Origin of the sequence: Streptomyces hyderabadensis (assembly GCF_020404845.1) — a bacterium.
GTDB lineage: Bacteria > Actinomycetota > Actinomycetes > Streptomycetales > Streptomycetaceae > Streptomyces > Streptomyces hyderabadensis.
Window position 1 is genome coordinate 1 of the sequence record NZ_JAIOJZ010000014.1, and the last position, 57,671, is coordinate 57,671.

Consider the following 57,671-nt stretch of genomic DNA (forward strand, 5'->3'; position numbering starts at 1 on the left):
CCCGCCACCCCCGTCCGGGACGGAGCGTGCCGGTCAGCCGACCGGGAAGGGGAGCCGGGTCGCCAACGGGCCCAGTGCGGTGGTCTCCGCCGGGGTCGGTGCTCGCCGTCCGGTGCCGATCCGCAGTGCGTCCCGGTCCGAGAGCGACGCGGGGAAGTCCGCACCGACGACCCCTTCCAGCAGCTCCCGCGCGTGCCGGAGCCCCTCCCGGGGCGGTGGCGCGGCCTGTGGGAGGTGCGCGATCAGGTCGAGATGGTGCAGGGACCACTCCAGTACGTACGCGGAGAGGTAGTCGCCCGCCGTGAGCACCTGGCCCTGGGTGCCGACCCGGCCCGTGGGATCCGCCAGCCGGGCGGCGCGCCCGGCGGCGGAGCCCACGTCGTCGAGGTGGAACTTCAGCAGCCCCGGCTGCTCGTAGGCGGCGGCCAGGCGGACGATCAGCGCGTCGAGCGGATCCTCCCCGGTCGGGGGCTCGACGACCTGCCAGTAGGTCACCGCGTCCCGGGTCGGCGCCTCGGCGGTGGGGGTGGCCAGGGTGATCAGGACGTCCTGGGCGTCGATCACCAGATGGCACACCAGGTCCCGGACGAGCCAGCCGGCGCAGCCGGACGGGCGGGCGAAGTCCTCGTCGGAGAGGCCGGCGACCGCGGCGAGCAGGGCCGACCAGGAGCGGGAGAAGAGGTCCACGCCCGCCAGCCAACACCACCGCACGCCCGGCCGCGACCGAATTGACGCGGGTGGGAGCCGGCCCGTCCGGTAACGGTCGCGGGGGTCAGCTCTCGGGGACCTTGACCCAGTCGAGCGTGCGCTCCACCGCCATCTTCCAGCCCGCGTACCCCTCCGCGCGCTTCTCCTCGGACCACTGCGGCTCCCAGCGCCTGGACTCGCTCCAGTGGGTGCGCAGCTCGTCGGTGTCCCGCCAGAAGCCCGTGGCCAGCCCGGCCGCGTAGGCCGCGCCGAGGGCGGTGGTCTCCGCGACGACCGGGCGGCTGACGGGGACGCCGAGGACGTCCGCCTGGATCTGCATGCACAGGTCGTTGGCGGTCACACCGCCGTCGACCCTGAGCACGTCCAGGTGGACCGAGGAGTCCTGCTCCATGGCCTCGACCACGTCGCGGCTCTGGTAGCAGATGGCCTCCAGCGTCGCCCGGGCCAGGTGCGCGTTGTCGTTGTACCGGGCGAGGCCGACGATGGCGCCTCGCGCGTCGGAGCGCCAGTACGGGGCGAACAGCCCGGAGAAGGCGGGGACGAAGTACATGCCGCCGTTGTCCTCGACCGTGCGGGCGAGTTCCTCGCTCTCGGCCGCGGTCTTGATGATCTTCATCTGGTCGCGCAGCCACTGCACCGCGGACCCGGTCACCGCGATGGAGCCCTCCAGCGCGTAGACCGGCGGATTGTCGCCGAACTGGTAGGCCACGGTGGTGAGCAGACCGTGCTGGGAGCGGACCAGTTCCGTGCCGGTGTTGAGGACCAGGAAGTTGCCGGTGCCGTAGGTGTTCTTGGCCTCGCCGGGGGAGAAGCACACCTGTCCGACGGTCGCCGCGTGCTGGTCGCCCAGCACACCGGTGATGGGCACGGCGGCGCGCAGCGGCCGGGAGGTCCGGGTCGTGCCGTACGCCTCGGGGTGCGAGGACGGGTTGATGGTGGGCAGCATGCCGCGGGGGATGCCGAAGAAGCCGAGCAGTTCGTCGTCCCAGTCGAGCGTCTCCAGGTCCATCAGCATGGTGCGGCTGGCGTTGGTCACGTCGGTGGCGTGGATGCCGCCGTCGGGGCCGCCGGTCAGGTTCCACAGGACCCAGGCGTCCGTGTTGCCGAACACCGCGTGTCCCTGCTCGGCCGCCTCGCGGACGCCGTCGACGTTCTCCAGGATCCACTGGATCTTTCCGCCGGAGAAGTACGTGGCGGGCGGCAGACCGGCCTTGCGGCGGATGACGTCGCCCCGTCCCGACCGCTCCAGGTTCGCCGCGATGGCGTCGGTGCGGGTGTCCTGCCACACGATGGCGTTGTAGTAGGGACGGCCGGTGCGTGGGTCCCAGACCACGGTGGTCTCCCGCTGGTTGGTGATGCCGATGGCCGCCAGGTCGGTCCCCGAGAGGCCTCCGTTGCGCAGGGCGTTCTGCATCACCGAGTTGGTGCGCTCCCAGATCTCCACCGGGTCGTGCTCCACCCATCCCGAGCGCGGCAGGATCTGCTCGTGCTCCAGCTGGTGCCGGGCGACCTCGTTGCCCCCGTGGTCGAAGATCATGAACCGGGTGCTGGTGGTCCCCTGGTCCACCGCGCCGATGAAGTCCGCCATGTTCGCTCCGCCTCTCCGGCCGGTGTCGGTCCTGGTTCGGGCACCTCCTCGGACACCCTAAGGCGAGTCCCGACAAAGCGCACATAAAGGAGCGAAACGGGCATCGCGGGTGCCGGTGGCGGCCGACCGCCGCCACCGGCCGCCCGTCAGGGAGCGATCGGCAGCCGGCGCTTGTGGTCGGTCTGCCGGTAGCGGGTGACGATCGTCTCGAAGGCCTGCTCCTTCACCGGCTTGCCCTCCAGGAAGTCGTCGATCTCGTCGTAGGTGACTCCGAGGGCGTCCTCGTCGGCCTTGCCGGGGTCGAGGGTCTCCAGGTCGGCCGTCGGGACCTTGCGGACCAGCTCGGCGGGTGCGCCCAGCGCGTCCGCCACGGCGCGCACCCGGCGCTTGGTGAGACCGGTCAGCGGTACGACGTCGGCGGCGCCGTCGCCGAACTTGGTGAAGAAGCCGGAGACCGCCTCGGCCGCGTGGTCGGTGCCGACGACCAGGCCGTTGTGCGCGCCGGCCACCGCGTACTGCGCGATCATGCGCTGCCGGGCCTTGATGTTGCCGTGCACGAAGTCCTGGTGGTGGGCGTCCCGGAAGGCCACGTCGGCGGCGAGCAGGGCGTCCAGCGCCGCGTCGCTCGCGGGCTTGATGTCCACGGTCAGCACGTGGTCGGCCCGGATGAAGGAGAGGGCGAGCTGGGCGTCGTGCTCGTCGGCCTGGACGCCGTGCGGCAGCCGCATCGCGTAGAAACGGGCCTCGTGGCCCGCCGCGCGGGCCCGCTCCACGGCGAGCTGGCACAGCCTGCCCGCGGTGGTCGAGTCGACCCCGCCGCTGATCCCGAGCACCAGGGCGCGCAGACCCGTGGAGGTCAGCCGCTCGGCGAGGAAGGCCACCCGGCGCTCGATCTCCCGCTCGGCGTCGAAGGTCTCCGCGACCTCCAGTTCCCGGGCGATCTCCTTCTGCAGGGCGATGGACGCCGGCTCGCTCAATTCCGCTCCTCGTTCGACGGGCAGGGTGTTCTGCGATTCACCCTACCCAGAGGCGGCCGGAGCACCGGTCCGCCCACCGGATCCGTGGAGCGGGAGGTGCGGGGCGGCCGTCAGGGACCGCCCCGCACGGCTGCGGGTCAGTCCAGCGGTTCGACCCGGATGTTGCGGAACCGGACCTTGTTCCCGTGGTCCTGGAGCCGGATCGCCCCGGCGGCCGGTGTCTCGGCCCGGCCCGCCGCGGTGGGCCCGTCGAGGGTGATGTCGTCGTGGACCGTTTCGCCGTTCCACACGACCGTCACCCGCGCGGCGGCGGTCTTGGCGCCGTTCTCGTCGAAGCGGGCGGCACGGAAGACGATGTCGTACGTCTGCCAGGTCTCCGGGGCCGTCGCCGCGTTGGTGTCGGGTGCCTTCTTCAGGTAGATCGCTCCCGCCTCGTTGGTGTCCAGGGTGGTGTCGCCGTAGGAGTCGAGGATCTGCAGCTCGTAGCGGTCCTGGAGGTAGATGCCGCTGTTGCCGCGGTCCTGGCCGGTCACGTCGTCCGGCAGCAGGGGCACGCGGAACTCCACGTGCAGCTTGAAGTCCTGGTAGGCGTCCTTGGTGCGGATGTCGCCGCAGCACACCTCCATCGACCGCTCCTCGGCCAGCGGCCAGGCCACCTTCCTGCCGTCCGTGTGCTGCCACTGCTCCTGCGAGGCGGCGGTGCCGTCGAACAGGGCGACCCGGGCGCCGTGCGGGCGCACGGTGATCAGGTCGAGGTTGACGTGGCCGGTGTCGCCGGGGTCGTAGCGGTAGGAGACCGTGTTGTGCCCGGCGCGCAGCCGCACGCTCTCGGTGCGGGTGGACCAGGTGTCCCAGTCCCCGGTGGACGGGAGCTGTGTCTGGCGCACCTTCTTCCCGCCCGCGTACAGGGAGAGCGACTTGGTGCCCTCGAAGGGGTTGGGGCCGTTGGAGTAGCGCAGGCCCACGTCGTAGGTGCCGGTTTTCGGGACGGTCACGTCGAAGGTCGTGGCGACGTCGCCCTCGGTGGCGTAGCGGTCGACGAAGCCGCTGCCGGAGTAGCCGGCGTGGTCGGTGTTGATGCCGGCCTTCCCCGTCAGGCTCGCCTCCTCGGCCTCGTACAGGGTGGCCGCCGGCGGCTGCTTGCCGGGCATCTCGTTGAGGGTGTACCAGGCCTCGGTGCTCCACAGCGTCTCACCCGAGGCCGAGGTGAACGGGCGCGGGGAGCGCACGTGCACCACGCGGTCCGGCTGCAGGCCGTCCAGCCGCAGCCGCACGGTGCGGCCGTCGTCCGAGAGCGTCGCCGACCGCACGGCCAGCTCCTCCTCGGCGATCTTCGGGCCGCCGTAGTCGCCGGTCGGCGTGTAGCGCCACTGCTGGGCCTCGTAGCGGGAGGCCAGCTCCGCGGCCGTCTCCTCGGACACCGGCTGGGTGTACGTCAGGTCGAAGCCGCCCGGCACGGCCCGCATCTTCTGGACGTCGAAGGTGTTGCCGCCGTTGGGCGTCAGCTTCTGCAGGCCGAACTTGAGCTTGCCCTCCTGGCCCCAGTTCCCGTCGGCGCCCAGGCCACCGGTGTAGATCGCGCCGTCAGGGCCCATGGAGACCCGGTTGACGCCCGCCTCCAGGCCCTGGGTGTAGCGGAAGACGGCGCCCTGGTACTGGCCCTTCACCTTCTCCAGGTAGGCGCGCTGGAGGCCGCCGTAGGTGACGTCGCCGATCAGCATCTGGCCCGCGAACGTGCCCTTGGTGAGGTACAGCGGGGTGGAGGGCGAGTTGCCGATCTCGTTCTGCGGCAGCCACAGCACCGGCTGGGTGACGGGGGAGTCCTCGAAGGGTCCGGCGGGCTCGGTGTAGTGGTTGAAGAAGCGGTCCTGCTTGATCTGGACCAGCTTCGAGGCGGGCAGCCAGCCGCCCTGGTTGTCGGTGGCGAACAGGTCGCCGCCGGGTCCCCAGCCGATGCCGTTGGGCGTGCGCAGCCCGCCCGCGATCGGACTGATCTTCCCCGTCTTCTTGCTGATCTTGTACGTCGTCCCGCGGTTGGGCGCGGGCTGCGGGTTGGTGGTCGCGCCGCCCAGGTCGATGGCGACGGAGAGGTTCACGTAGAAGTAGCCGTCCCGGTAGAGCAGGCCGAACGCGAACTCGTGGAAGTTGCCGCCGTACGGCCAGGTGGCGACCGTGCGGTACTCGTCGGTCACGTCGTCGCCGTCGCTGTCCACCAGCCGGGTCAGCTCGTGCTTCTGCGAGACGTAGAGCGAGCCGTCCACGTACTTGATGCCCATCGGCTCGCGCAGCCCGCTCGCCACCTTCTCGACGGTGACCTTGTCGCGGCTGGTGTCACCGGTGACGTTGTCCAGGAGGTACACCTCCCCGGCAACGTTGTCGGTGCCGCCCCAGGTGCTGATCGCCAGGCGGCCGTCGGGCAGCCAGTCCATTCCGGTGACCTGCGGTTCGAAGCCCTCGGGGCGCAGGTCGGTGAGGTCGAGGTCGGGGCGCACGGAGGTGAGCGGCAGACCGTCGCCCGGGGTGTCGCGCCCGGCCTCGCACTCCTTGCGGCCCGGCGCCGTCACCCGGACGACCCCGGCGTCGGTGCTCAGCGCCTCGGTGGGTACGACGGTGAACTGGCTCTCGCCCGGCGGCATCCAGGACAGCTGCAGCTGCTGGCCGCCGCCGCGGTCGAAGTGCTCGATGCGCAACGGGTGCGCCCCCGCGGTGAGTTCGACCGTGCCGTCCTTGGGCTCCGCGCCGTGCAGTCCGTCGTGGTCGATCACCGTGGCGCCGTCCAGGGACAGCCGGGAACCGTCGTCGCTGACGAGCCGGAACACATAGGTGCCGTCACGCGGGGCGATCAGGTAACCGGACGCCTGGGAGACGAAGTTGTCGGCGATGCCGCCGAAGTCGGCGGTGGTGGACCAGTCGACCGTCGGCATCAGCTTGTCGTGGTTGGGGGTCTGGCCCGGCTTGAGGGTGCACAGCTCGTTCAGGGGCGTCTGGACGTCGAATACGCGCAGGGTAACGCCCGGTTCCTGCGGCGGGATGTCGGCGGGGGCCGCCGAGGACGCCGGGGCGGCCCAGGCGCCGCCGAGCGCGACGGCCGACGTCAGCAGGAGGATGAGGTGTCTTCGGGCACGTGAGAACAGCCGTGGGTGCATTGGTCCTCCGGGAGGTGGGGACCGGACCGTGCCGGATATCGCTCCGGTCTTGTGCGGTGGGACGGACGTTCCGCCGCCAAGGTAGGAGACTTCCGCTTGGCATGTCCATACTTTGTCATCAGTGTGTGCAAAGTTCCGGACGTCAAGTCCCGCTCCAGGGCGGCGCGTTCGCCCGCGAGGTCAGCGGCCCCTGCGCACCCGGGCCGCCGCGCGTGCCTCCGCGGCCTTGCGCGCCTCGACGGCCTTGCGGGACCCCTTCGCGGCACCGCCCGGACGGGTGCCCATCCCGCGGAAACGGGCGTTGCCGCTCTCCTTGCCCTGCCCGGCCGGCGGGCGCTTCGCACCGGTGAGGTCGGTCAGCTTCTGCTCGCCGGAGCGCACCGGGGTCACCGTCGGCCGGATCCCGGCCTCGGAGGTCATCCGGTTCACCTCGCGCCGCTGGTCCGGGGTGACGAGGGTGACCACGCTCCCCGCCCGTCCGGCCCGCGCCGTACGCCCGCCGCGGTGCAGGTAGTCCTTGGCGTCGGCCGGGGGGTCGACGTTGACGACGAGGTCGAGCGCCTCGACGTGGATGCCCCGCGCCGCGACGTTGGTGGCCACCAGCACGGTGACCTCGCCCGCCACGAACCGGGCGAGCGTATGTGTGCGCTGCGGCTGCGACTTCCCGCTGTGCAGGGCGGCGGCGGACACTCCGGCGGCCCGCAGGTCCCGCGTGAACCGGTCGACTCCCGCCCTGGTGTCCAGGAACATCAGCACCCGGCCGTCGCGGGCGGCGATCTCGGTGGCGGTCGCGTACTTGTCGGCGGGGTGGACGACCAGTACGTGGTGCTCCATCGTGCTGACCGAGGCCGACGCCGGGTCGACCGACACGAGCACGGGATCGTGGAGATGGTCCCGCACCAGCTGGTCCACATCGCGGTCGAGGGTGGCCGAGAACAGCAGCCGCTGCCCGTCGGCGGGCGCCTGCTCCAGGAGGCCGGAGACCTGCGGCAGGAACCCCAGGTCGCACATCTGGTCCGCCTCGTCCAGCACCGTGATCCGCACCCGGTCCAGTCGGCAGTCCCGGCGGGAGACCAGGTCGGCCAGGCGCCCAGGCGTGGCGACGACCACCTCGGCGCCGTCGCGCAGCGCCTGGATCTGCCGGTTGATCGACAGCCCGCCGACGACCGTGGTCAGGCGCACGCCCAGCGCCCGGGCGTACGGCTCCAGCGCGTCGCTCACCTGCTGGGCCAGCTCCCGGGTCGACACCAGGACGAGGGCCAGCGGCCGCTTCGGCTCCGCGCGCCGGCCGGCGGTCCGGGCGAGCAGGGCGAGGCCGAAGGCCAGCGTCTTGCCGGAGCCGGTCCGGGCCCGGCCGAGGACGTCGCGCCCGGCCAGTGCGTCGGGCAGGGTCGCCGCCTGGATCGGGAACGGCTGCGTCACTCCGAGGGCGGTCATCGTCTCGACGAGGACCGGCGGCAGTCCGAGGCCGTCGAAGGATGCGGTCGGCTTCGCGTTCAATGGGAACCTCTCTGATCAGGCGCCCGGAACGCGACCGGGTCCGTACCCCTCGGTACGGACCCGGGCGCCTCGAAGCGTGGGCCCATTTTACCAGCGGGTTCCCCGCCGCCCCACGACCCGGCCGTGCAGGGCCTGTGCGGACTCGACCCGGCCGAGGGGGCTCGGCCCGGCCGCCCCGCCGAGTCCGTGCTCCGCCCCGGACGGGGTCAGCAGGGACTCGGCGGGCGGGGGCAGGGTGAACGGGTCGGCGTGCCACCGGGGCGTCGCCGCCCCGGCCCGGCGCGGCGAGCAGCACACCGGCCTTGATCCGGGACTCGGCCAGGTCCACCTCCGTTACCGTCGTCCGGATCGACGGAACGCCGTCCCGTTTGGTCAACGCGCGCGTCCCCCGGCGGCAGGCGAGGCGCGCCGTTCCGCTCGCAGACGGCGGTGGCTCCAGCCGAGCAGGGCGAAGAGCACGAAGCCGGAGACGATCAGACTGCCCCCGGTGGCCCATCCGGAGTACGGCAGCTCGGAGACGACACCCCAGGCCACGCCGGCCGCGAGGAGGAACAGCCCCACGAGCACCGAGCCGGCGATGCGCCAGCGGGAGGACACGCTCTCCTCGGCGGCGCGCATCGCCCGGACCCGGACCGGCGCGACGAACCGGTCCAGCGCCGGAACGGCCCGCGCCAGCAGCACCACCCCGGCGAAGACGAGCAGCAGGCCGGGGCCGGGCAGCACCAGCAGCGCGAGGCCGAGCAGCAGCAGCGCGGCGCCGAGGACACCCAGGGCGGTGCGCCGGATCGAATCGACACCCCGCGCCATGGCGCCCCACTCTCCTGCGATCGGCAAGGACTCCGGTTCCGTCGGCGTGCCCCAGCCTAGGCAGGGATCGGGACGCGGGCGATTTCGGCGGCGGCCCGCCCCGTCCCTCCCCGGCCCTCCGTCCCCCTCCACCGCAAGTGAGAGGGACGCCCGGTCGCGTCCGCCAACGCCCGATGTGACAGGGGAAGTTGCGATTCGGCCCCATCGACGTGCCGGGACTTCGCTGCTAGACCTGCACCACCCGTACCACCTGCACCCGCCTTCCAAGGAGGAGCATGTGAGACCACGTCGCGCGGTCGTCCGGACCGCATCGGCACTCGTCGCCGCCCTCGCCCTGACCGTCGGCCTCGGCGGCCCCGCCGTCGCGGCGCACGAGGCGGAGACCGGGGCGCCCGCCACCGGGTCCGGACCCGTCACGCACGAGGAGAACGACCGCGTCCCGGAGGGCTCGGTCTGGACCCAGCACTACTTCCCCTCCGCCGACCGCTCCGGCACCCGGCTGCACGCCGACGTCCTGCTGCCCGAAGGGCTGAAGCGGAAGGAGAAGGTGCCGGTCATCCTGTCCATCGGCCCCTACTTCGCCCACGCGGGCCAGACCGGCCCCGAGGGCTGGTCCCGCACCGGCCCCTCCGCCCGCTTCCAGGACTTCATCGAGGGCACCGACCTGTTCGACCAGGGGTACGCCTTCGTCATGGTGGACCTGCGCGGCTTCGGCGGCTCCACCGGCTGCCTGGACTGGGGCGGCCCGGGCGAACAGGCCGACGTGAAGGCCGCGATCGACTGGGCCGCGAAGCAGCCGTGGTCCACCGGCGCGGTCGGCATGTACGGCAAGTCGTACGACGCCGTCACCGGCCTCATCGGCAACAACCTGGACCAGCGCGCGCTCAAGGCCGTGGTCGCCCAGGAACCCGTGTGGGACATGTACCAGTACATCTACTCCAACGGGGTGCCCCGCCCGAACGTGACCGGTACCGCCGGCGCGTACAACTCCATCGCCACGATGCCCCCGATGGCGGACGACGATCCGCGCTACCAGGCCGCCGCCCGCTACGAGGAGAGCCACCCGGAGTGCCTGACCGAGAACTCGGCCGGCTACCGGATATCCGACCAGCGGGACGAGCACTGGACCTCCCGTGACCTGGCGGCGATGGCCAGGGGCAGCGACACTCCGCTCTTCGTCACCCAGGGCTTCATCGAGAACAACACCAAGCCCGAGGAGATGGAGGAGTACCTCGACAACCACCGGGGGCCCGAGCGCGGCTGGCTCGGCCAGTGGGACCACGTGCGCGGCGGCGACCGGGTGGAGGACGGCCGCCTGGCCATGGGCCGCGAGGGCTGGTACGACGAGACCCTCGCCTTCTACGACCAGTACCTGAAGGGCACCAGGCCGACGGTGCGTTACCCGGCCTACGCCGTGGAGGACTCCACCGGTGCCTGGCGGGCCCAGCGCACCTGGCCCGTCACCGAACGGTCGGTCACCGTTCCGCTCGGCGGCGGCTCCTACGTGGACGACGGCGGTGCCTCCGCCCGCGCCGCCCTGACCGCGTCCGGCGGCCCGGCGCCGAAGGCGCCGCCGCAGCCGACCGGCAGGTGGGACATGGAGAACGCGCCCGCCACCGAGCAGCCGGCCCCGGCGGGACTGGCCCGGGAACTGGCGAAGCGTCAGCGCGCCGGTGAGGTCACCTCCAGCTTCTTCGTCTGGTCGAAGCCGCTGCGGAAGGACACGCGTGTCACCGGCACCCCGCGGGTGTCCCTGACGGCCCGGGGCGAGGGCAACGTGATGCTCAAGCTGTACGACGTCGCCCCGGACGGCACCGCCGTCATGTTCGACGAGCAGGTCTCCCTGGTGAAGTCCGGCCGGATGAGCGTCGACCTGAAGGCGACCGACTGGACCCTGGCCGCCGGTCATGTCCTGGCCGTGGAGATCGGCTCCATCCAGACCGGCTCCTGGCGCGACACACCGTCCGGACAGACCATCGAGGTGCGGGGTGCCAGGCTCAGGCTGGCCCTGGACGACCCGGCCGACGACGTCGCCACCCCTGGCGACCGGTCGCCGTACCTGGACACGTACCTGCGCCAGTACACGGTGAGCCTGCCGGCGGGTCAGGGCACATTCTCGGTGGTTCCGGGCGGCCGGTCGTGACAAGCTGTGCTCCTGTTGTCCGAGCCCGGGAGGTCGCCATGACGGAAGAGTCTTCATCGCAAGCAGGTTCGGAACCGGCGGAGGGCGAGGGCGCGGCAGTGACACCCGACGCCGACGGCCAGTACGACCTGAAGGACAAGTTCCGCCAGGCGCTGGAGCGCAAGCGGGGCAAACAGGCGGAGGCCGCGGCCCTCGCCGAGCGCGCCGACGTTGCGAAGATCCGGGGTGCCCACGGCCCCGCCGCCAGTCAGCGTTCGTTCCGCCGCAAGAGCGGCTGACGCCGGGACGAACGGCACACGCAGGGCCCGGCCGTGGCAGCACGGTCGGGCCCTTTCCGTCGTGACCGGCCGGTCGGGTGGTCAGGGACGGGAGGTCAGATAGCCGCCCATGGAGGTGAAGTACTCCGTCGCGGCCAACTCCCGCCCGTCCTCCGTGCGTACGCGCGTGACGGCGAGCCCGTGATTGCGGCCCCGGCGCGCATCGGCCCCGGCGACGATCACCACACCCTCGCCCTCGCGGTAGAAGATCCGGCCGGGCGTGCCGCCGTAGCGGCCCTCGGAGACCACCGCGGCGAGGATCTCCAGCCGCCTGCCCCGGTGGAAGGTGAAGGCGCTGGGGTAGGGCTCGGACTGGGCCCGGACCAGCCGCTCCAGGTCCTCGGCCGGCCAGTTCCAGTCGATGCGGATGTCCTCGGCGGACCGCTTGTGGAAGAAGCTCGCCAGGGACCGGTCCTGCTTGGTGAACTCCGTCTGCCCGGCCGCGATGAGTTCCAGGGCACCGATGGTGACCGGGGCGATGAGGTCGACGGTCTTGTGGAACAGGTCGGTGGCGGTGTCCGCCGGACCGACCGGCACCGCCTCCTGCCGGACGATGTCACCGGCGTCCAGCTCGTCGTTCATCAGGTGCGCGGTGACGCCCACCTCGGTCTCGCCGTTGATCAGCGCCCAGATCAGCGGGGAGAAACCGGCGTACTTCGGCAGCAGCGAGTCGTGCACGTTGAGCGTGCCGTGCCGCGGCAGGCCGAAGATGCGCGGCGGGATCCAGGTCCGCCAGTTGTTGGCCACGATGATGTCCGGATCGGCGTCCTTGAGGCGCTCGAACAGTTCGTCGTCGTCCGGGCGGTTGCGGATCAGCACCGGGACGCCGTGCTCCTCGGCGAGGTCGGCGACGGAGTCGCTCCAGATCTTCTCGTAGGCGTGCTCGCTCTTGGGGTGCGTCACCACCAGGACCACGTCGTGCTCGGAATCCAGGAGCGCGCGCAGGGTGCGGTGCCCCCAGGTCTGGTAACCGAACATGACGACCCGCATGGGCTTCCTCCTCAGTACAGGGGCTGACCGGGCAGTTAAGCAAGCCTTACCTTAGTGGCCAACGTCTATGCGCGGCAGTCCTGTTGGCTCGAATCCTCACTCGGTGCGCCCTATCGACAGCCGTATCTCGTTAGCTTAGGCTCACCTAAGTTTCCGGCTCACGATGGGAGTGACATGTCACCGGTTCTGCCTGCTGACTCCACGCTGGTCCACGACCTCATCGGGATCGGCTTCGGACCGTCCAATGTCGCCATGGCGATCGCGATCCGCGAACACAACGCACGGGCCGACGGGCAGGAGGCTCTCGACGCCCGCTTCTTCGAGCAGCAACCGCGCTTCGGCTGGCACCGCGGCATGCTGATCGACGACGCGACCATGCAGGTGTCCTTCCTCAAGGACCTGGTGACCCTGCGGAACCCGGCCAGCGAGTACAGCTTCCTGTGCTACCTGCAGAGCAAGGGGCGGCTGATCGACTTCATCAACCACAAGAACCTCTTCCCGCTGCGGGTCGAGTTCCACGACTACTTCGAGTGGGCCGCGGCCAAGGTCGACGACTTGGTCTCCTACGGCCACGAGGTCGTCGGCGTCGCACCCGTCGTGCGGGACGGCGTCGTGGACCACCTGGAGGTGACGGTCCGCTCGGGCGAGGGGCTGGAGGTCCACCGGGCGCGCAACCTCGTCGTCGGCACCGGACTGCGCCCCGTCGTGCCCGAGGGCGTGGAGCGCGGCGAGCGTGTCTGGCACAACTCCGAACTGCTCACCAGGGTCGATGCGTTGGAGGGCACCTCGCCCTCCCGGTTCATCGTCGTCGGCGCCGGTCAGAGCGCCGCCGAGAACGTCGCCTACCTGCACCGCCGGTTCCCCTCGGCCGAGGTCTGCGCGGTCTTCGCGCGCTACGGCTACAGCCCCGCCGACGACAGCGCGTTCGCCAACCGGATCTTCGACCCGGCGGCGGTCGACGACTACTTCACCGCGCCCGGCAGCGTCAAACGCCGCCTGATGGACTACCACGGCAACACCAACTACTCGGTGGTGGACATCGACCTGATCGACGACCTGTACCGGCAGATGTACCGGGAGAAGGTCCTGGGCACCGAGCGGCTGCGCTTCCTCAACGTCTCCCGGCTCTCCGACGTCAAGGAGACGCCGGACCGAGTGCGCGCCACCGTGACGTCCCTGGTCACCGGCGAGGAAAGCCTCCTGGACGCCGATGTCGTGGTCCTCGCCACCGGCTACGGCCCGGCCGACCCCGTGGACCTGCTCGGTGAGGTGGCCGACCACTGCCTGCGCGACGACGAGGGCCGGGTGCGCGTTGAGCGCGACTACCGCGTCGCCACGGAACCCGGCCTGCGCTGCGGCATCTATCTGCAGGGCGGCACCGAGCACACGCACGGCATCACGTCGTCGCTGCTGTCCAACACCGCCGTCCGGGTCGGCGAGATCCTCGAATCGCTGCTCGACCGGGGCCTCAAGTCCGCGTCCGACGAGGCCCGTACGGTCGCCGACGGGACCGGCGGCGGCGCGCGTTAGTGTACGACGCCATGACCACGACTGCGGTTGACCGTCCCGCGTCCGATTCCACGGGCCCGGCAGACGCCCGTCGGCGCCGGGTGGCTGGACTGGGCGTGCTCGCCGTGCTCCTCGTGGTCGCGGCGGCCGCGTCGCTGGCCGTCGGAGCGCGTGCGCTCAGCCCCGCCGAGGTCTGGCACGGGCTGTTCGCGGCGCCCGAGCCGGACCAGCGGCTCACCGAGATCCGGCTCATCGTGCAGACCGTGCGGGTGCCCCGCACGGTGCTCGCCGTCGTGGCCGGCGTCGCACTGGGCGTCGGCGGGGCGCTGATCCAGGGGTACACCCGCAATCCGATCGCCGACACGGGGCTGCTGGGGGTGAACTCCGGTGCCTCGTTCGCCGTCGTGTCGGGGATCGCCGTCTTCGGGTTCACCAGCCCGTTCCAGTACGTCTGGTTCGGGTTCCTGGGCGCGGCGGTCGCCGGGGTGGTCGTGTTCGGGCTGTCGAGCATCGGCCGGGGGGCGGGCAACCCCCTGACGCTGCCCCTGGCCGGGCAGGGGGTCACGGTGTTCCTCGCGGCGATGACCACGGCGGTCGCGCTGACGGACAAGGCCTCGCTGAACGCGCTGCGGTTCTGGAACGCGGGCTCGCTGACCGGGGTCGGCTTCGACGTCATCTGGCCCGTCTCCGCCTTCATCGCCGCCGGGCTGCTGCTGGCACTGACCACGCTGCCCTCCGTCAACCTGCTCAACCTGGGCGACGACGTCGCACGGGGGCTCGGGGTGAACGTCGCCCGGACCCGCACGGCCGGCATCGTCGCCATCACCCTGCTGGCCGGCGCGGCGACCGCGGCCTGCGGCCCCATCGCCTTCCTGGGGCTCATGGTGGCCCACGTCGCCCGGTACCTGACCGGCCCGGACTACCGCTGGCTGGTGCCGTACGCCGGTCTGCTCGGGGCCGTCGTGCTGCTGGTCTGCGACATCGTGGGGCGCCTGGTCGTGCGGCCGGGGGAGCTGGACGCGGGGGTCGTCGTCTCGCTCCTGGGCGCACCGTTCTTCGCCGTCCTGGTGTGGCGCGGAAAGTTCAAGAACGCGTGAACGGGGCGGACATGAAGGTGAACGGAGCCGACGCGGCAGCGGACGCCGAGGCGGCCGTACGGGCATCGGTGGCGCCCGGGGTGCGGTTCGGCGGCGTGTCGTTCGTGTGGCGGCCCTGGATCGCGGGGGTCACGCTGCTCCTGGCGGTGGCGGGCTTCCTGGTGTTCTGCCTGTCCATCGCGGTCGGGGACTTCCCCATCGGCCTGCCCAGGGTCGTGGCCACGGTCCTCGGCGGGGGCGAGCAGGTCGACCAGTTCGTGATCATGGATTTGCGGATGCCGCGGGCCCTCGCCGGCGTCGTCGTGGGGGTCGCGCTCGGGGTCTCCGGCGCGCTCACCCAGTCGATCGCCCGCAATCCGCTGGCCAGCCCGGACGTCCTCGGCATCACCAGCGGCGCCGGAACGGTCGCGGTGCTCCTGGTGACGGTGTCCGGCGGCGCCGCGACCGCCGTGGTCGACTCCCTGGGCCTGTCGGCGGCGGCGCTCGCGGGCGGCCTCGGCACCGGACTGCTGGTGTACTTCATGGCGTGGCGCCGCGGGATCGACGGCTTCCGGCTCATCCTCATCGGCATCTCGGTGAACGCCGTGATGCAGGCGATCACGACCTGGCTGCTGGTCACCGCCGACATCAGGGACGTGGCCCGGGCCCAGGCGTGGCTGGTCGGCTCGCTGGACAACCGCTCGTGGGGCGAGGTGCACGTCGCGCTGTGGTGCACGCTCGTGCTGCTGGTCGTGGTGGCCTGTGTCGCCTTCCAGTTCAAGCCGCTGCACTTCGGCGACGAGGTCGCCGCCGGACTCGGCGTGCGGTACGGCGCGGTGCGCGCGGTCCTGCTGCTGTGCGCGGTGCTGCTGGCGGGCGTGGCGGTGAGCGCGGCGGGACCGGTGCCGTTCGTCGCGCTGGTGGCGCCGCAGGTGGCGATGCGGCTGGCCCGGTGCCCGACGCCGCCGCTGGTGGCCTCCGGCCTGGTGGGGGCGGTGCTGCTGACCGGCTCGGACCTGGTCGCGCGCACCGCCCTGCCGGTCTCGCTGCCGGTCGGTGTGGTCACCGCCGCCGTCGGCGGGCCCTTCCTCGTCTACCTGCTGGTGCGGGCGAACCGCAGATAGCTGGTACAAAGTAAGGTGAGCCTAATCGAGGGGGCCTTGTGGTCGTTCAGTCCATCACCGGGACCAAGACGGAAGTTGACGGCGCCTCACGGCTGGCGGCTCGGGGCGTCACCGTCGGATACGGGGCGCGGTCCGTCATCGACGGTCTCGACGTGGCGATCCCGCCCGGGGTGATCACCACCATCATCGGACCGAACGGCTGCGGCAAGTCGACCCTGCTGCGCACCCTGTCCCGGCTGCTCAGGCCGAGTGGCGGGACGGTCGTGCTGGACGGCGAGGACATCGCCGCGCTCCGGACCCGCGAGGTGGCGAAGAAGCTCGGCCTGCTGCCCCAGGCGCCGGTGGCGCCGGAGGGACTGACGGTCTCCGACCTGGTGGCCCGGGGCCGCCACCCGCACCAGAGCTGGCTGCGGCAGTGGTCGTCGGACGACGCCGACGTGGTGCGGCGGGCGCTGGCCATGACCGGCGTGTCCGACCTCGCGGACCGCCCGGTGGACTCGCTCTCCGGCGGACAGCGCCAGCGGGTGTGGATCTCGATGACGCTGGCCCAGGGAACCGACCTGCTGCTGCTGGACGAGCCCACCACCTACCTGGACCTGGCGCACGCGGTCGACGTGCTCGACCTGGTCGACGACCTGCACGAGTCCGGGCGCACCGTGGTGATGGTGCTGCACGACCTCAACCTGGCCACGCGCTACAGCGACAACCTCGTCGTCATGAGGGAGGGCGCGATCCTGGCACAGGGCCACCCGCGCGACGTGATCACCGCCGACCTGCTGCACGAGGCGTTCGGGCTGCGCGCCAAGGTCATCGACGACCCGGTCGGGGACCGCCCGCTCATCGTGCCGATCGGTCGCACGCACGTCGAACTGGGCGAACCCGCTTCGCAGTTGTCGTAGTGAGGGTAGGCTAACCTCACTCGGGCGCGATAAGGTGTGCTGCCCTCAGACGGGGCGCAGTCACGGCGCGACAGCAAAGGGATCTCCGGATGCTCCTCAGAACGACGCGTATGAAGCCCTGGCGACGACTCGCGGCGGCCCTGTCCGCCGCCGCGCTCGGCGTGGGACTCCTCGCGGGGTGCGGTTCCGACTCGGACGACTCGGCTGACCAGGCCGGGGGCGACACCCCGGCCGCCGCCGGTGCCTTCCCGGTCACGGTGGAGCACGCGTTCGGAACGACGAAGGTCGAGAAGGCCCCCGAGCGGGTCGTCACCGTCGGCTACACCGACGACCAGACCGTCCTGGCCTTCGGCATCAAGCCCGTCGGCATGGTCGACCAGTACCCGAACCCGCCCGGGCAGAGCCCCGACATCAACACCCAGTGGCCCTGGGTGAAGGACAAGTGGGGCGACGCCAAGCCCGAGGTCATCATGAAGAACGGTGACACGGGCCCCAACTACGAGAAGATCGCCGCCCTGCGCCCCGACCTGATCATCGCGGTGTACTCCGAGATCGATCAGGCCGCCTACGACAAGCTCTCCAAGATCGCGCCCACGGTGGGCCGCACCAAGGGCGAGAAGGAGCCGTTCAGCGCTCCGTGGCAGGACAACGCGCTGCACATCGCCAAGGCGCTCGGCAAGGCCGAGGAGGGCGAGAAGATGGTCGCCGGCATCCAGGGCAAGCTGGACGCGGCCAAGCAGGCGCACCCCGAGTTCGCGGACCGGACCGCGGTCGTGCTGTCCTGGTACAAGGACTCGGTGGCCCCCTTCACCTCCACCGACGTGCGCGGGCGGCTGGTCACCGGCATCGGCTTCAAGTACCAGACCGAGATCGACAAGGTCGCCGGCGGCGACTTCTACACCACGCTCTCGCCCGAGCGCGTCGACCTGGTCGACGTGGACCGCGTCTTCGTCATCAACGACAAGGCGGACCAGGACGCGTTGAAGAAGTTCAAGCTGTTCACCAACCTGGACGCCGTCAAGAACGGCAAGGTGACGTACCTGCTGGACAGCGAGGGCCCCGCGGTCGGCGCGGCCATCTCCCAGGGCACCCTGCTGTCCATGCCGTACGCCGTCGACGAGCTGGTCAAGGCGGCCGGGTAGGTGTGAGCGTCACCGACACCCGCCCCGCACCGGCCGTCCTGCGTACGGCGACCGGACGCGAGGCAGCCCGATGGGTCGCCGCCCACTGCCGCGAGGTGCCGTGGCTGACGGCCGCCACGGTGATCGCCACGGTGGCCGGAGCGGCGCTCCAAGTGCTCCCGGTGCTGCTGCTCGGCCGCGTGGTCGACGCGGTGGCCGGCGGCGAGTCGCAGTCCGTCCTGGTCACGATCGGCGCCCTGATGGTTGCCGCCGCGCTGCTCGGCGCGGCGGCGACCGCGGTGTCGACCTATCTGATCGGGCGGCTGGGCGCAGACCTGCTCGCCCGGCTGCGGGAGGGTGCCGTCCGCGCCGTGCTGGCCATGCCCAGCGCACGGGTCGAGCAGGTGGGCCGCGGCGACGTGCTGTCCCGCGTCGGTGACGACGTCGCCGTGATCTCCAAGGGCATCCGGACCGCCGTTCCCACGGTGTTCTCCGCGGGCGTCCTCGTCACCATCGCCACGGCCGGTATGTTCGGGCTCGACTGGCGGCTCGGCCTGGCGGGCGCCGGCGCGCTGCCCGCCTACGCGCTCGCCCTGCGCTGGTACCTGCCGAGGTCCGCCCCGCTGTACCGCAGGCAGCGGGCGGCCCAGGCCGACCGGGCACAGGCCCTGATCAGCGGCCTGAACGGCATCGACACGGTCCGGGCGTACCGGCTCGAGGACGCCTTCCGCGAGCGGGTCACCCGTGAGTCCTGGCGGGTGCGCGACCTCGGCATCGAGGTGTTCCGGTTCTTCGGCCGGTTCGTCGGCCGGGAGAACCGCGCCGAGTTCATCGGGCTGACCCTCATCATCGTGGTGGGCTACGCGCTGCTGGAGGCGGACGCGGCCACGCTGGGCGAGGTGTCGGCGGCCCCGCTGCTGTTCCACCGGCTGTTCACCCCGCTGGGCGCCATCATGTTCACCTTCGACGAGGCGCAGAAGTCCGGCGCCAGCCTCACCCGCCTGGTCGGCGTCCTGGGGGAGGACGCGGCGGACCGGCTGGTGGGCGACGAGTCCGTCGGCGCGGCGGCCGGCCCCCACCCGGTGACGGTGCGGGGACTGACGTTCACCTACCCGGGTGCCGAGGAGCCGGTCCTCAGGGACGTCGACCTGACGATCCCGGCGGGCGGCTCGCTGGCCCTCGTGGGCGCGACGGGCGCGGGCAAGACGACCCTCGCCGCGCTGGTCGCGGGCATCGGGACCCCGCAGTCGGGGTCCGTGCGCATCGGGACGACCGACCTGGCCGGGCTCGACGAGGCCGGTGCGCGGGCCCTGGTGAGCATCCTCACCCAGGAGACGCACGTGTTCTCCGGGTCGCTCGCCGACGACCTGCGGCTGGCCGCGCCCCGGGCGAGCGACGCCGAACTGCTGGACGCCCTGCGCACGGTCGGCGCCGGCCCGTGGGCCGAGGCGCTGCCCGACGGGCTGGACACCCTCGTCGGTGAGGGCGGCGAGCGCCTGGACGCGACCAAGGTCGCCCAGATCGCGCTGGCCCGGCTGGTCCTGGGCCGGGCGCCGGTGGTGGTCCTCGACGAGTCGACCGCGGAGGCCGGCAGCGAGGGCGCCGCCGAACTGGAGCGGGCGGTGCTGGCCGCGTGCGCGGGCCGTACCACCCTGTTCGTGGCGCACCGTCTGACCCAGGCGATGGCGGCGGACCGGATCGCCGTCCTGGACGCCGGACGGGTCGTCGAGGAGGGCACGCACGCGGAGTTGGTGGCCCGGGGCGGCCGCTACGCACGGCTGTGGCGGGCCTGGCGGGAGGGCGGCCGGGCGGGGTAGTTAGGTAAGCCTTAGTTAGGTTAGCCTGCCTCCATTCCTTGGAAGGGGCGTTGAGTCTTCGATGATGGAACCGACCGCTTCTCTCATACGGCTTTCTCCCGGACACCTGACCGGCATACGCCGGCGCACCGGCGACTTCTCCGACCAGGTCGTCGCCGAGGCGTGCGCTGTCGCACTGGCGTACTGGGCCACGGGCCGCGGCCCCGCCGGACTCGACCTCACCGCGGGCACCCTCTTCACCGACGTACTCGGCTGGACCGACAACGGAGGTACCGCGCCCGGCGGCTGGACCGTCGCGCCGGACGGCCGGACCATCACCCTCCCGGACGGCGTCGCACCGGACGAGGCGCAGCTCGCACTCGACGACCTCGCCGACTTCCCGGACCGCCCGCTGGGCACCATCGGCCCCTCGGGCCCGGCGGAGCGGCTGGAGCAGCTCGCCAGGTGGAACGACACCGACGCCGACCGGGTCCGCCCCAGCCTGGTGGAGATGTTCCTCGAACAGGCCCGCGCCAGGCCGGACGCCGTGGCCGTCGTCGACGAACACCGCACCCTGACCTACCGTCAGACCGCCGAGCGGTCGGCGCAGTTGGCCCACCACCTGATCACACGCGGGGTCACCGCCGAGGACGTCATCGGCATCTCCCTGGAACGCTCGGCCGAGATGGTGATCGGACTGCTCGCCGTGCTCCAGGCGGGCGGAGCCTTCGTCCCGCTGGACCCGCACTGGCCCGCCGAACGCCGGGCCGTCGTCATCGAGGACGCGGGCGTCGGCCTGCAGCTCAACTCCTCGGGCGAGCACGCCCCGGCGGAACCGGAAGCCGTCGCCGTGGACCTCGCCGACTGGGCGTACGGCGCCCACCCCGCCGAGACGACCGGCATCACCGTCCCCGGCGACGCCCTGGCCTACGTCATCTTCACCTCGGGCTCCACCGGGCGGCCCAAGGGCGCCATGATCCGGCACGAGGCGATCAGCGAGCGCCTGCTGTGGCAGATCCACGAGATCCTGGGCTTCGGACACGACGACGCGTCCCTGTTCAAGGCGCCGCTGTCCTTCGACATCTCCATCAACGAGATCTTCCTGCCCCTGGTCAGCGGCGGCAGGCTCGTGGTGCTGCGGCCCGGCGGCGAACGCGACCCGCAGCACCTGCTGAGCGTGATCGACGAACAGCGCGTCACCTTCACCTACCTGGTGTCGTCCATGCTGGACGTGCTCCTCGAGATGGCGGGCGACTCGGGACGCCTCGACAGCCTCCGGCACGTCTGGTGCGGCGGCGAGGTGCTCACGCCCGAACTGTACGAGCGCTTCCGCACCCGGCTCGACATTCCGCTGTACCACGGCTACGGCCCCGCCGAGACCACCATCGGCGTCTCGCACGTCGTCTACCGGGGAGCGGCCGAGCGCCTGTCGACGTCGATCGGCCGGGCCAACCCCAACACCCGGCTGTACGTCCTGGACGACGAACTGCGCCCGGTCCCGGTCGGCGTCGGCGGCGAACTGTACGCGGGCGGACTGCTGCTGGGGCGCGGCTATGTGAACGCGCCGGGCCTGACCGCCTCCCGGTTCGTGGCGAACCCCTTCGCGAACGACGGCTCCCGGCTGTACCGCACCGGCGACCTCGCCCGCTTCAACCCCGACGGCTCGCTCGACTTCCTCGGCCGCGCGGACAACCAGATCAAGATCCGCGGCATGCGCCTGGAGATCGAGGACGTCGAGGTCGGCCTCGCCGAACACCCCCACGTGCGCCACACCTGCGTCGTCGCGAGGAAGAACACGGCGGGCGGCACCTACCTCGTGGGATACGTCATCCCCGCCACCGGCCACGAGGACCTGCGCGCGGAGGACGTCAAGGCCTGGGCCGGCGCGCACATGGTCGAGTACATGGTGCCCGCCCACGTGGTCGTGATGAACGCGTTCCCGCTCACCGCGAACGGCAAGCTCGACCGGAACGCGCTGCCCGAACCCGTGACCTCGGCCTCGGTCGTTGCGCCCACGACCGACGCGGAGCGCACGGTGTGCGCGGCGGTCGCGGCGGTGCTCCGGCTGGACCGGGTGGGGGTCGACCAGGACTTCTTCCAGCTCGGCGGGGACAGCATCCTGGCGATCTCCCTGCTGAGCGCGCTGCGCGACGCCGGTCTCCACGTGAGCGCCCGGCAGATCCTCACCCACAGCACGGTGGGAGCGCTGGCGGCGGTGGCGAGCCGCGAGGACACCACCGTGGTGGACCACCGCGACGTGGCGACCGGAACCGTCGTGGGATCGCCCGTCGTGCAGTGGCTCGGCGAGACCACGGACGCGATCGACGGCTTCGTCCAGTCGGTCGTGCTCAACACCCCGGCGGAGCTGACCGCGGACGCGCTCGACACGCTCCTCGCCGCCCTCGTCCGCCGCCACCCCATGCTGCGCGCCAGGCTGGTGCGCGGCGCCCGCTGGGGCTTCGACATCCCGGAGGCCGACCAGGACCCTGCCCCGGCCCTCTGGCAGGAGAGCGACCGGCCCCTCGACGCGTGCCTCGCCCTCGCCACCGCCGAACTCGACCCGACCGGCGGCAGGATGCTGCACGCGGTCTGGCGCCGCCGGGCACGGCAGCTGGCCGTCGTCGTCCACCACGTGGTGATCGACGGCGTGTCCTGGCGGATACTGATGGACGACCTGGCCACGGCCTGGCGGCAGCTCACCGCGGGCTCACCCGTGGAACTCCCGGTGGCCGGCACGTCCTTCCGGCGCTGGACCCAACTGCTCGAACGCGCCGCGTTCGACGCGGACAGCGCCTGCTTCCGCCGCCCCCTGGCGGGCCCCGACGAGCCGCTGGGCAGACGTGCGCCGTCCGAGGACGACACCGTGGCACGCGAGCGGATCCGAACCGTCACCGTCGACGCCCGGACCACGGCCGCGCTCCTCGGCGACACCCCCGCGAAGTTCCACGCGGGCGTCAACGACGTCCTGGTGACCGCGCTCGCCGTCGCCCTCGCCCGGCACCGCCGCGACCTCGGCCAGGACCAGACCTTCGCGCACCTCGAACTGGAAGGCCACGGCCGCGAGCCCCGGTTCGTCGCCCCGACCGCCGGCTTCGAGCCGGAACTCTCCCGGACCGTGGGCTGGTTCACCACCCTCTTCCCGGCCACCGTCGACCCCGGCACGGCCCCGGACCCCACCGCCCCCGAGTACCTGGCCGCCGCCCTCAAGGCGGTCAAGGAGGACCTCGCACGCGTCCCGGACAACGGCGTCTCCTACGGCGCCCTGCGGTACCTGGCCCAGGTCGCCTTCGACACGCCCGCGCCCCAGGTGCTCTTCAACTACCTGGGCCGCTTCGACGCGGGCTCGTCCGGCGACTGGCAGCTCGCCCGCACCACCGGACAGCTCGGTGAGCGGCGCGATCCGCGCATGCGCCTGCCGCGCGCCCTGGAGTTCAACGCGATCGCCGAACCTGGCCCCACCGGCGCGTACCAGCTGGTCACCGCCATCTCCTGGCCCGACGGCAGGTTCACCGAAGCGGACATCACCACCCTCGCCGCCTACTACCAGGAGGCCCTCACCGGGCTGGCCGCGCTGGACCACGGCGGCCACTCGCCCAGCGACTTCCGCCCGCTGCCGCTCACCCAGGCCGACGTCGACGCGCTGGACGGCCCGGCGCTGCGGGACGTCCTGCCGCTGACCCCGCTGCAGGAGGGCCTGTACTTCCACTCCGTCTACGACGACGAGGCCACCGGCAGCTACGTCGAGCAGCAACTGCTCACCCTGGAGGGCGAGGTGGACCCCGACCGGCTCGCGACGGCCGCCACCCGCCTGCTCACCCTGCACCCGAACCTCGCCGCGCGCTTCGTGTCCCTGGCCGACGGCCGCGTCGTCTCCGTACTGGAGAGCGGCGTCGAGGCGCCCTTCACCACACTGGACCGCCCCGGCATCACCGACGACGAGATCCGCGCCCACGCCGAGCGGGACCGCCGCGCCGGCTTCGACCTGGCCACCGGTCCGCTGATGCGCTACACCCTCATCCGCGCGGGCGCCGGCCGGCACGTCCTGGTGCAGACGGTGCACCACATCGTCGCCGACGGCTGGTCGGTACCGCCCATGCTGCGCGCCCTGCTGGCCGAATACCACGCGCCGGGCTCCGGACACGCGCTCGGCGGTTTCCCCGACCACGCACGCCGCCTCGCCGCACGCGACGACGAGGCGAGCGACCGGGTGTGGGCCGAGCAACTGGCCGGCCTCCCCGGCCCGTCGCTGATCGCCGAGGGGCACCCGCCCTCCGCGCACTTCGCCGACACCGCCGGGCCGGCGGACCTCGACGTCGACGCGGCCGCCCGGTCGGCCGGAGTGCCGCTGAGCGTGGCGGTGCACAGCGCCTGGGCCCTCACCCTGGGCGGCATCCTGCACAGCGACGACGTCGTGTTCGGCTCCACGGTGTCCGGTCGCGACGCGGACGTGCCCGGCATCGAGGACATGGTCGGCCTGTTCATCAACACGATCCCGCTGCGCGCCCGCTGGAGTGCCACCACGTGCGCGCGCGAACTGCTCGACTCCGTGCGGGCACACCAGAGCGCGGTCCTGCCGCACCAGCACGTCTCGCTGGCCCGGATCGCCCGCCGGGCCGGCGCGGGCGCGCTCTTCGACACCCTGGTGGTGTTCGACGTGGCGACCGACGTGGCCGCGCTGCGGCGACCGGGCGACACGCTCACCGTCACCGGCATCGTCAACGAGGGCGCCCCGCACTACCCGCTGACCCTGGTGGTGGAACGCACGCCGGACGGCCGCCCGCACTTCAACCTGATCCACGACGCCGACCTGCTGGGCCAAGGGTCCGTCCGCGAGATCCTGCGCACCTTCACCCGGAACCTCACCACCCTGCTCACCCGGCCCGACGCCCCGGTCGCGGACCTGGTGTCCCGGGACGCGGAACACCTCGAACCGGTCGCCCCGGCCACCCTGGGCGACCTGTTCGACGCCGCCGCGCGCCGCGACCCGGCCGCCACCGCCGTCACCCAGTGCGCCCTCGACGGCGCCACGCGGTCCCTGACCTACGGCGAACTGACCGAGGCCAAGGACGGGTTGGCCGCCGCCCTGCGTGCGTCGGGAGTCGGCCCCGGCTCGCGGGTGGCGGTCGCCGTGCCGCCCTCCGTCGAGCAGGTCGTCGCCCTGGTCGCCGTCGTCGCCGCGGGCGGTGCCTACGTACCGCTGGACCCGGCGTACCCGGACGAGCGCCTGGCGTACGTCCTCGCCGACTCCGCCCCGCAGGTCGTGCTGGTGGCCCCGGAGCAGCGCGACCGGTTCTCGGGACTGCTCGACCGGACCGGCGTGCCGGCCCGCCTCCTCGTGCCGGGGGAGGGCCGCCCGGCCACCGCCGCGGAGCCCGGACCCGGGGCCGCCTGGAGCGACCCCGCCTACGTCATCTACACCTCCGGATCGACCGGGCGGCCCAAGGGCGTCGTCGTCCCGCACTCCAGTGTCGTGACGCTGCTCGCCCGCACCCGGCCCGCGATGGACTTCGGCCCGGACGACGTATGGGTCCAGTTCCACTCCTTCTCCTTCGACTTCGCCGTCTGGGAGCTGTGGGGCGCGCTCGCGCACGGCGCCGAGCTGCTGGTGCCGGAGTACGGACTGACCCGCTCCCCGGTGGACTTCCACCGCCTGGTCCGCGAGCGCGGGGTGACCGTGCTCAACCAGACCCCCTCGGCGTTCTACCGGTTCGCCGAGGCCGACCGGCACGCGGGCGAGCCACTGCCCGCACTGCGCCGGATCGTCTTCGGGGGCGAGGCGCTGGACCTGGGGCGGCTGCGCGGCTGGGTCGAGCGGCACGGCACCGACACGCCCGAGCTGGTCAACATGTACGGCATCACCGAGACCACCGTCCACGTCACCCACCGGGTGCTGACCGCCGCCGACTTCGCCCCCGGCGCCGCCGCCGGCCCCATCGGCGGCCCGCTGCCCGGCCTCGTCACCCACCTCCTCGACGACCGGCTCCGCCCGGTGCCGCCGGGCCGGGTGGGCGCGATCTACGTCGCCGGCGATCAGGTGTCGCTCGGCTACCTGGGCAGGCCGGGGCTCACCGCCGGCCGGTTCGTCGCGGACCCGTTCAGGGCCGACGGCTCCCGCATGTACCACACGGGCGACCTCGCCCGCCGTACGCTGGACGGCGAGCTGGAGTTCGTGGGCCGCGCCGACGACCAGGTGCAGCTGAAGGGGTTCCGCATCGAGTTGGGCGAGGTGGAGTCCGCGATCCGGGACCTCGACGGCGTGGTCGACGTCGCCGTGACCGTCGCGGACAGCGACGATCACCTGGTCGCACACGTCGTGGGCCGGGTGCCCGCGGACCTCACCGTGCTGCTGTCGGCGAAGCTGCCCGCGTACATGGTGCCGGGCCGGGTGCTGCCCGTGGACGCCCTGCCGCTCACCGTCAACGGCAAGCTCGACCGCGCGGCGCTGACCGAACGCGCGGCGCGCACGCCGTACGCGAGCGCCGGTGCGCGGGACGACGGCGCCCGCGGCGGTGCCGGGCCGGGCAGCGGTGCTGGGAGCGGCATCGCGCCGGGCGCCGGTGCCGCGAGCGGTGCCGCGCCGGGCGGCGGCAGTGGGGGCGGCATCGAGCCGGGCGGGGCTGCCGGGGCCGGCGGCCACGACTTCGCGCTCGCGTCCCTCGTCGACATCTTCGCCGCGACGCTGCCCGGCGCCGCCGCGGACGCCGACACCGACTTCTTCACCGCCGGAGGCGACAGCATCGTCGCCATCACGGTGATCAACCGGGCCAGGGCCCTCGGCCTGCCGGTCGCACCCCGCGACGTGTTCCTGCTCCGCACCCCCCGCGCGCTCGCCGCACACCTGGGCACCCGCGCCTCGCGACCCGGGCCGTCCGCACCCGCCCCGCAGGAGGACGGCCCGCTGCCGCCCACGCCGATCATCCTGCGCCAGCGGGAACTGGGCGGGTCACTGGCCCGGTTCGCCCAGGCCAGAACGCTGGCGGCCCCCGAAGGCACCGGGTTCGCCGACGCCGAGCGGGCCGCGCGGGCCGTCGTCGCCACCCACCCGGCGCTGCGGCTGCGGCTGCGCGTCGAGCACGGGACGTGGTCCCTGCGCACCGAGCCCGCCCGCGAGGTGACCGTGGTCCGCGAGACCGGGACCGACACGGCGGGCGCCGCCGACCGGGCGGCCGACCGCCTCGATCCCGAGACCGGCGACGTCATCGCGTTCACCTGGCTGGAGGCGGCCCGGACCCTGGTGGTCGCCGTGCACCACCTGGCCGTCGACGCCGTGTCCTGGCTGATCCTCCTGGACGACCTGGCCGGCGCGATGCGCGGGGCGGACCCGGCCCCGCCGACCACGTCCTACGCCGAGTACGCCCGGGCGCGGACGTACCGGTCCACCGACGGCAGCGACGGCCTGGACCACTGGATCAGAACGCTCCAGGCCCCCGCGCCGCTGCCCGCCGCGGTGCACCCGCGCGAGACGACCGTCGTACTCGCCCCCGGCCCGAGCGACCGCGTCACCCGCACCGCACCGGCCGCGCTCGGCGTGGGCCTCACCGAGCTGCTGTGCGGCGCGCTGCGCACCGCGCTCACCCGCATCCAGCCGTCACCCACCGATCTCGCCGTCGACCTGGAGCGGCACGGCAGGGTCCCGGCCCTCGACCACCACGACTACACCCGCACCGTCGGCTGGTTCACCGCCATCGCCCCCGTACGGCTCACCGGGCACACCGACCCCGTCGCCGCGGCCCGCGAGGTCGCCGAACGCCAGCCGGACGAGCACGCGCACGTCGCCTACGGCGGCCTCAGGTACCTCAACCCGCAGACCGCCCCGCTGCTCACCGCCCGCCCGCAGGTCCTCTTCAACTACCTGGGCCGGGGCGACGAGTCCGCGGCACCGCGCCTGACGGGCGGCGAGGCGTCCACCCCGTACGCGGTCGAGGTGAACGCCTGGACCGACGCCGCGACCGGCAGCCTGCACGCGGCCTTCACCCTGGCCGAGGGCGTCCCCGACGAGATCACCGAGCACTGGCTCCGCGCGCTCGAACGGATCGCGGAGGCCGCCGTGACGGCCGAGCGCACGGCACCGGTCAGCCCCCTCCAGCGGGGCCTGTACTTCCAGGCCCAGCTGACGGGACCCGCCGGGCACTACGTCGCCCAGAGCTACTTCACCTTCCGACGACGCCTGGACACCGACGCGTTGTCCCGGGCGATGGGGTACGTGCTCGCCCGGCACCCGGCCGTGGGCGCGGGCTTCACCACGGACGGGGACGGGAACCCGGTCCAGGTCCTCGCCGCCGACCGCCGGGTCGACGTCCGCACGGTCCACGCGGCGACGGACCCGGAGGTCGACGCGCTGCGGCTCGCGGACCGGGAGCGGGGCTTCGATCCCGGCGAGCCGCCGCTGATCCGGCTGACCGTGGTGCGGCTGCCCGACGACCGCGACGGCCTGCTGCTCAGCTACCACCTGCTGCTGTGGGACGGCTGGTCGCGGGAGATCGTGCTGCGCGACCTGTTCGACGCCTACCGTGCCGACCTGGAGGGCGAGCCCCTCGACCCCGTGCCGGCCACGCCGGGCTTCGAGGACCACACCAGGGCCCTCGCCGCCAAGGACCCGGGCGCGGCGGAACGCTTCTGGGCGGCGCACCTCGCCGGGCTGTCCGGCCCGACCCTGCTCGCCGGACCGGCGCCCGCCCTGCCGGAGGACCTGCCGCGCGCACTCGTGCACACCCTGACGGCCGAACGGTCGGACGCGCTGAGGACGGCGGCCCGGACGTACGGCGTCACGCTGAACTCGGTGCTGACCGGCGCCTTCGGTCTGTTCCTCGGCGCCCGCACGGGCCGCGCCGACGCCGTCTTCGGCGTGACCGTCTCCGGGCGGGAGGGCGAAGGGCTGGCCGGCATCGTCGGCGTACTGCTCAACACCGTGCCCATGTGGACCCGGGCCCGGCCGCAGGACACGGTGCGTGACTACCTGACGGCCGTGCAGTCGGCCAGGGTCGACGCCATGGAGCACGAACACCTCGGGCTGGGCGAGATCCAGCGGGCCGGCGGGCACGGCACGCTGTTCGACAACCTGTTCGTCCTCCAGAACTTCCTGGGCCTGGACGCCTTCGCCGAGATGAACGCCCGGCACGGCATCACCTCGGTGCGGGCCGACGACTCCACCCACTATCCGTTCACGTGGGTGGTCACCCCCGGCGACCGGCTGACCGTCAAACTGGAGTACCGCGACCACGACACCGCGGGCGCCCGGCGGCTCCTCGACGACTACCTGCGCGTGCTCGACGACCTCGCCGGGCGCACCGGGGCCACCGTGCCGATCGGGGCGCTGCCCGGCCTGGCCCCCGCCCCCGAGCCCGCCGCGCGCACCGACATCGGCACGGACACCGTCGTGGACCGCTTCGACCGGGCGGCCGACCGCGACCCGGGACGGACGGCGCTCGTCGCCCACGGATCCACCATGACCTTCGCGCAGTTGCGGGACCGCAGCCGGGCGGTGGCGGGTGTGCTGGCCCGGCGCGGGATCGGACCCGGGGCGACCGTGGGCCTCGCCCTCCCGCGCTCCCTCGACTCGATCGTCGCCCTCTTCGCCGTACTGCGCACCGGCGCCGCCTACGTACCGCTGGAGCTGGACCACCCGGACGAGCGGATCGCCGCGATCGTCGCGGACGCCCGCCCGGACGCCGTGCTCACGGTGAGCGCGGTCTCGCACCGGCTCACCGGCGGCCCCGGCCTGATCGAGCTGGACCGGCCGCTGCCCGCGGCCGAGCCACTGGTGACCTTCGCGCCGGGCGACCCGCACCGGCTGCGGCACCCCGCGTACACGATCTACACCTCCGGTTCGACCGGCCGGCCCAAGGGGGTGGTGACCGAGTACGCGGGACTCACCAACATGCTGGTCAACCACCAGCGCCGGATCTTCGAACCGGTGCTGGCGCGGCACGGCCACCGGACCTTCCGCGTCGCCCACACCGTGTCGTTCGCCTTCGACATGTCGTGGGAGGAGCTGCTGTGGCTCGCCGACGGCCACGAAGTGCACATCTGCGACGAGGAGTTGCGCCGCGACGCGCCCCGGCTGGTCGCGTACTGCCTGGAGCACGGGATCGACGTCGTCAACGTCACCCCGACCTACGCGCAGCAACTGGTCGCCGAGGGACTGCTCGACGACCCGGCCCGGCGCCCCGCGCTGGTGCTGCTCGGCGGCGAGGCCGTCACCCCGGCGCTGTGGACACGGCTGGCCGAGACCGAGGGCACCGTCGGCTACAACCTGTACGGACCCACCGAGTACACCATCAACACCCTCGGCGTCGGCACCTTCGAGTGCCCCGACCCGGTGGTGGGCGTCGCGATCGACAACACCGACGTGTACGTGCTGGACCCGTGGCTGCGCCCGCTGCCCGACGGCGTCCCCGGCGAGCTGTACGTCGCCGGCATCGGCATCGCGCGCGGCTACCTCGGGCAGCCCGCCCAGACCGCGCACCGCTTCGTCGCCTGCCCGTTCGGCGCGCCCGGCGAGCGCATGTACCGCACCGGGGACCTGGTGGTGCGACGCCCCGACGGGAACCTGATGTACCTCGGCCGCACCGACCAGCAGGTCAAGATCCGCGGTCACCGGGTGGAACTCGGCGAGGTGGAGGCCGCGTTCGCCGCCCACCCGGCGGTGCGGTTCGTGGCCGCCGTCGCCCAGCCCGACCCGCAGGTCGACGGCGCCCACCGGCTGGCCGCCTACCTCGTGCTGGACGGCGCCGACCTGTCCCGGGTCGCCGCCGACGTGGGCGCCGGACTGCCGGACTTCCTGCGCCCCACGCACTACGCCGAGGTCGACGGCATCCCGCTGACCGTGAACGGGAAGGCCGACACCAAGGCGCTCCCGGAGGCCAAGCCGCTGGGCGCGCTGACCACGGCGGGGGAGCGCGGACCGGAGACGGAGACCGAGACGACGGTGTGCGAACTCTTCGCCGAGGCCCTGGACCTGGACGCCGACGAGGTGAGCGCAGTGAGCGACTTCGTGGCCCTCGGCGGCCACTCCATGCTGGCGGTGCGGCTGACCGGGCTGCTCCGCCGGGAGTACGGTCCAGTGATCACGATCCGCGATCTGTTCACCCTGCGAACCCCGGAAGCGATTGCCCGCCACCTCGATGACCACTCCTGACGCACAGCGGCCCCGCGCGGGGTCCGACATCCTCCGTACCGCCCTGCGGCGCAACGTGGGCGCGATGGCTTCGGGCACCGTCCTCATGGGTCTCTACCAGGCCGGTGAGACCGCCTTCCCCATCGCGCTCGGCCTGATCGTCGAGCACACCATGCGGGACCGGAGCCCCGAAGCGCTCGGCCTCTCCGTGGCCGCGCTGGCCGTGATCATCACGACCGTGTCCCTGTCCTGGCGGTTCGGGATGCGGATCCTGCAGAAGGCCAACACGACCGAGGCGCACCGCTGGCGGGTCCGGGTCGCGGACTGCGGCCTCCAGCCGGTGGCCAGGGACGTGGACCTCAAGTCCGGCGAGGTGCTGACCATCGCCACCGAGGACGCCGACCAGACCGCCGACATCATCGAGGTGGTGCCGCTGCTGATCAGCTCGCTGGTGGCGGTGCTGATCGCGGCCCTCGCGCTGGGCCTGGCCGACATCCGGCTCGGGCTGCTGGTCATCGTGGGAACCGTCGCGATCCTGTCCGTCCTGAGCGTGATGTCCCAACGCATCGGCTCCAGCACCCGCGAGCAGCAGGCCCGGGTGGCGCGGGCGGGCGCCAAGGTCGCCGACCTCATCATCGGTCTGCGCCCGCTGCACGGCTTCGGCGGCAACCACGCGGCGTTCCGCTCCTACCGCGAGGTCAGCACGGAGGCGAGGCGCCAGTCCGTCACCGTCGCCCGGGTGAGCGGCGTCTACGCGGGCACCGCACTGGCCCTCAACGCGGTGCTCGCCGCGGCCGTGACCCTCACGGCGGGCTGGCTGGCCTTCCGGGGCCGGATCAACATCGGTGAGCTGGTCATGGCCGTGGGCCTGGCGCAGTTCATCATGGAACCGCTGAAGCTGTTCTCGGAGATGCCGAAGTACGTGATGGTCGCGCGCGCCTCGGCCGAGCGGATGGCCCTCGTGCTCACCGCGCCGCCGGTGACCACACCGGGGACGGAGCGGCCCGACCGGGGCGGGGACCTGGAGGTCGACTGCGTCCGGCACGGGGCGCTGCGCAAGGTGCGGTTCCGGGTGCGGGCCGGCGAGTTCGTGGCCGTCGCGGCGTACCAGCCGCGCGCCGCGGCCGACCTCGCGGCCGTCCTCGCGCTGCACGTCCCGCCCGACGCCTATGAGGGGACGGTGCGGGTCGGCGGCCGGGACCTCGCGGACCTGGCGGTCGCCGGAGTCCGCGAGCACCTGCTGGTCAACCCGTACGACGGCGAGATCTTCGCGGGCACCCTGCGGTCCAACATCGACCCGTCGGGCACCAGCCGGACGGTCGACGCAGCCGTCGAGGCGTCGATGCTGACCGACGTCGTCGCGCTGCACCGCGAAGGGCTCGACTACGCCGTCCGCGACCGGGGTGCCAATCTCTCCGGCGGGCAGCGCCAGCGGTTGTCCCTGGCCCGCGCGCTGGCCGCCGACACGGACGTGCTGGTGCTGCGCGACCCGACGACGGCCGTGGACGCGGTGACCGAACAGCTCATCGCGCGGGGCGTCGCCAAGCTGCGCCGGGACCGCACCACCCTCGTGATCACCAGCAGCCCCGCCCTGCTGGACGCCGCCGACCGCGTCCTGGTCCTGGACGAGGGCGTCATCACCGCCGAGGACACCCACCGCAATCTCCTCGCCGGCGACGAGGAGTACTGCCTGGCCGTGACCCGGTGATCAGAGGGGGCACGGGGCCGGTGCGGCGGGCCCCCTACCCGAGGGCCCAGGCCACGTCCCGCAGCAGCGCCTGCCGCCAGCCCGCGCGGTCGTGGCCGGAGGCCGACCGGGAGACCCGCACGGTCGCACCGGCCTGCTCGGTCAGGGTCTCCACCAGGGCGCAGTGGGGGAGCATCCGCGTCTCGTGTTCCCCCACGTCGAACGCGATCCGTAGTCCGGACAGGTCGGGGCGCCCGCGCAGGCGCGCCGCCAGCGTGCCCCCGACCGGACCGCCCAGGGGGTCCGCCAGATCCGCGGCGCCGGGCGTCCACCACAGCGACGCCGACTGGCAGGCGACGCGCGACACCAGGTCCGGGAACTCCAACGCCGCGTACAGCGCGCTCAGACCGCCGAGGCTCTGCCCCGCGACCACCGTGCGGCCGGGATCGGCGGGCACCCCGCTCCCGGCCACCAGCGGCAGCAACTCGTCCCGCACCGCCTCCCACAGCGCGGGCCGGCACCCGAACTCGGCCTCCCGGTCCTTGGCCGGGACGAACACCAGGGTGACCGGCGGCATCTCACCGCTCGCGGCGGCCGAGTCGAACGCGGCCGCCGCCGGATGCAGATACAGCCAGTCGTCGCCGTCGAGCAGCAGGACCAACGGCCCGCCCCCGCCCACCGGATGGACCCGCACGGTGCGCCGCCCGCCGAGTCGCTCGCTGGTCCAGCGCAGCCGGGCGGGGGGCAGGGGCAGTACGTCGGCGGCGCCGAGCAGGGGCCAGTGCGGCTGCGCCGGGGCGTCCGGAGTGGCGGCGACGGACCGGTCGCCGCCCGCGCCCGCGGGGTTGTACGGGTCGGCGTACGCGTCGTCGCCCACCACGAACCGGTACGTCACCCGCAGCCGCGCCGGCATGCGCACCTCGGCGTACCAGCAGTCCGTCTCTCCCCACCGCCGCAGCTCCACCGGGGCCGACCAGCTCTCGAAGACGGCGCTCGCCGCCTGCGGCCCGCGCCACAGGAACAGGGTCCGCCACCCGTCGCCGTCGGGGACCGACAACGGCGTCGTGAGACCGGCCCAGAAGGCCTCGGTGCCCGGCTCTCCCGTCAGCCCGTACGCGGCGAGGATCTCCGCCCCCGCCCGCCTCATGAACGTCTCCTTGTGGAGCGGAAATCCAGAAGGCTAAGCTCATCGCGCATTAGGCGAGCCTAACCTAATTCCACGGGAGGGACCCCGGATGAGCACCAACCCCTTCGACGACGCCGACGGCCGGTTCCTGGTCCTGGTCAACGACGAGGGCCAGCACTCGCTCTGGCCGTCCTTCGCGGCGGTGCCCGGCGGATGGACGACCGTCTTCGAGGAGAACACCCGCGACGCCTGCCTGGCCTATGTCGAGGCCAACTGGACCGACCTGCGCCCCCGTTCCCTGGCCGGGCCCGCGGACGCCTGACGGCCGGGGCACCGGCAGCACCCGTGCCGGGCCACGCCGGTCGCCGTCCCGCCCTGCGGGAGGAAATCGACTCGCGTCCGCGTGACGCGAGTCGCTAGCCTCGGCCTCCGCCGGAGCGCCGCGCGGGCGCGGGCGCACCACGAGGACCGTGAAAGGGGCCGGGCATGGAGATCGAGGGCGCGCGGACGGACCGGTTGGGCGTACTGCTCGACCAGTTCGACCAGGCCAGGGAGATGGCCCAGGTGCGGCTCGCGGGACTCGGCGACGAGGAGTACCTGTGGGAGCCCGTGGCCGGCTGCTGGTCGATCCGGCGCCGGGGCGAGGCGGTGACGCCCAGAGCGTACGGGCCGGGCGAGTGGCTGCTCGACAAGGGTGCCCCCGACATCCCGGCGAGCGAGTACGCGGAGGTGGCCCGGCAGGCCGCGAGCGGCATGTCGGTCACCAAGATCGCCGAAGACTGGAGCGTGAGCGTCGAGCGCGTCGAGCAGGTCCTCGCCCACACCGGCACCCCGGAGCCCGACGCGACACCGGTCACCACCATCGCCTGGCGGATCGCGCACCTGCACTCCTGCTTCGCGGGCCAGTGGGAATGGACCTTCGGCGAACGCCGCCGGGACCCGCGGCTGCTGGTCGACTTCACCCCCTCCGCCGCCCTGGCGCTCGAACGGTTCTGGGCGCTGATCGACCGCTGGCGCGAGGACGTCGCCCACGTCACCGAGGAGCAGCTCGACACCGTCGGCTTCTCTCAGTACCCGTACGGCTCCGACCCCGACGACCCTTACATCAGCGTCGTGGCCGGGGACAACCTCGAGTTCATCCACCACATGGCCGAGATCGCACTCCTGCGCGACCTGTGGCGGGCCCGCTCCACGGCCGCCGGGGCCTGACCGGCGCCGCCGGGAGACGGGAGGGCGATTCATGGGGGACGCGACCGACGGCCGTGAGGCCGGGCGCCGACGTGCCCGGGGGACGGGACGCCATCCGCAAGCGGCCCGGGATGCACGTCGGTTCGACCGGTGAACGCGGCGTGCGGCAGATGGTGTTCGAAGGCGCCGGACGGGCGGTCAACGAAAACACCCCGAGCAGGGGGACGCGAACCTCCGCCGGACCGTGCGCCGCGCTGGCTGAACGCCGCGCGGGCCGCACGCTCACTCCTCCGTGTCGATCCGGGCCAGACGTGCCGTCACGTCGTCGGCGAGGCGGGTGAGGAGGCGGGTGAGGTCCTCGCGGTCCTGGCGCGGCCAGTCGGTGAGCGCCTCGGCGAACCAGCCGAGCAGGGAGGCCACGTACCGGTTGGCGGCCTCCAGCCCCGCCCCGGTCGGTTCGATGAGGCTGGCCCGGCGGTCGTGGGGGTCGGCGACCCGGCGCACCAGGCCGCGCTTCTCCAGCGCCTGGACCTGGCGGGTGACGTGCGGCCCCACCACCTGCATCCGGTCGGCGATCTCGCCGATCCGCAGCGGCTGGTCGGCCGTACGGAGGGTCACCAGCACGCCGATGGCGGGACGGTCGAGGGCGAGCCCGGCCGCCTCGGCGGCGCGTTCGGTGAGCCGGCCCTTGTTGAACGCGGCGCTGAGCTGGGTGAGCCGCGGCAGCACGGCGACCAGGTCGGGGTGCGGTTCGTCCGGCGCGGCGGAGGGCCCGGCGGGGCCGGGAGGTTCGGGGGTCATGAGGGCTCCATTTGCATACCTGAGTTAGGTATCTATATCGTGGGGAGTGGCCGGTGCCTGGGAGGGTGCCGTATGGCCTCCATAAAGATACCTAAGGTACGTATATTTTCCGTCCTCGCGGCGGCACGTACCTCCGTCTTCCCGGGGTCCGCCCCGGTGGAAGGGTGAGAAGCCATGATCCACACGTCCCGTCCGGCTCGCCGCGTACTGATCTCCGGAGCAAGTATCGCGGGCCCCGCGCTCGCGCACTGGCTCGACCGGTACGGCTTCGAGGTGACCGTCGTCGAGAAGGCCGCCGCCGTACGCGGGGGCGGCTACGCGATCGACGTGCGCGGCACGGCCCGCGAGGCCGTGGACCGCATGGGCCTGCTGCCGGCGCTGACCAAGGCGCACGTCGACAGCCAGCGGATCACCTTCGTGGACGCCGCGGGGGAGAAGGTCGGCTCGCTGCAGCCCGAGCAGCTGACCGGGGGAGAGGCGGGGGTCGACCTCGAAGTCCGGCGCGGCGATCTGGCCGACGTGCTCTACACCCCCCTGCGCGACCGGGTGGAGTTCCTCTTCGGCGACTCGATCGCGACGCTCGACGACGCCGGGGACGCCGTGCACGTCGTCTTCGACAGCGGCGCGCGCCGCACCTTCGACCTCGTGATCGGCGCGGACGGGCTGCACTCGAACACCCGCAGGCTGGTCTTCGGCCCGGAGGAGCCGTTCCACCGCTACCTGGGACACGTCTTCGCGGGATTCACGCTGCCGAACGACTTCGGGCTGGCGCACGAGGCCGTGATCTGGAACGAGCCGGGACGCGGCGCCGTCCTCTACGCCCACGAGCCCTCCGACCGGTTGCACGGCTTCCTCACCTTCACCCGTGACACCCCGCCCTTCGAGGCCTTCCGCGACCCCCTGGCCCAGCGCGACCTGGTGGCGGCACGCTTCCCCGAGCGGGTCTGGCACCTGCCGCGCCTGGTCGAGGCCATGCGGGAGGCCGACGACCTCTTCTTCGACATCGTGAGCCAGATCCACATGCCCACGTGGTCGCACGGGCGGGTCGTCCTGGCGGGCGATGCCGCGCACGCCACGTCGTTCATCTCCGGCCAGGGGTCGAGCGTCGCGCTCGTCGGCGCGTACGTCCTGGCCGGTGAACTGGCCACGCACCCCGACCACGCCGACGCGTTCGCGGCCTACGAGCGCCGGGTCCGTCCCTTCGCGGAGCGCAACCAGGCGCTGGCCACCAGCGGCGGCACGGCGGTGACCCCCACGACGCGGCAGCAGATCGAGGCCCGCAACGCCCTGCTGCGGGATCCGGAGACGGCCGCGAGGGCGCTCGTGACCGCGAGCGCGCAGCAGGGTCGTGCGGCCCACTCGTCCCTGGTGCTGCCCGACTATCCGGGGGCCGTCTGAGGGGCACGGACCCGCCGGACCGGACCGGACCGGTTCGGCGGCCGGCCGCCGGTTCGGCGAGCGGTCGCCGGATCAGTCCGCGGGGTCGTCCGCCGCCGGGTCCGCCGGGCCGGCCTGGGCGCGCCAGCCGTGCAGGAGCAGGTCGAACACCGTCTCCACGGTCGCCCGGGGGTCCTGTCGTCCCGTGGTCAGGGCGGGGACCTCGAGGACGAACCGGGCCAGCGCGGCGCACGCGGGGTCGTCCGGCTCCCGGCCGAGTTCCTCCGCGATCACGCCGCCCAGGGTGTCGGCGTGTCGCATCCACATGCGCTCCCCGTACTCGCGGAGCGCGGGCGTGTCGCCGACCAGGGCGGTGAAGCCCGCCCGGCGCGGATCGGTCACGATCGGCACCCAGGACTCCAGGGCGTGCGCGCGCAGTGCCTCGACCACTCCCTGCCCCGCGGGCCGCTCGCGGACGGCGGCGGCCAGCGCGGCGTCGACGTCCTGCTCGCGGTCGAAGACCAGCGCCTCCTTGCTCGGGAAGTGCGCGAAGAGGGTCGTCGTCGACACGTCGGCCCGCTCCGCGACATCGCGGACGCTGACCCGGTCGAAGCCGTGCTCCAGGAAGAGCTCGAGGGCGGCGTCGGCGATGGCCTGCCTGGTCGCGGCCTTCTTGCGCTCGCGACGGCCTGGAGTCGGGGAGTCGGGCATGGCGCCACTCTAGCGCACAACTGGAACGGCACAGTACTCGGTCTCGGACAGAAATATGAGTGATGCAGAAACTTGAACGGTTGCAGTTTCTGCCTCGTTTCTGCTTTGGTGGTGCCACGGGGGACCCACCGACGGAAGGAAGCCGCCATGAACTCTCCGACACCCGCGATCGCGCGGATCAGCATCATCGGTGCGGGCCCGGGCGGACTCACCTGCGCCCGCGTCCTGCAACGGCACGGCATCGCGGCGACGGTGTACGACCGCGATCCGGACGCCGCCGCGCGGGACCAGGGAGGCTCGCTCGACCTGCACGAGGAGGACGGTCAGCTCGCGCTCCGCGAAGCCGGCCTGCTGGAGGAGTTCTTCGCGCTCGCCAGGTGCGAGAGCCAGGAGGAGCGCCGCTACGACCCCGCGGGACGCCTCCTGGGCCACCGGCTCCCGGCCGAGGGCGAGACGGCCCGCCCGGAGATCGACCGCGGTCAGCTCCGGGACCTCCTGCTGCGCTCGCTCGACCCCGGCACGGTGCGCTGGGGGCGCACCCTGGAATCGGTGGGCGGGCCGGCCGACGGGCCGCGGACACTGACGTTCGCCGACGGGAGCACCGTCGAGACGGACCTCGTGATCGGGGCGGACGGCGCCTTCTCCCGGGTCCGTGCGGCGGTGTCCGACGCCGTGCCGCGCTACACGGGCGTCGGCTTCCTCGAAGCATGGTTCGACGCTATGGAATCCAGGCACCCGGAGCTGTCCGAACTGGTCGGCCGGGGCAGCGCCCATGTGGCCGACGGCGAGCGCGGCCTCTTCGCGCAGCGCAGCAGCGGTGGTCACCTGCGCGTCTACATCATGCGCAGGGTCGCCCAGGACTGGATGGCGGCGAGCGGCCTGAGCCCGCGGGACACCGAGGGCATCCGCGCACACCTCCTCGCCGAGTACGCGGGCTGGTCGCCGCGGCTGCTCCGTCTGATCACCGAGAACGACGGCGCCTACGTCGACCGCCCGCTCTACGCCCTGCCGGTGCCGCACACCTGGCGGCCCACGCCCGGCGTGACCCTCCTGGGGGATGCCGCGCACCTGATGCCCCCGCTCGGTGCCGGCGTCAACCTGGCCATGCTCGACGCCGCCGAACTCGCGCTCGCCCTCGCCGGGTCCGCCACCGTCGACGATGCCGTGCGCGGCTACGAGAAGACGATGCTGCCGCGCTCGGCCGAGATCGCCGGGATGCTGGAGGGCGGCGCGGGCTTCCTGCTGGAGGAGCCGGACGCCGGGGACCTCGCGCGGTTCGACGCGCCCGGAGCAGGCCACGGGCCCGGCCCGGCCCGCTAGCAGCTCAGGTTGGCACCGGGCTCGACACCGAGGAGCTGGGTGAAGCGCTCGTAGTTGTCGATCCGGCTCTGGACCTGCGCGGGGTTGCGCCCGTCGCACTCCAGGCTGCCGTTGATGGACCGGATGGTCTCCCCGAACCCGGCGCCGTTGACCATGGCGTCGTGCGGGGTCATGGTGCCCGGCCCGGACTGGGTGTTCCAGTACCACAGGCCGGTCTTCCAGGCCACGGCCGAGTCGTTCTGGACCAGGTCGGGGTTGTTGAGCAGGTCGATGCCCAGGGCGTCCCCGGCGGCCTTGTAGTTGAAGTTCCAGCTCAGCTGGACGGGCCCGCGCCCGTAGTACTTGTCGGTGCCGGCCGGGCAGCCGTACGGCTGGGAGGCGTCGCAGTAGTGCGGGTAGTTGGCGGTGTTCTGCTCCACGACGTACACCAGCCCGCCGGTCTCGTGGCTGACGTTGGCGAGGAAGGCGGCCGCCTCCTGCTTCTTCACCGTGTCGCTCCCGGTGTTCGAGAACCCGGGGTAGGCGCTGAGCGCGGCGGTGAGGCCGCTGTAGGTGTAGAAGGAGTTCCGGTTCGGGAACATCTGGTCGAACTGGGCTTCGCTGACCACGAATTCGGCGGCGGCGGCCCGGGTGTCCGGCTGCTCGGACTTCTCCGCGACGGCCGACGGTGCCATGGTCAGGGTGCACAGGGCGGCGGCCGCGCCGGTGGCGGCCAGCAGTGCGAGCTTGCGGTGCTGCATCGGTGAGGACTCCTGCTCGGTGGGAGGGAGGGAAGGCGCGGGAAGGGCGGAGGGGGGGAGCGACCGCGCACCCTCGAAAGGGGCGCCGCCGCTCCCGCACCGCTCCGTCTGGCCCGTCAGCCGCCGACGTTGACGTCGATGCAGGCGTAGAAGGCGTTGGAGGTGTCGGCGACGTTCCAGACGGCGAGGACCTTCTGCTGTCCGGTGAGCCCACCGAAGTCGACCTGGTGGTTCACGACCGCGCCCGGCTTCGCGCCGCCGTCGTCGAACAGCGCGATCCGCTGACCGCCGACGTAGTACTCCCAGGTGCTGGTGGCGTGCTGCGCGGTCAGCCGCCACGAGAACGTCGTGGTCTTCGACACCGGGGTGACCTGCCACCCCTTGCTGTCGTCGTCCAGTTCCGCGAAGCGGCTGTTGCCACCGCTGCAACTGGTCAGGCCCTTGGGGCCCTCGACGCTCTGGGGCTCGTACTTGATGTCGCCGCAGGACACCGTGCCCGCGGCGCACTGGGCCTGACGGCTGGGCGGGTCGGAGATGTAGCCGTGGGCGCTCGCCGAGGAGGCGGGCAGGCTGACGGCCACGACAGGGGCGAGGGCCGCGCCGATCAGGGCAGCGGTCTTCCGGCGTGCGTTCATGGGAACTCCTTCACATCCGGCCGTCCCAGGGCACGCGCGGTCGTGTGTGGGGGGACCGCGCGCACGCCGAGTACGGCCTCTCGTGGGTGGGGCCAGGAGGCGCGAAGGTGACGCGCACCCACCGTCCCCGCCGGGGCGTGGGACCCCGGCAGGGCTCAACTCCGTAAACGGAGCGGTGAGTTCTGTTGGACTAGACCATACAAGCGGTCGACGTGACCGTGTCAAGAGTGTGTCGAGGGATCAGCCGGCGGCCCGCTTGGACTCCAGCCGGCCGAGCGGATGCGCGTCCCCGGCCAACTCCTCGCGCACCGTCGTCCATTCGGCGTCGTCGACGCCGAGGGTGTGCCGGAGGTAGGCCAGGGTGACCCGCTGGACCAGGGCGACGTGGGCGGGGTTCTCGTCGGTGGTCTCCGCGGCCTCGTAGCCGGAGATGCCGCCCAGGAAGTGTTCCGCTCCGAACAGCGTCAGGAGGCTCTTCTCGCCGGGGCTGAGGACGTACGGGTCGGCCGTCCAGTCCGCGCCGCGCACGGTGAACGGAAGGTCGTCCTTGTCGCCCGCGACCACGAGCGCGGGGGCGGTCATGCGGGTGAAGTCGGGGTCCCTCAGCCAGGGGAGGTGCTCGGCGGCGAACGGCGTCAGGGAGTCGCCGCCGGCGCCGGCCGTCGCGAGCAGCACGCCCGCCCTGACCCGGGGGTCGGAGAGGTCCTCCGCCTCCCCGGTGGCGGGGTCGCGGACGCGCAGCCCCAGCAGGATGCCCGCCGTCTGGCCGCCGAAGGAGTGGCCGGCCGCCGCGACGCGGGACCGGTCCAGCCGCCCGGCGAGGCCGGGTACGGCCGCCTCCACCACGTCCAGATTGTCGAGGACCCGCTTCATGTCCTCGACCCGGGAGCGCCACAGCCCCGGCCTGTGCGGGTCGTCCTCGGGAAGGCCCACCGTCCTGGAGTCGAGATGGGTGGGCTGGACCACCACGAAACCGTGGGCGGCCCAGTGGTCGGCGAGCGGGCCGTAGCCGTCGAGCGACGAGCCGAAGCCGTGGGCGAGGAGGACGAGGGGCAGCCCGTGCCCCGTTGCGGGCGCGGACACCCGCACGCGCAGGTCCTCGCCGCGCTCGGGGGCGTGTAGCACGACGGGTTTGACCGAGACGACCGGTGCTGTGGTGGCGACGCCGGCCGTCGCGCTGACTGATGCGGTCATGAGGAGCCTTCCTTCTGGTGGCAGGGGGAGTGGGAAGCGGGGCCCGGGACGGGGGTGGGGCCCTCGCGCGTTACGCTAAAACCTGACGTTGACGTGAGAGGCAAGCCGTACGGCCCGGCTCATGGGAGGAGGTGCGGGATGCGCATCGGGGAGCTCGCCGCCAGAACGGGCGTCAGCGTTCGGGCGCTGCGCTACTACGAGGAGCAGGAGCTGCTCGTCCCGGAGCGCAGCCACAGCGGCCAGCGGCTCTACCCGGACGGCGCGGTCGACCACGTCCGGCTGATCCAGCAGCTCTACGCCGCGGGCCTGTCGAGCCGCACCATCGTCGAACTCCTGCCGTACGCGCCCGACGGCCGGGCCACGCCGGAACTGCTCGACCGGCTGTCCGCGGAGCGGGACCGTGTCGAGGGCCGCATCACCGAACTGGTCGGCACCCGGGACCGGCTCGACTCCGTCATCACCGGCGCCACGAGCAATCTCCGCACCGGCCGGTCCTGCCGCGCCGGCGCCTCCTGAGGCCCACCGGCGCCCGTCGGCCCGGGCCCGGGTGCTTCGGCCGTGCCGGTAGGGCCGACCGGGTAGAGGATGACCCGCCCGGTGCCGCCCGCCCGGGAAACGACCTCGTCGCTGCTAGTTTCGCCAGCCGTCGGAGCAATCCGGATATAGCCGTCGGAGCAATCCGGATATATCGGTCTCAGGCGGGCGTCGGCTCGGAGAGGGAGTACGGGTGAGTGGTGTGCGCGAGGAATCGTCGGGGACGGGCGCCCCGTTCGGGCGGAGGACCTTCATGGCGTCGGCGGTACTGACGGCCGCCGCACCGGTCTCGGCCGCCGCCCCCGCCCGGGCGGCCGAGCGGCCGGAGGGCGCCGTGCCCGGCTGCCGCTCCGTGGCCCGGCTGCTCGCCGTCCCCGAGGACGGCCGCGGCGTCGACTGGCTGAGGGAGGGCCTCCAGGTCGCCGTGGCACTCGAACTCGCCACCATCCCGCCCTACCTGTGCGGATGGTGGTCCGTGGGGGACCGCACGAGCCACGTCGCACGGCTGATCCGGCGCATCATCGGCGACGAGATGTACCACATGGGCGTCGTCTGCAACCTGCTGGTCGCCGTGGGCGGCCGGCCGAGGATCACCGACGCGGCCCTCGCCTACCCGGGAGCGTTGCCGGGCGGGGTGCGCGACGGGGTGAACGTCTACCTCTCGGGTCTCACCAGGCCCTTCGTGCACGACGTGATGATGGCCGTCGAGGCCCCGGAGGAGCCCCTCGCCCGCGGCATGAACAACTCGCCCAGCATCGGGCGCTTCTACGACGACCTGCTGGGCGCCTTCCGGTCCGCGGCGCCCGAACTGTCGGCCCGCGGGCAGCTGTCCGAGCGCATCGGCTCCGACGTCCTGGAACCCGTCACCGACCTCGACGGCGTCGAGCGGGCGATCGAGATCATCAAGGAACAGGGCGAGGGCACCACCAGCTCCCCCGAGGACGCCTTCGGCGACGACCACCCGGCCCACTACTACGCCTTCGGTGAGATCTACCACGGGCGGCAACTGCGCCAGGAGGACGACGGGTGGCGGTTCACCGGTGCCCCCGTGCCCTTTCCCGACGCACGCCCCATGGCCCGCGTCCCGGCCGGTGGCTGGCCCGACCCGCCGCAGCGGGTGGCGGACCTCCTCGACCGGTTCGACACCGCCTACGCCCAGGTGCTGAGCACCCTGGAGGCGGCCTGGGCGGACGGCGACGCGCGCACCCTGGGTTCGGCCGTGCGGACGATGCGCGGGCTGGAGGGCCCTGCCCTGGAGCTGATGGAGACCGGCATCCCGGGCGCCGGCGGCAACTACGGCCCCCAGTTCCGCCCGCCCCACGGGTGATGTCCGCGGGCCCCCGGCCCGCTACCGGACCTGCATGATCTGGATCAGGTTGCCGCAGGTGTCGTCGAGGACCGCCGTGGTCACCGCGCCCGTCTCCAGCGGCTCCTGGGTGAAGTGCACCCCGAGTCCGCGCAGCCGGTCGTACTCCGCCCGTACGTCGTCGACGGAGAAGGAGGCGGCCGGGATGCCGTCCTCGGCCAGCGCCGTCCGGTACGGCCGCACCGCGGGGTGGGCGGAGGGTTCGAGCAGCAGCTCGGTCCCGTCGGGGGCCTCGGGCGAGACCACGGTCAGCCACCGGTCCCCGCCCGCCCCCACCGGCACGTCGTGCTTCTTCAGGAAGCCCAGCGCCTCGGTGTAGAAGCGCAGGGCGTGCGCCTGGTCGTCGACGAAGACGCTGGTGAGGTGGATCTTCATGGGGCCATCTCCGGTGTGTGGGTTCCGGGCCGTCGGGTCGCGAGGTGCTCGGGCGGGCCGAAACCCTCCGGGACACCACCTGCCTATCAAGGGCCCGCGGGTCCGGCAACGGCCCAGACCTCGGCCAGGGCCGAGGCGGTGAGGACCCGGCCGGGGTCGCCGTGTCCCGCCAGGCGGCCCTCGCGCAGCAGCAGACAGGCCTCGGCGGAGCGGGCGGCCTCCAGGTCGTGCGTGGCGTGGACGACCGTCACGCCGTCGGCGACCAGCTCCGCCAGCAGCGCGGTGATGCGCTCCCGGGCCTCCGGGTCGAGGCCCGTGGTCGGCTCGTCCAGGAGCAGCAGGTCGGACTGCTGGGCGAGCCCCTGGGCGATGAGGGCGCGCTGCCGCTGCCCGCCCGACAGCTCCCCGAGCTGACGCGGGGCGAGGTCGGCGACGCCGAGCCGGTCCAGCGCCGCGTCCACGATCAGCCGGTCCCGGCGGTTCAGCCGCCGCCACGGCCCGCGCTCGCCCCACCGCCCCATCTCCACGGCCTGCCGGACGGTCAGCGGGAGGGCGTCCGCGACGGCGCCGCGCTGCGGCACGAAGGCGGGCGGCCGCTCGCCGCCCAGGTCCAGGTCGCCCGATGTCGGACGGATCACACCGGCCAGCACACCGAGGAGCGTCGACTTGCCGCTGCCGTTCGGGCCGACGAGCGCCGTGACGGCCAACGCCGGTATCCGGCAGGTGAGTTGCCGCAGTACCGGCCGTCCCGGGTAGCCGGCGCACAGCCCGGCCAGCCGGGCGCGCGGCGCCCGCTCGGACGGTGCGGGGGGTGAGGAGGAGGATTTGTTGAACATGATTTTCATTGTAGTGTCCTCCGCATGGATTGGTTGACGACCCCGTTCGAAGTGACGTTTGTGCAACGAGCCTTGTGGGGCGGCATCCTGGTGTCCGCCATCTGCGCACTGGCCGGCACCTGGGTCGTGCTCAGGGGCATGGCCTTCCTCGGCGACGCCATGTCCCACGGACTGCTGCCCGGGGTCGCGCTGGCCGCGCTGTTCGGCGGCAACCTGCTGCTGGGAGCGGTGGCGAGCGCGGCGGTGATGGCGGCCGGCGTCACCGCCCTCGGGCGGACCCCGCGACTCTCCCAGGACACCGGCATAGGGCTGCTGTTCGTCGGCATGCTCTCGCTCGGCGTGATCATCGTGTCGCGTTCGCAGTCCTTCGCCGTGGACCTGACCGGCTTCCTCTTCGGCGACGTCCTCGCTGTCCGCGAGCGGGACCTGCTCCTGCTGGGCGCCGCGCTGCTGGTGGCCCTGGTCGTCTCCGTACTGGGCCACCGGGCCTTCCTCGCCCTCGCCCTCGACCCGCGCAAGGCCCACACCCTGGGCCTGCGCCCCCGGCTGGCGCACGCGGTGCTCCTGGTCCTGCTGGGCCTCGCGATCGTGGCCTCGTTCCACATCGTCGGCACCCTGCTCGTCCTCGGTCTGCTCATCGCACCGCCGGCCGCGGCCCTGCCCTGGGCGCGCGGCGTGCGAGGCGTCATGGTCCTCGCCGCCCTGCTCGGCGTCACCGCCACCTTCGCCGGGCTGCTCCTGTCCTGGCACCTGAGCACCGCCGCCGGGGCGACCGTCTCGGCCGTCGCGGTGGCCCTGTTCTTCCTGTCCCACGCAGCATCCGGCCTGCGGCACCTGCGTGCCCGCCGAATCGCCGCCCCCGTCCCGACCGTCGACTGAAGGAAACCCGAGGCGATGGACCCCACCGTCCGCACACACACCACGCGCCGGCTCCCGACCGCGCTCGTCCTCGTCACCGCGCTGTTCGCCGCGGGCTGCGCGGGACGGGCGGACGGCGGGCCGGAGCCGGCCGCGACCGAGTCGTCCGCCACCCCGCACGGCTACGTCGAGGGAGCGCGGGAAGCCGCCGAGGAACAGTCCCGGCTGCTCCTGGGCGACCCCGGCACCGGTGCGAGCCGGGTGCTCGACCTCGTCACCGGCAAGGTGCACGAGACCGCCGCGGTGCCCGGCGCCGCCGGACTGAGCACCGACGGCCGCTTCGGTTTCTTCCACACCGACCGCGGCACCCACGTCGTCGACGGCGGTTCCTGGATGGTGGACCACGGCGACCACGTCCACTACTACCGGGCGGCCATACGCGACGTCGGCGACCTCCCGGCCGGCCGCGGCGCCGAGGTCCGCAGCGACGCCACGGTGACCGCGGTGACCGACCGGGACGGGCGGACGACGCTGTACGACCGGACGGCACTGGAGCAGGGGAAGGTCGGCCCCGCCCGGACGCTCGGCGACGGGCACGCCGGCGCCGTCGTCCCCTACGGGGAGCACCTGGTGGCCCTCACCGGCGACGACGACTCCGCGAAGCTCACGGTGTACGACCGCGAGGGCGCCCCCGTCGCCTCACCGGGCGCGACCTGTGAGCGGCCCCGGGGCGACGCGGTCACCCGCCGCGGCGTCGTCCTGGGGTGCGCCGACGGGGCGTTGCTCGTCCGCGCCGAGGACGGCGGCTTCACGGCCGAGAGGATCCCGTACGGGCGGGACGTGCCGGAGGAGGAACGGGCGACGGCCTTTCGCCACCGGGCCGGCAGCGACACCCTGACCGCACCCGCCGGCGAGCGGGCCGTATGGGTGCTGGACGTCACCGACCGCGCCTGGACCCGGGTGCGGACCGGGCCGGTCGTGGCGGCCAACACCGCCGGGGAGGGCGCACCGCTCCTCGTCCTGGAGACCGACGGCGCCCTGCACGGCTACGACATCGCCACGGGCAGGCACACCGCCCGCACCAAGCCCCTCCTGGCCGCGGCCGGGAAGGCGGCCGCCGGCCCCGGCGCCGGCGCACCGGTCGTCGAGGTCGACCGCAGTCGCGCCTACGTCAACGACCGCGCCGGCACCCGTGTGTACGAGATCGACTACAACGACGACCTGCGCGTCGCGCGCTCCTTCGACCTCGACATCGCACCGGGCCTGATGGCGGAGACCGGCCGATGAGCCCGACGGGACGCACCCGGATCCGGCTGGCACGGCTGCGCCGCCTCCTGGTGGGGCTGCTCGCCCTGGTCACGGCCGCCACCGCCACGGCCTGCTCCGGCACCGAGGAACAGCCCCGCATCGTGGTGACCACCAACATCCTGGGCGACATCACCCGTCAGGTCGTCGGCGACCAGGCGGAAGTCACCGTCCTGATGAAGCCCAACGCCGACCCGCACTCCTTCGGTCTGTCGGCGGTGCAGGCCGCCCAGTTGGAGCGCGCGGACCTCGTGGTCTTCAACGGCCTCGGCCTTGAGGAGAACGTCCTGCGGCACGTGGACGCCGCCCGCGCGGCCGGGGTGGCGACCTTCGAAGTCGGCAGGGCGGTCGACCCCCTCACCTTCCACACCGGTGAGGACGGCGGACCCGAGGGGGAGTCGGGGCAGCCCGACCCGCACTTCTGGACCGACCCCGACCGCGTGCGCACGGCCGCCGGACTCATCGCCGACCGGGTGAGCGAGCACGTGAAGGGCGTGGACGACGCCGCGATCCGGGCCAACGCCGCCCGTTACGACGGGCAGCTGAAGGACCTCACCGCCTTCATGGAGAAGTCCTTCGAGAGGGTGCCCGAGGACCGGCGCAACCTGGTGACCAACCACCACGTCTTCGGCTACCTCGCCGACCGCTTCGGCTTCCGCGTCATCGGTGCCGTCATCCCCAGCGGCACGACGCTCGCCTCCCCCAGCTCCTCCGACCTGCGCTCGCTCACCCGGGCCATGGAGCGGGCCGGGGTACGGACGGTGTTCGCCGACTCCTCGCAGCCCAAGCGGCTCGCCGAGGTCCTGCGCACCGAACTCGGCGGCGGCGTGCGGGTCGTGGAGCTGTACTCCGAGTCGCTGACCGCCGAGAACGAGGGCGCCGCCACCTATCTGCAGATGATGCGCGCCAACACCACCGCCATGACCGACGGACTGACCGTCGGCAGCCCGAAAGGAACACACGGTTGAACACGTCCATACGCAACAGGGCCCTCACGGGCACGGCACTCGCCCTCGCGGTGTCCACGGTCCTGACCGCGTGCGGAGGAGACGACACCTCCTCGTCCGACGCCAAGGACCGGGGCGCCACGGCCGCCGCCTCCGCGGCCCCGGTGCACGACCCACTGGTCGCCACCTTCGACGGCGGCCTCTACATCCTCGACGGCAAGAGCCTCGAACTCACCAGGACCATCGACCTGCCCGGCTTCAACCGCGTCAGTCCCGCGGGCGACGACGACCACGTGGTGGTCTCCACCGACAGCGGCTTCCGCCTCCTGAACGCCGCCGAACAGACCTTCACCGACATCGAGTACCGGGGCGCGAAGCCCGGCCACGTCGTCCGCCACGCCGGGAAGACGGTGCTCTTCACCGACGGCACCGGCGAGGTGAACGTCTTCGAACCGGGCGACCTGGGCGACGGCGGGAAGCCGGAAGGACGCACCTACACCTCCGCGCAGGCCCACCACGGTGTCGCCGTCGAACTGAGCGACGGCCGGCTCCTCACCACCCTCGGTGACGAGGAGAAGCGGACCGGTGCCCTGGTCCTGGACAAGGACAACAAGGAGATCGCACGCAACGAGAACTGCCCGGGCGTGCACGGGGAGGCAGCCGCCCAGGGCGAGGCGGTCGCCCTGGGCTGCGAGGACGGCGTGCTGATCTACAAGGACGGCAGGTTCACCAAGGTCGACGCCCCCGACGACTACGGCCGCACCGGCAACCAGGCGGGCAGCGACGCCTCTCCCGTACTCCTCGGCGACTACAAGACCGACCCGGACGCCGAGCTGGAACGGCCGACCCGCGTGTCCCTGATCGACACCGAGACCGCGAAGCTGCGCCTGGTGGAGCTGGGCACCAGCTACTCCTTCCGCTCCCTCGCCCGTGGACCGCACGGCGAGGCGCTGGTCCTGGGGACCGACGGCGCCATCCACGTCATCGACCCGGACAAGGGCACGGTGGAGAAGAAGATCCCCGCCGTGGGCGAGTGGCAGGAGCCGCTGGACTGGCAGCAGGCCCGGCCCTCGCTCTTCGTCCGCGACCACACCGCCTACGTCACGGAACCGGGCAAGAAGGCCGTGCACGCCATCGACCTGGCCTCCGGCGAGAAGCGCGGCTCGGTGACCCTGCCGCAGGGCACCAACGAACTGTCGGGAACGGTCGCGGGCCACTGAAGGCCACGTCCCCCCGACGCCGCGGGCCGGGGGGACGCGTGCCGGACGCTTCCCCTAGGACTGGGGCCGCCGTCCGTGGTTGGCGGGGTGGTTGCGGCGTGCCTTCTTCTTCCGGCGTCGCTTCGAGGACATGCGGGCCTCCTTCGGAAGTCGGGAAGTCGTCTGCCCGGTGCGCGGCCGCGTCAGGGCGCGTCCGCGCCTGCCGTCCGTCCACGATTCCACGCACGGCCGTGCGGTGCCATTCGGCGCCGTGCGGCCCCCGCGGAGCCCGGGGGGCGTGCCGGTGACGAGCCCGGCCACGCCACGTCGTCGATCGCGAGCCACGGTGCGCCGGCCACGGCCGTGGGGGTCAGGCCGGTGAACGCCTTGACCTCCCGGTGCAGGTGGGACTGGTCGGCGTAGCCGCCCTCGACGGCCACGGCGGCCGGGGCCAGGCCGGCCGCGAGCAGGTGGGCGGCGCGGTCGAACCGCACCAGTCGGGCGGCCCGCTTGGGCGTGATGCCGAGCTGGGCGTGGAAACGGGCCGACAGTCGCTTGCGGCTCCAGCCGACCTCGTCGGCCAGTGCCTCGACCCGTACCCGCCCCCGGCTGCCGAACGTCGTCCGCCAGGTGTGGGCCACCTCCGGATCGACCGGCGGGCGGTCCGCAGCGCGGCGGCGGACCAGGTCCGCGGCGAGCGCGAACCGCTCGTCCCACGATCCGGCGGCGCGCAGCGCGTCCAGGGCGGCCGCCGCCCCACGGCCCCAGACGTCCTCGAAGGATTCCACCCTCCCGCCGAGCGCCGCCGACGGGCCGAGCACCGCGGCCGCCACCACCGGTTCCAGCCGGATCTGCAGGCACGCACCCACCCGGCCCGCCGCCCTGAGGCCGCCCGGGGCGAGCCCGACGACGAAGCTGCCGTGGCCGTGGCGTCCCCCGGCGCCGTAGAGCAGGCCGTCGCCCTCGCTCAGGTCGATGAGGACGGTGACGGAGGGATGCGCGACCATCGCCATGTCCACGAAGTTGGGCACGTGCTGGCTGAACCCGGCCATGCTGATCCCCGGCAGCCGGGCCCAGGGGCGCGGGACCGCGACGTCCACGATCGACCAGTCGGGCGGTGCCCCGGTCGATGCCTCAGGTGGTGCCTCGGTGGACGACACGCGGCCAGTCTAGGTCTCGGGGCCGACGGACGGGCGGCCCGCCTGCCGCGCGGTCAGGCCGAGCAGCAACTCGCCGGTAGGCCCGGGCGCTTCCAGCGGCGGCAGGTGCCCGACGCCCGGCAGCAGCACCAGCCGCGCGTCGGGCACGGCTTCGTACCGGTGCGCCGACGCCGGGTCCCACCGCGGGTCGGCGGCCCCGAAGAGCACCAGCACCGGGACGGCGAGGGCGGCCAGGCGTTCGGGCACCCCGCGCTCGGCGAGGTAGGCCGTGTTCCCGCGCGCCACCGTCCGGAAGGAGCGGTACGAGATGCCCCGCAGATCGTCGAGCATGTCGGCCGGGACGTCCACGGGCCCGGCGGCCGTCGCCCCAATGGCCCTGCGCAGCATGGCGTCGGTGCGCCGCCGCCACAGGAGCGGACCGAGGGGCGGGGCCAGCAGCAGCCGAAGGATCATCGGCCCGGGCAGCAGTGCGTCCAGACCCGGACCCGTGCTGACCAGGGCGATCGCCCCCACCAGATCGGGACGCCGCTCCGCGAGCGCCGTGGCCACGTAGCCGCCGCTGGAGTGCCCGACCACCGTCACCGACCGCAGTCCCAGGTCGTCCAGGAGCGCCGCCACCCGGCCCGCCTGCAGCGGCACGTCGTACGCCGGCACCGGCGGGGAGTTGCCGCAGCCCGGGAGGTCGATGCGCAGGACGTGGCGGCGCTTGGCCAGCGCCGGTACCACCGGGCCCCAGAAGGCGCCTGAGGCACCGGAACCGTGGATGAGCAGGACGGGCGGCGCCTGCGGCGGGCCGTCGTGGACCAGGTGCATGCCGTGCGACAGTTCGGCGTCGTACTGACTCATGCGGCAAGGGTGCGCCGGGACCCGCCGCGGGTCTTGTACGAATGTCGCCCGGGACGCGGGAGCGCGGTCACTCCGGCCAGGCGGAGTTCTCGATCACCTCGACGAAGTCCGTGCGCCGGAAGCCCGGCACGAAGTGCTCCAGGACGTCCGCGTTCACCGTGCCGAAGGTGGTGTCCGGACGGTGCCTGAACCCGTCCGTGAAGGCCTGCAGGATCCGCTTCTTGAAGTCGGGGCGGGGATGGGCCGCGGTGACCGCGTCGATCTGGGCCCGGGTGAGGCGGTCCAGGCGCAGACCCAGTACGTCCGTCTCGACTCCGGCGGTGGTCGCCGCGATCTCGGGCGCCAGCTTGTAGGGGACCTCCGGGGTGGTGTGCAGCGCGACGGCCGTCCACACCGTGTCCGCGTCGGCCTCGGGCACGCCGTGGGCGAGCAGAAACGCCCGCGCCTGGTCCGCGCCGTCCATCTCGAAGCGCTGGTCGTCGCCGCGGTAGGGCGGCACCAGGCCGGTGTCGTGGAAGAGCGCCGCGACGTACAGCAGTTCGGGGTCCGGCCGCAGGCCCAGGGCGGCGGCCTGCAGGCTGCCGAACAGGTAGACGCGCCGCGAGTGGTGGAAGATCAGGGGCGGTGTGGTGTCACGGACGAGTTCGGTCGCCTCCCGGGCGAGCGAGCTGTCGGGGATGCCGATGCCGGCGATGGTCTCGGTCAAGGCGGTCCTCCCGGGCCGGTGTCTGTCGTGTCGGTTCCCACCCTCGGCCGGACGGCCGGGCCGCGTCCGCTCCCCGACGGACAGGTGTCCCTCGAAACCGGCCATCACTCCCGCGAGGTGGTGGCGAAGCGCTGCTGGTACCGGATGGGGGACAGGCCCAGGTGCCGGGCGAAGGCCCGGCGCAGGCTCTCGTAGCTCGGGAAGCCCGACCGGGTGGCCGCCTCGGTGGCGTTGTGACCGGCGTCGAGCAGTGCCTTGGCCAGGTCGAAGCGGACCAGCTCCACGTACTTCGCCGGTGTCGAGTCCAGCTCGGCCCGGAACATGCGCGTCAGATGACGCGGGCTGACCCGCACGCGCGCGGCCAGCGCCGCCAGGCCGTGGTCCGCCGTCGGATCCTTCTGCACCGCCTCCTGGACCAGCCGCAGCACCGGGGTCCGGGGAGCCGGCCCCTGGAGCGAGGCGGAGAACTGCGACTGGCCGCCCGCCCGCTGCATGTACACCACCAGTGAGCGGGCGACCTCGCGGGCCAGGGCGGGGCCGTGGTCCTCCTCCAGCAGGGCGAGGGCGAGGTCGATGCCCGCGGTCACGCCGGCGGACGTGTACGTGGTGCCGTCCTTCACGAAGAGCGCGTCCGGCTCGACCCGCGTCGACGGACAGCGGCGGGCCAGTGCGGCGGTGTGCTGCCAGTGCGTCGTCGCCCGCCTGCCGTCCAGCAGGCCCGCCGCGCCCAGCACGAAGGCGCCGGTGCACACCGAGGCGATGCGCCCCGCCCGCCGCGCCAGCGCCTTCGCGGCGGCGCCGAGAGCGGGGTCGACGGGGGCGGCGGGCAGCGCGTCGCCGCCGACCACCACCAGCGTGTCGCAGGCCGCGGCGGCCGGTGCGGCCGTGTCCGCCGGTACCCGCATGCCGATGGACGAGGACACCGGTGAGCCGTTGGCGGAGACGATGCTCAGCCGGTAGTCGGCGCCGAACCGGTTGGCCTCGCTGAAGACCTCCGCCGGGCCCGACAGGTCGAGCAGCTTCATGCCGTCGAACACGAGGACGCTCACCCGGTGCGGTCCCGCTGCCATTGCTTCCTCCGCCGTTCGGTTCTGCACGGACTGGTCAGTATGAGTGAAAAATGAGGTATGCCGGTTATCGGCGTAAGGTGGCTCGCGGGGATCAGTCGCACACGCGGAAGGATCAGCCATGGGTACGGTCGCCACCTCCGACGGCACGAACATCTTCTACAAGGACTGGGGGCCGCGTGACGGGCAGCCGATCGTGTTCCACCACGGCTGGCCCCTCAGCGGCGACGACTGGGACACCCAGATGTTGTACTTCCTCTCCCACGGCTACCGCGTGATCGCCCACGACCGCCGCGGTCACGGGCGGTCCGGCCAGCCGTCGACCGGCCACGACATGGACACCTACGCCGCCGACGTCGCGGCCCTGGCCGACGCCCTCGACCTGCGGGACGCCGTGCACATCGGGCACTCCACCGGCGGCGGCGAGGTCGCGCGCTACGTGGCGCGCGCGGAGCCGGGCCGGGTCGCGAAGGCTGTACTCCTCAGCGCCGTGCCGCCGGTCATGGTCAAGTCCGAGTCCAACCCGGGGGGTACGCCGATCGAGGTCTTCGACGAGTTCCGCGCCGCCCTCGCCGCCAACCGTGCGCAGTTCTACATCGAGGTGCCCTCCGGGCCGTTCTACGGCTTCAACCGGGAGGGCGCGAAGGTGTCCCAGGGCCTCATCGACAACTGGTGGCGACAGGGCATGAGGGGCGCGGCCAACGCGCACTACGAGTGCATCAAGGCGTTCTCCGAGACCGACTTCACCGAGGACCTCAAGCAGATCCGGGTACCGCTCCTGGCCGCGCACGGCACGGACGACCAGGTCGTGCCCTACGCCGACGCGGGGCCGCTGTCCGCCGAACTCGCCCAGAACGGCACCCTGAAGTCGTACGAGGGGTTCCCGCACGGCATGCACTCGACGCACCCGGAGGTCATCAACCCCGACCTCCTGGCCTTCGTGAAGTCGTAGCCCCGGCGTGGGCGGGGGCTGCTCGCCGACCCGGCCGAGGAAGTCCCGCATGCGACCGGCGGTCTCCTCCAGGTGGGTCTCCACCGCGGCGATCCCCGGTCAGGATTCCGAGGAGCGGGCGGCGGCCGAACGGTGTCAGGCCGCCGCCAGCGCCTCGTGCTTCCAGAACCCCGAGAAGGTGATGCGCTCCTTGGGCAGACCCAGCCGGTGCAGGTGCCTGCGTCCCTCGGTGGCCAGGGTCGACTCGCCGACGACGAAGGCGTATCCCGCCGCGTCGGCGCGGGTCAGCCGGTGCAGCTCGCGGAGTGCGGCGGCGCCGGGGACCGAGGCGCCGTCGCGCCGTACGACCCAGGAGACGGTCACACCGGCCGGGGCGTGCAGGTCGCGGCGGTCGGCGTCGGTGGGGATCTCCTGGATGAGGCGCCCCACGGTGCTTTCGGGGAGCGAGCGCATGATGCTCGCCGTGGCGGGCAGTCCGGTCTCGTCGGCCACCACGGTGACCTCGGAGGCGTCCTGCGGGCAGTCGAAGAGGATGCCCTGGTCGAGCAGGGCGAGCTGATCCCCGGGGCGGGCGGCGCAGGCCCAGATCGCGGCCCGGCCCTCGACCTCGCCGGTGGGGCCGCGGTGGACGACGAAGTCGATGTCCAGCTCGGCCGCCGCCCGCCGGTAGTCGGCCACCGAGTAGTTGGCGCAGTGCGGTCGCTCCTCCTCCGGGATGGCGAGGTAGGGCTGCCACCACTGCGAGCCCGTGAACTCCGGCAGGCGCAGGTCCCGTTGGTGGGGGAGTGGGAAGAACAGCCGGAACCAGTGGTCGTAGCCCAGCCACGGAAAGCCGCCGAGCCCCGGCCCGGTGACCGTGACGCGCTGCATGGACGGGGAGACCCGCTCGGTCCGCATGACGCGGGCGCGGAACATCTCCGGGTGCTGGGGCGTGAGCCGCCGAACCTTCGCCATGTAGGCAAGGCTAGCCTAAGTTTCGGTCGATTCCGAGTCCGTGATCTCCAGGCGCACCCCCGTCGTCCGGTCCGACGCCGGGCCCGTCTCCAGCTCGACCACCCCCGGCTCCACCGCGAGCCGCAGGTCGCGCCCCACCGAGGCCAGCGTGTCCGGGCCCACCTCGAAGACCGCCTCCGCCTCGTCGCCGGGCGCGATGCTCAGCCGGACGAAGCCCCGCAGCTCGCGTACCCGCGGCCAGGACGTGCCCCCGGACAGTCGGCGCACATACAGCTGCACCGTCTCCTCGGCCCGTCTGGCCCCCGTGTTGCGGACGGTGACCCGGCAGGTCAGGCGCGGGGCGGCCACGCCGACCCGGGAACGCGACAGCCTCGGTGTCCCGTACGCGACGCTCGTGTACGACAGGCCGTGCCCGAAGGCGTACCGCGGACCGGCGCCCTGGTCGACGTAGCCGCGGTAGCTGTGGTCCTTGCCGTTGTAGTAGACGGGCAGTTGGGCCGCCGACCGGGGCACGGAGACCGGAAGCCGGCCGCGCGGCTCGGCGTCGCCGAACAGCACCTCGGCCACGGCGCGCCCGCCCAGCGGCCCCGGGTACCAGGCGCTCAGCACCGCCGCAGCGGTCGCCTCCAGGTCGGGCAGGGCGTGCGGGCGGCCCTGGACCAGTACCACCACGACCGGGGTCCCGGTCGCCGACACCGCGGCCAGCAGGGCCCGTTGCGCGGGCGGCAGCGCCAGGTCGGCCAGGTCGACGCCCTCGCCGCAGGTCATGCCGGACGGCGTTCCGCCACCGGTGACGGCCGCCCCGTTCGCGTCGAAGACCGTGTCCGCCGAGCGGGCGCTGGAGCCGCCCAGCACCAGCACGGCCACGTCGGAGCCGGCCGCCAGCGCTACGGCCGCCGGCAGGTCCGACACGTCGTCACCCACCAGGGCGCACCCCCGGTCGTGGACCACCTCGGTGCCGGGAGGCGCCGCCGCCCGGACGCCCTCCAGGACGGTGATCCCGCCGCCGGGACGCTGCGGCGCCGTGTAGTCGCCGGTCTGCTGCGCAACGGAGTCGGCGTTCGGGCCGAGCACCGCGATCCGCCGCACCGCACGGGACAGCGGGAGCACGCCGCCCTCGTGGGCGAGCAGGGTCACCGACGCACGGGCGACCCGCTCGCCCAGCTCGACGGGGTCCGGAAGACCCGCGGTCTCGGACGGGGCCGCGGGCAGGGGCTGTTCGAACAGACCCAGCCGGAACTTCAGCGTGAGGACCCGCGCCACCGCGGCGTCCAGCGCCGACTCGGACACCAGACCGCGTGCGACCGCCTCGCCCAGCCGGGTGAAGGAGTCGTCCCACAGGCTGAGATCGCACCCGGCGTCCAGGGCGAGCGCCCCGGCCGACACCGGATCGCCGGTCAGCCGCACCAGCCGGTCCACCGCCGTGCCGTCCGCCATGACGACGCCCTCGAAGCCCCACTCCGTACGGAGCAGATCGGTCAGCAGATACCGGTTCGCGACGCAGGGCAGACCGTCGAACTCGTTGTAGGCGGCCATCACGCCGGCCGCGCCCGCCGCCACCCCGGCCCGCGCCGCCGCCAGATGCACCTCGTGCAGTTCGCGCGGCCCCAGCTCCGTCGCCGCGCTGTTGCGGCCGCCGACGGTGGCCCCCTGCCCGGCGAAGTGCTTGAGGACCACGGCCACCCCCGCCCGCCGCGCACCCTCGACGAGCGCCTCGGTCATCCGCGCGGCCAGGTACGGGTCCTCCGCGAAGCACTCCTCACTGCGTCCCCAGCGTGGATCGCGCACCAGGTCGAGGGCGGAGACCAGCGCGATGTGCGCGCCCCGCGCCCGCAGTTCGGCGGCCGCGCCGGTCACCGCGTCGGCGTACAGCTCCGGGTCCCAGGTGGCACCGACCGCGAGGTTCACCGGGAGTACCGTGCCGTCCAGCGCCTGGTGGCCGTGCGGCATCTCCTCGACCAGCAGGACGGGTATGCCGAGCCGGGTGCGGTCCATGACGTGCCGCTGCACCTCCGCCGCCACACGTGCCCCGTCCCGGGCGTCGAGGCCGTCCGCGAAGCCGACACCGGACCAGGCGTCGGCCCGCTGCAGCCCGTACAGCGCGCCCATGCCGTCGAAGGCGGCGACCTCCGCGCGGAAGGCGTCGGTGAGGCGGTGTCCCTGCCCGGAGCGCTCGTAGGCGTCCCAGCCGTACATGCGCTGGTTGACCTGACCGACCTTCTCCGCGAGGGTCATGCGGCCCAGCAGGTCGCGGACGCGGTCCGGCACCGGCGCGGCCGGATCACGGTAGCGGGGGAGGGTCATCGCAGCTCCAGCACCACTACGCCGTACGCGTCGAGCGCCACGTCCTCGACCGGGTGGCCGTCGGCCAGGTCGTGCAGCTTGCCCTCGGCGACCGGGCGGACCACGAGCGGGTCGGGGCTCTGGCTGACCAGCCACACGAAACGGCGCCCGTCGGCGTGGACCAGGACGTCCGCCGAGACGTGCGGATCGGCGACCGTGACGGGCCGGCGCGCACCGGCCACCTGCGCGAGTGCGGCGTAGAGACGGTGCGTGACATCGGGGTTGACGCGTGCCGTGCGGGCCGCCATGTGCTCCAGCGGATAGGTGGCCAGCACCGTCCGGCCGGCCCCGGTCTCGTGGACGACCAGGGCCGGCCGTCCGTGGGCGTCCACCGCGACGACCCGGCCCGCGCGCGGCGCGACGGGCAGATAGGCGCGGCTGTCCTCGTTCCCCGCGACCGGGAAGCGCAGCACCTCGCCGGCCCGCAGGTCACCGAAGTCCTCGGTGAAGGTCATCTCCAGCACGTCGTCCTCGATCGGCTCGGCGACGCCGTACGACAACTGCAACTCGACACCGAAGAGCCCGTCGAGGTCGTCGAACCAGGGGCCGCGGGTGACCGGGTGTTCGCCGGAGCAGAAGGACAGGTACACGGTGGCGCCCTCGGCGGCCCGGCGGGCCAGCTCCCGG

The 57,671-nt window shown here is 73.1% G+C and carries 44 protein-coding genes and 1 pseudogene (1 of these 45 running past the window's edge); 21 read left to right on the forward strand and 24 right to left on the reverse strand.

Annotation, left to right across the window (positions count from 1 at the left end; genetic code table 11):
• Positions 1 to 33: 33 nt before the first annotated feature.
• The 7 genes and pseudogenes from K7854_RS13155 to K7854_RS13185 form a co-directional block, all read right to left on the reverse strand.
• Complete coding sequence (locus K7854_RS13155) at positions 34 to 687, reverse strand: maleylpyruvate isomerase N-terminal domain-containing protein (RefSeq protein ID WP_226026635.1); 654 nt, start codon at positions 685 to 687, stop codon at positions 34 to 36.
• An 85-nt stretch (positions 688 to 772) separates the two neighbouring features.
• Positions 773 to 2,296 (reverse strand): glycerol kinase GlpK, encoded by a 1,524-nt coding sequence (glpK, locus tag K7854_RS13160; RefSeq protein WP_226026636.1) that lies wholly within the window; start codon positions 2,294 to 2,296, stop codon positions 773 to 775.
• Positions 2,297 to 2,442: 146 nt separating this feature from the next.
• Positions 2,443 to 3,273 (reverse strand): NAD(+) synthase, encoded by an 831-nt coding sequence (nadE, locus tag K7854_RS13165; protein WP_264087269.1) that lies wholly within the window; start codon positions 3,271 to 3,273, stop codon positions 2,443 to 2,445.
• A 137-nt stretch (positions 3,274 to 3,410) separates the two neighbouring features.
• On the reverse strand, positions 3,411 to 6,419 hold the full coding sequence (locus K7854_RS13170) for a 3-keto-alpha-glucoside-1,2-lyase-like domain-containing protein (RefSeq protein ID WP_226026637.1): 3,009 nt from the start codon (positions 6,417 to 6,419) through the stop codon (positions 3,411 to 3,413).
• A 180-nt stretch (positions 6,420 to 6,599) separates the two neighbouring features.
• Positions 6,600 to 7,919, reverse strand: a complete 1,320-nt coding sequence (locus tag K7854_RS13175) for a DEAD/DEAH box helicase (RefSeq protein WP_226026638.1) — start codon at positions 7,917 to 7,919, stop codon at positions 6,600 to 6,602.
• 87 nt (positions 7,920 to 8,006) lie between these two features.
• Positions 8,007 to 8,284 (reverse strand): annotated as a pseudogene (locus K7854_RS13180) (chlorophyllase); the annotation flags it as partial.
• Between the two features lie 7 nt (positions 8,285 to 8,291).
• Positions 8,292 to 8,726, reverse strand: coding sequence for a PGPGW domain-containing protein (locus K7854_RS13185; RefSeq protein ID WP_308112536.1), 435 nt, complete (start codon positions 8,724 to 8,726; stop codon positions 8,292 to 8,294).
• A 277-nt stretch (positions 8,727 to 9,003) separates the two neighbouring features.
• On the opposite strand from K7854_RS13185, the gene K7854_RS13190 reads away from it, so the two are divergent.
• Positions 9,004 to 10,869 carry a CocE/NonD family hydrolase gene (locus K7854_RS13190; protein ID WP_226026640.1) on the forward strand — a complete coding sequence of 622 codons (1,866 nt, stop codon included), beginning with the start codon at positions 9,004 to 9,006 and terminating at the stop codon, positions 10,867 to 10,869.
• A 38-nt stretch (positions 10,870 to 10,907) separates the two neighbouring features.
• Positions 10,908 to 11,147 carry a DUF5302 domain-containing protein gene (locus tag K7854_RS13195; protein ID WP_226026641.1) on the forward strand — a complete coding sequence of 80 codons (240 nt, stop codon included), beginning with the start codon at positions 10,908 to 10,910 and terminating at the stop codon, positions 11,145 to 11,147.
• 81 nt (positions 11,148 to 11,228) lie between these two features.
• Here K7854_RS13195 and K7854_RS13200 read toward each other — a convergent pair whose 3' ends face one another.
• The gene (locus K7854_RS13200) at positions 11,229 to 12,176 is read right to left on the reverse strand and encodes a methionyl-tRNA formyltransferase (protein ID WP_226026642.1); all 948 of its coding nucleotides are present in this window, start codon (positions 12,174 to 12,176) and stop codon (positions 11,229 to 11,231) included.
• A 174-nt stretch (positions 12,177 to 12,350) separates the two neighbouring features.
• Here K7854_RS13200 and K7854_RS13205 point away from each other — a divergent pair, with 174 nt between their 5' ends.
• The 8 genes from K7854_RS13205 to K7854_RS13240 all read left to right on the forward strand — a co-directional run bounded on the left by K7854_RS13205 (position 12,351) and on the right by K7854_RS13240 (position 32,525).
• A complete protein-coding gene (locus K7854_RS13205; RefSeq protein WP_226026643.1) occupies positions 12,351 to 13,706 on the forward strand; it encodes a lysine N(6)-hydroxylase/L-ornithine N(5)-oxygenase family protein in 1,356 nt (451 codons plus the stop codon).
• An 11-nt stretch (positions 13,707 to 13,717) separates the two neighbouring features.
• A complete protein-coding gene (locus tag K7854_RS13210; protein ID WP_226026644.1) occupies positions 13,718 to 14,782 on the forward strand; it encodes a FecCD family ABC transporter permease in 1,065 nt (354 codons plus the stop codon).
• A gap of 11 nt (positions 14,783 to 14,793) precedes the next feature.
• Complete coding sequence (locus tag K7854_RS13215) at positions 14,794 to 15,885, forward strand: FecCD family ABC transporter permease (protein ID WP_226026645.1); 1,092 nt, start codon at positions 14,794 to 14,796, stop codon at positions 15,883 to 15,885.
• A 38-nt stretch (positions 15,886 to 15,923) separates the two neighbouring features.
• Positions 15,924 to 16,784, forward strand: coding sequence for an ABC transporter ATP-binding protein (locus tag K7854_RS13220; RefSeq protein WP_226026646.1), 861 nt, complete (start codon positions 15,924 to 15,926; stop codon positions 16,782 to 16,784).
• Positions 16,785 to 16,873: 89 nt separating this feature from the next.
• Positions 16,874 to 17,926 carry an iron-siderophore ABC transporter substrate-binding protein gene (locus K7854_RS13225; RefSeq protein ID WP_226026647.1) on the forward strand — a complete coding sequence of 351 codons (1,053 nt, stop codon included), beginning with the start codon at positions 16,874 to 16,876 and terminating at the stop codon, positions 17,924 to 17,926.
• Positions 17,927 to 17,928: 2 nt separating this feature from the next.
• Positions 17,929 to 19,722: an ABC transporter ATP-binding protein gene (locus tag K7854_RS13230; RefSeq protein WP_226026648.1), complete on the forward strand. Its 1,794-nt coding sequence runs from the start codon at positions 17,929 to 17,931 to the stop codon at positions 19,720 to 19,722.
• A 61-nt stretch (positions 19,723 to 19,783) separates the two neighbouring features.
• Positions 19,784 to 30,838 (forward strand): non-ribosomal peptide synthetase, encoded by an 11,055-nt coding sequence (locus K7854_RS13235; protein ID WP_226026649.1) that lies wholly within the window; start codon positions 19,784 to 19,786, stop codon positions 30,836 to 30,838.
• Entirely contained in the window at positions 30,825 to 32,525 is a 1,701-nt protein-coding gene (locus K7854_RS13240; RefSeq protein WP_226026650.1) for an ABC transporter ATP-binding protein, read from the forward strand. Before K7854_RS13235 ends, K7854_RS13240 begins: the two co-directional genes overlap by 14 nt.
• A 34-nt stretch (positions 32,526 to 32,559) precedes the next feature.
• Here the strand turns inward: K7854_RS13240 and K7854_RS13245 are convergent, their stop codons facing one another.
• Positions 32,560 to 33,651 (reverse strand): alpha/beta fold hydrolase, encoded by a 1,092-nt coding sequence (locus K7854_RS13245; protein ID WP_226026651.1) that lies wholly within the window; start codon positions 33,649 to 33,651, stop codon positions 32,560 to 32,562.
• A gap of 88 nt (positions 33,652 to 33,739) precedes the next feature.
• Between K7854_RS13245 and K7854_RS13250 the strand changes: the two genes are divergently transcribed.
• Complete coding sequence (locus K7854_RS13250; protein ID WP_161377893.1) at positions 33,740 to 33,952, forward strand: MbtH family protein; 213 nt, start codon at positions 33,740 to 33,742, stop codon at positions 33,950 to 33,952.
• 164 nt (positions 33,953 to 34,116) lie between these two features.
• Positions 34,117 to 34,839, forward strand: coding sequence for a DinB family protein (locus tag K7854_RS13255; RefSeq protein ID WP_226026652.1), 723 nt, complete (start codon positions 34,117 to 34,119; stop codon positions 34,837 to 34,839).
• 261 nt (positions 34,840 to 35,100) lie between these two features.
• Here the strand turns inward: K7854_RS13255 and K7854_RS13260 are convergent, their stop codons facing one another.
• Complete coding sequence (locus K7854_RS13260) at positions 35,101 to 35,619, reverse strand: MarR family winged helix-turn-helix transcriptional regulator (protein WP_226026653.1); 519 nt, start codon at positions 35,617 to 35,619, stop codon at positions 35,101 to 35,103.
• Positions 35,620 to 35,793: 174 nt separating this feature from the next.
• Between K7854_RS13260 and K7854_RS13265 the strand changes: the two genes are divergently transcribed.
• On the forward strand, positions 35,794 to 37,017 hold the full coding sequence (locus K7854_RS13265; RefSeq protein WP_226026654.1) for an FAD-dependent monooxygenase: 1,224 nt from the start codon (positions 35,794 to 35,796) through the stop codon (positions 37,015 to 37,017).
• A 72-nt stretch (positions 37,018 to 37,089) separates the two neighbouring features.
• On the opposite strand, the gene K7854_RS13270 is transcribed toward K7854_RS13265, so the two are convergent.
• Positions 37,090 to 37,707: a TetR/AcrR family transcriptional regulator gene (locus tag K7854_RS13270; protein WP_226026655.1), complete on the reverse strand. Its 618-nt coding sequence runs from the start codon at positions 37,705 to 37,707 to the stop codon at positions 37,090 to 37,092.
• Between the two features lie 147 nt (positions 37,708 to 37,854).
• Between K7854_RS13270 and K7854_RS13275 the strand changes: the two genes are divergently transcribed.
• Positions 37,855 to 39,027 (forward strand): FAD-dependent oxidoreductase, encoded by a 1,173-nt coding sequence (locus tag K7854_RS13275; RefSeq protein ID WP_226026656.1) that lies wholly within the window; start codon positions 37,855 to 37,857, stop codon positions 39,025 to 39,027.
• Here K7854_RS13275 and K7854_RS13280 read toward each other — a convergent pair.
• The 3 genes from K7854_RS13280 to K7854_RS13290 all read right to left on the reverse strand — a co-directional run bounded on the left by K7854_RS13280 (position 39,024) and on the right by K7854_RS13290 (position 41,596).
• Positions 39,024 to 39,767 (reverse strand): chitinase, encoded by a 744-nt coding sequence (locus K7854_RS13280; protein ID WP_226026657.1) that lies wholly within the window; start codon positions 39,765 to 39,767, stop codon positions 39,024 to 39,026. The genes K7854_RS13275 and K7854_RS13280 overlap by 4 nt on opposite strands.
• A 116-nt stretch (positions 39,768 to 39,883) precedes the next feature.
• Positions 39,884 to 40,402, reverse strand: a complete 519-nt coding sequence (locus tag K7854_RS13285; RefSeq protein WP_226026658.1) for a lytic polysaccharide monooxygenase auxiliary activity family 9 protein — start codon at positions 40,400 to 40,402, stop codon at positions 39,884 to 39,886.
• Positions 40,403 to 40,642: 240 nt separating this feature from the next.
• Entirely contained in the window at positions 40,643 to 41,596 is a 954-nt protein-coding gene (locus K7854_RS13290) for an alpha/beta hydrolase family protein (RefSeq protein WP_226026659.1), read from the reverse strand.
• A 138-nt stretch (positions 41,597 to 41,734) separates the two neighbouring features.
• On the opposite strand from K7854_RS13290, the gene K7854_RS13295 reads away from it, so the two are divergent.
• Positions 41,735 to 42,112, forward strand: coding sequence for a MerR family transcriptional regulator (locus tag K7854_RS13295; RefSeq protein ID WP_226026660.1), 378 nt, complete (start codon positions 41,735 to 41,737; stop codon positions 42,110 to 42,112).
• A 271-nt stretch (positions 42,113 to 42,383) separates the two neighbouring features.
• Positions 42,384 to 43,457 carry a ferritin-like domain-containing protein gene (locus tag K7854_RS13300; protein ID WP_226026661.1) on the forward strand — a complete coding sequence of 358 codons (1,074 nt, stop codon included), beginning with the start codon at positions 42,384 to 42,386 and terminating at the stop codon, positions 43,455 to 43,457.
• Between the two features lie 21 nt (positions 43,458 to 43,478).
• On the opposite strand, the gene K7854_RS13305 is transcribed toward K7854_RS13300, so the two are convergent.
• Together K7854_RS13305 and aztA are read right to left on the reverse strand one after the other, a co-directional pair.
• On the reverse strand, positions 43,479 to 43,871 hold the full coding sequence (locus K7854_RS13305; protein ID WP_226026662.1) for a VOC family protein: 393 nt from the start codon (positions 43,869 to 43,871) through the stop codon (positions 43,479 to 43,481).
• Positions 43,872 to 43,957: 86 nt separating this feature from the next.
• Entirely contained in the window at positions 43,958 to 44,716 is a 759-nt protein-coding gene (aztA, locus tag K7854_RS13310; RefSeq protein ID WP_226026663.1) for a zinc ABC transporter ATP-binding protein AztA, read from the reverse strand.
• Positions 44,717 to 44,731: 15 nt separating this feature from the next.
• Between aztA and aztB the strand changes: the two genes are divergently transcribed.
• Genes aztB through aztD form a run of 4 tightly spaced genes read left to right on the forward strand, consistent with a single transcriptional unit; the run spans position 44,732 to position 49,037 of the window.
• The gene (gene aztB / locus K7854_RS13315; protein WP_226026664.1) at positions 44,732 to 45,586 is read left to right on the forward strand and encodes a zinc ABC transporter permease AztB; all 855 of its coding nucleotides are present in this window, start codon (positions 44,732 to 44,734) and stop codon (positions 45,584 to 45,586) included.
• A gap of 15 nt (positions 45,587 to 45,601) precedes the next feature.
• Positions 45,602 to 46,852 carry a hypothetical protein gene (locus K7854_RS13320; RefSeq protein ID WP_226026665.1) on the forward strand — a complete coding sequence of 417 codons (1,251 nt, stop codon included), beginning with the start codon at positions 45,602 to 45,604 and terminating at the stop codon, positions 46,850 to 46,852.
• Complete coding sequence (gene aztC / locus K7854_RS13325; RefSeq protein WP_226026666.1) at positions 46,849 to 47,838, forward strand: zinc ABC transporter substrate-binding protein AztC; 990 nt, start codon at positions 46,849 to 46,851, stop codon at positions 47,836 to 47,838. The genes K7854_RS13320 and aztC overlap by 4 nt, the downstream gene beginning before the upstream one ends.
• On the forward strand, positions 47,835 to 49,037 hold the full coding sequence (gene aztD, locus K7854_RS13330) for a zinc metallochaperone AztD (protein ID WP_226026667.1): 1,203 nt from the start codon (positions 47,835 to 47,837) through the stop codon (positions 49,035 to 49,037). The genes aztC and aztD overlap by 4 nt, the downstream gene beginning before the upstream one ends.
• Positions 49,038 to 49,091: 54 nt before the next feature.
• Here aztD and K7854_RS37970 read toward each other — a convergent pair whose 3' ends face one another.
• The 5 genes from K7854_RS37970 to K7854_RS13350 all read right to left on the reverse strand — a co-directional run bounded on the left by K7854_RS37970 (position 49,092) and on the right by K7854_RS13350 (position 52,798).
• The gene (locus K7854_RS37970) at positions 49,092 to 49,169 is read right to left on the reverse strand and encodes a hypothetical protein (RefSeq protein ID WP_464863028.1); all 78 of its coding nucleotides are present in this window, start codon (positions 49,167 to 49,169) and stop codon (positions 49,092 to 49,094) included.
• Between the two features lie 50 nt (positions 49,170 to 49,219).
• Positions 49,220 to 50,176 carry a helix-turn-helix domain-containing protein gene (locus K7854_RS13335; RefSeq protein ID WP_226026668.1) on the reverse strand — a complete coding sequence of 319 codons (957 nt, stop codon included), beginning with the start codon at positions 50,174 to 50,176 and terminating at the stop codon, positions 49,220 to 49,222.
• 9 nt (positions 50,177 to 50,185) lie between these two features.
• Entirely contained in the window at positions 50,186 to 51,022 is an 837-nt protein-coding gene (locus K7854_RS13340; RefSeq protein ID WP_226026669.1) for an alpha/beta fold hydrolase, read from the reverse strand.
• A gap of 67 nt (positions 51,023 to 51,089) precedes the next feature.
• A complete protein-coding gene (locus K7854_RS13345) occupies positions 51,090 to 51,728 on the reverse strand; it encodes an HD domain-containing protein (protein ID WP_226026670.1) in 639 nt (212 codons plus the stop codon).
• A gap of 104 nt (positions 51,729 to 51,832) precedes the next feature.
• Entirely contained in the window at positions 51,833 to 52,798 is a 966-nt protein-coding gene (locus K7854_RS13350) for a GlxA family transcriptional regulator (protein ID WP_226026671.1), read from the reverse strand.
• A 118-nt stretch (positions 52,799 to 52,916) separates the two neighbouring features.
• On the opposite strand from K7854_RS13350, the gene K7854_RS13355 reads away from it, so the two are divergent.
• Positions 52,917 to 53,747, forward strand: a complete 831-nt coding sequence (locus K7854_RS13355) for an alpha/beta fold hydrolase (RefSeq protein ID WP_226026672.1) — start codon at positions 52,917 to 52,919, stop codon at positions 53,745 to 53,747.
• Positions 53,748 to 53,882: 135 nt separating this feature from the next.
• On the opposite strand, the gene K7854_RS13360 is transcribed toward K7854_RS13355, so the two are convergent.
• The 3 genes in view from K7854_RS13360 to K7854_RS13370 are tightly spaced (at most 15 nt apart) and all read right to left on the reverse strand, a layout consistent with a single transcriptional unit that may run on beyond the window.
• Positions 53,883 to 54,701, reverse strand: a complete 819-nt coding sequence (locus K7854_RS13360; protein WP_226026673.1) for a siderophore-interacting protein — start codon at positions 54,699 to 54,701, stop codon at positions 53,883 to 53,885.
• Between the two features lie 15 nt (positions 54,702 to 54,716).
• Complete coding sequence (locus K7854_RS13365; protein WP_226026674.1) at positions 54,717 to 57,005, reverse strand: glycoside hydrolase family 3 N-terminal domain-containing protein; 2,289 nt, start codon at positions 57,003 to 57,005, stop codon at positions 54,717 to 54,719.
• Positions 57,002 to 57,671: the 3' portion of a glycoside hydrolase 5 family protein gene (locus tag K7854_RS13370; protein ID WP_226026675.1), read on the reverse strand. It continues 1,265 nt past the right edge of the window; the window shows 670 of its 1,935 coding nt (coding positions 1,266-1,935); its start codon lies beyond the right edge, outside the window; it ends in the stop codon at positions 57,002 to 57,004. The genes K7854_RS13365 and K7854_RS13370 overlap by 4 nt, the downstream gene beginning before the upstream one ends.

Excerpts from the sequence above, each read along its gene's own strand:
- K7854_RS13225 (WP_226026647.1), top strand. The coding sequence starts at position 16,874 with ATGCTCCTCAGAACGACGCGTATGAAGCCCTGGCGACGACTCGCGGCG.
- K7854_RS13245 (WP_226026651.1), bottom strand. The coding sequence starts at position 33,651 with ATGAGGCGGGCGGGGGCGGAGATCCTCGCCGCGTACGGGCTGACGGGA.
- K7854_RS13365 (WP_226026674.1), bottom strand. The coding sequence starts at position 57,005 with ATGACCCTCCCCCGCTACCGTGATCCGGCCGCGCCGGTGCCGGACCGC.
- K7854_RS13170 (WP_226026637.1), bottom strand. The coding sequence starts at position 6,419 with ATGCACCCACGGCTGTTCTCACGTGCCCGAAGACACCTCATCCTCCTG.
- K7854_RS13255 (WP_226026652.1), top strand. The coding sequence starts at position 34,117 with ATGGAGATCGAGGGCGCGCGGACGGACCGGTTGGGCGTACTGCTCGAC.
- glpK (WP_226026636.1), bottom strand. The coding sequence starts at position 2,296 with ATGGCGGACTTCATCGGCGCGGTGGACCAGGGGACCACCAGCACCCGG.
- K7854_RS13200 (WP_226026642.1), bottom strand. The coding sequence starts at position 12,176 with ATGCGGGTCGTCATGTTCGGTTACCAGACCTGGGGGCACCGCACCCTG.
- K7854_RS13275 (WP_226026656.1), top strand. The coding sequence starts at position 37,855 with ATGAACTCTCCGACACCCGCGATCGCGCGGATCAGCATCATCGGTGCG.
- K7854_RS13265 (WP_226026654.1), top strand. The coding sequence starts at position 35,794 with ATGATCCACACGTCCCGTCCGGCTCGCCGCGTACTGATCTCCGGAGCA.
- aztA (WP_226026663.1), bottom strand. The coding sequence starts at position 44,716 with ATGAAAATCATGTTCAACAAATCCTCCTCCTCACCCCCCGCACCGTCC.
- K7854_RS13300 (WP_226026661.1), top strand. The coding sequence starts at position 42,384 with ATGGCGTCGGCGGTACTGACGGCCGCCGCACCGGTCTCGGCCGCCGCC.
- K7854_RS13210 (WP_226026644.1), top strand. The coding sequence starts at position 13,718 with ATGACCACGACTGCGGTTGACCGTCCCGCGTCCGATTCCACGGGCCCG.
- K7854_RS13250 (WP_161377893.1), top strand. The coding sequence starts at position 33,740 with ATGAGCACCAACCCCTTCGACGACGCCGACGGCCGGTTCCTGGTCCTG.
- K7854_RS13290 (WP_226026659.1), bottom strand. The coding sequence starts at position 41,596 with ATGACCGCATCAGTCAGCGCGACGGCCGGCGTCGCCACCACAGCACCG.
- K7854_RS13295 (WP_226026660.1), top strand. The coding sequence starts at position 41,735 with ATGCGCATCGGGGAGCTCGCCGCCAGAACGGGCGTCAGCGTTCGGGCG.
- K7854_RS13205 (WP_226026643.1), top strand. The coding sequence starts at position 12,351 with ATGTCACCGGTTCTGCCTGCTGACTCCACGCTGGTCCACGACCTCATC.
- K7854_RS13185 (WP_308112536.1), bottom strand. The coding sequence starts at position 8,726 with ATGGCGCGGGGTGTCGATTCGATCCGGCGCACCGCCCTGGGTGTCCTC.
- K7854_RS13285 (WP_226026658.1), bottom strand. The coding sequence starts at position 40,402 with ATGAACGCACGCCGGAAGACCGCTGCCCTGATCGGCGCGGCCCTCGCC.
- K7854_RS13260 (WP_226026653.1), bottom strand. The coding sequence starts at position 35,619 with ATGACCCCCGAACCTCCCGGCCCCGCCGGGCCCTCCGCCGCGCCGGAC.
- aztB (WP_226026664.1), top strand. The coding sequence starts at position 44,732 with ATGGATTGGTTGACGACCCCGTTCGAAGTGACGTTTGTGCAACGAGCC.
- K7854_RS13350 (WP_226026671.1), bottom strand. The coding sequence starts at position 52,798 with ATGGCAGCGGGACCGCACCGGGTGAGCGTCCTCGTGTTCGACGGCATG.
- K7854_RS13305 (WP_226026662.1), bottom strand. The coding sequence starts at position 43,871 with ATGAAGATCCACCTCACCAGCGTCTTCGTCGACGACCAGGCGCACGCC.
- K7854_RS13360 (WP_226026673.1), bottom strand. The coding sequence starts at position 54,701 with ATGGCGAAGGTTCGGCGGCTCACGCCCCAGCACCCGGAGATGTTCCGC.
- K7854_RS13320 (WP_226026665.1), top strand. The coding sequence starts at position 45,602 with ATGGACCCCACCGTCCGCACACACACCACGCGCCGGCTCCCGACCGCG.
- K7854_RS13355 (WP_226026672.1), top strand. The coding sequence starts at position 52,917 with ATGGGTACGGTCGCCACCTCCGACGGCACGAACATCTTCTACAAGGAC.
- K7854_RS13240 (WP_226026650.1), top strand. The coding sequence starts at position 30,825 with ATGACCACTCCTGACGCACAGCGGCCCCGCGCGGGGTCCGACATCCTC.
- K7854_RS13215 (WP_226026645.1), top strand. The coding sequence starts at position 14,794 with ATGAAGGTGAACGGAGCCGACGCGGCAGCGGACGCCGAGGCGGCCGTA.
- K7854_RS13195 (WP_226026641.1), top strand. The coding sequence starts at position 10,908 with ATGACGGAAGAGTCTTCATCGCAAGCAGGTTCGGAACCGGCGGAGGGC.
- K7854_RS13235 (WP_226026649.1), top strand. The coding sequence starts at position 19,784 with ATGATGGAACCGACCGCTTCTCTCATACGGCTTTCTCCCGGACACCTG.
- K7854_RS13340 (WP_226026669.1), bottom strand. The coding sequence starts at position 51,022 with ATGAGTCAGTACGACGCCGAACTGTCGCACGGCATGCACCTGGTCCAC.
- K7854_RS37970 (WP_464863028.1), bottom strand. The coding sequence starts at position 49,169 with ATGTCCTCGAAGCGACGCCGGAAGAAGAAGGCACGCCGCAACCACCCC.
- K7854_RS13280 (WP_226026657.1), bottom strand. The coding sequence starts at position 39,767 with ATGCAGCACCGCAAGCTCGCACTGCTGGCCGCCACCGGCGCGGCCGCC.
- aztC (WP_226026666.1), top strand. The coding sequence starts at position 46,849 with ATGAGCCCGACGGGACGCACCCGGATCCGGCTGGCACGGCTGCGCCGC.
- K7854_RS13270 (WP_226026655.1), bottom strand. The coding sequence starts at position 37,707 with ATGCCCGACTCCCCGACTCCAGGCCGTCGCGAGCGCAAGAAGGCCGCG.